The following is a 57,671-nucleotide window of genomic DNA, read 5'->3' as shown; positions in this document are numbered from 1 at the left end:
CGGCGCGGCACGACCTTCCAGCGCAAGCACCGGCGGTGGGCGTCGGGAGCGGCGCTGATCTTCGCGTTGCTCGCCGGGGCGATCGCGCTGGCTCGTTCGGCCGATGCCGACGTGGCCGCCTTCGTGATCCTGGTGGTCGCGATCCTCACCGGTCTCGGTGGCGTCGTGCTCGGCCGGGCCGGGCGGAAACCCACGGCGGTCACGTTGCTGGTCGCGACCCCGGTCCTGCTCGCGATCGTGGCCTGGTCGCTCGGTGTCTCGGAGGACTGGTCGACGCCGATGCGGGCCGGCATCATCGCGCTCGCGCTGGCGCTCGGCCCGCTGCTGTTCGCGATGGCGGGCCTGGCCGGAGGCGGTCTGGTCGGCGGCGGTACTGCGATGGTCTTCGCGGTGATCTGGATCCTCGGCGTGGGCGCCGGGGTATCCGCGGACAAGCTGAGCGCGTTGGTCGCGGCGGTCGCCGTTCTGCTGCTCGGGGTGTTGCCGCGGCTGGCGCTGTCGATGTCCGGCCTGACGGCGCTCGACGACACGAGGGCCCGGGGCAACGAGATCGGCCGGCCCGATGTCGAGGCGGCGCTGAACGCGGCGCACGTCGGTCTGGCCCTCGCGGCGACCTCGATCGCACTGTGGTCCGCCGCGGCCGGGGTGGTTCTCGCGCTCCACGGATCGGCTTGGTCTGTGAGCATCGCGGCCGTGCTGGCGTTGCTGTTGTGCGCGCGGTCGCGGCTGTACCCGTTGGCTGTGGAGGTGCTCGGCCTGTTCGCCGCGGCGGGGGTCGTGGTCGCCGCGCTGGTCCAGGAACTGTCCCAGCAGTCGGTGGGTGGCACACTTGTCGCAGTCGGACTACTCGTGGTGGTGGCGATGGTCGGAGCTTTCGGCCTGAGCTGGACGCCGCAGGATCACGTGCAGGTCCGGCTCGGCCAGGTCCTGGACCAGATTCAGGTGCTGGCCGTGGTGGCGCTGATCCCGCTGGTACTCGGAGCATTCGGGGTGTTCAGCGATCTGCTCGATGTCTTCTGATCGGATGGTATGACCGGGTCCAACTGGCAGGCGGAGATGATGAACCGCCTCGACGACGGGTCCGCGGCGGCTGAGAACGCCGCCGCGTCCGGTACTGCCCCCGCCCCTTCTGTGGGCGGAGAGGCGGGTGCGCCTGGTCTGGAGCAGTACCCGCCGCCGACGATGCCGGCGGTGCCTGCGCCTACTGGTAGTGGGTGGGGTGCGCCGGTGCCGCCACAGGAGCAACAGCCCGAGTACGTGCAGCCGCAGTACAACCAGGCGCCTTATCAACCGCCGGCACAGAACTACCAGCCGCAGAACTACCCGGCGCCGGAGCAGCAGAGCTACCAGCAGGACGGCTATCCGCCTCCGCAGCAGGCTTACCCGCCGCCTCAGGGGTATCAGCAGCCTCCGTACGACCCGGCTCAGCAGTATCAGCAGGCGCCGCAGTACCCGCAGTATCAGCAACCGCCGGTGCAGCAGTACGAGCAGCCCTACGAGCAACCGCAGTACCAGCAGCCACCCGTGCCGCAGTACGAGCAGCCGCCGTACGGGCAGCCGCCGCAGGTGCCACCGGCGCCGTACCAGCAGCAGTACCCTCAACCGCCGACGCAGCAGGCACCGCCGCAGCAGCAGCCCGCACAGTGGGAGCAACCACCCGCAGGTGACAGGGGTTGGAACGCGCCACCGCAGGAGGCGAGCTCGTGGGACAACCCGGCGCCTGACGGGGGACCGGACGCGCACGCGTACGCACCGGCGTACCAGGATCCGCTCGCCGGCCCGTTGCCGGTGGCAACTGGTTCGGTCGGGCTGCAGCATGAGGACCGGACCGGCTCGGGCGGGTTCCTGCGCCGGATCGGCCGGTTCGCCGCGGAGGCGGCCTACATCGCCGGCGCCTCGGGCCGGATGCAACGCGACGTGGAGAACATCGCGATCATCCGCCGCCCGATCGGGATCGGCCGGATGATCGGCGTGATCGGCCCGGTGCCGCTGAGCGGGACGTCGATCGTCACCGCGCTGCTCGCCGACGCGCTCGCGTCGCAGCGGACCGACATCGTGCTGGCCGTCGACGCGTTCCCGCGCGAGGGCAAGCTGACCCACCGGCTCGACCAGGGCCTCGCGAACACCCCGAACTCCCGGATCCAGCTAGCCCGCTCCGAGCCGACCGCCGACGCGATCAGCGAGGTACTTGCCGCCCGCAACGTCGGCGGCGCGAACCAGATCCCGCTGTCGCTCGTCGACTGCCCGGCGGGCCTGTTCGAGGAGGCGACCGGGTACGTCGCCGGCGCGGCCCACTCCGTCGCGCTGGTGGTCCCGTCGTCCCGCGACGGTGCCCGGGCCAGTGTCGACCTGCTCGACCAGTTGACCACGGACGGTCAGCAGATGCTGGTCCAGAAGGGCCTGGTGATCATCGCCGAGGGCCAGCCGAACGACCCGGAGCCGGTGCGCTGGCTGCAGTCGGCGGTGTCCGACCGCGGCCTCGGCTACGTCGTCCTCCCGTACGACGAGCATCTCGGCCACGCCTGGCCACTGCGTCCCGAGCAGCTCGAACCGGCCACCCGCCGGGCCGTGCTTGAGTTCGCCGCCCGCCTGGTGGAGCGTGCCACCCGCTGACTTTCCAGCAATTTTCGGCACCGTGATGAACCGTTGTGCCGATCCGCTCGTTGGTCGAAGTATGGCCTGTTTTGGTCAGGCCGGGTAGAAAGCAAAGAAGCAGAGCGTTCAACTACTTTCCCAGCAGGCTCCTGGAGGTTCAGATTTATGAGCGACGAAAGAACGGCCGAACTCGCCAAGGCGATCGACACACTGCGTGACCGGCGGGCGGTGCTTCGGGGTGCCGCGGTGGTCGGTCTGGCCGGCGTCAGTGTGCCGCTCCTCGCCGCGTGCGGTGGCGGCGACGAGGCGGGCAGCACGCCGTCGAGCACCGGCTCCAGCTCGGCCCCGACCTCGGCTCCGACGTCGGCACCGTCTTCGGCGCCTTCCTCGGCCGGTACTCCGAGCAGTGGTGGCGGGGGAGCGGTGCTCGGTCCGGCGTCGGACGTCCCGGTGAACGGCGGGATGGTCTTCCAGGACGCGAAGGTCGTGGTCACCCAGCCGACGGCCGGCCAGTACAAGGGGTTCACGGCGGTCTGCACACACGCCGGCTGCCTCGTCCGGACGGTGGAGAACAACACCATCACCTGCCCGTGCCATGGCAGCAAGTACAACGCCACCGACGGCAGTGTCATCAGCGGTCCGGCGCCGGCGCCGCTCGCCGCGGTCCCGGTGGCGGTCGACGGCACGAACATCGTCGCCTCGGCCTGATAGACCGTCCTCTGATCGGCTGTAGGGGACCGGTCGAGGACCTGCGAAAGGCCCGGTCAGGTGGCCGGGCCTTCCGCTTCAGCTAGTGGTACTCCGCTGGATCAGCTCTGGGTCGGGTCCACCGCGCCGACGAAGAGCAGCCTGTTCGGCGAGCCGGTGCCCGGGTCACCGACCTTGTCCGGAGTCGCCGCGCCGACCAGAGCGGTGGCCACGTCCGCCGGCGTGGCGTCGGGGTGCGCGCTCAGGTAGAGGGCGATGCCACCCGCCACGTGCGGGGTCGCCATCGACGTACCGCTCATCTTGGCCGTCGAGTCCGGCGCGGTGATGCCGACCGACTCGACGTCGATGCCCGGCGCGAGCAGGTCGACGCAGGTGCGCCAGTTGGAGAAGGTCGCCTTGGCGTCGTGGTCGTCGGTCGCGCCGACGGTGATCGCGGACGGCTCCTTCGACGGCGAACCACCGCAGGCGCGGAGCTGTTGTTGCCGGCAGCAACCGCGTAGGTGGCACCGGAGTCGACGGACGCCTTCAGATCCCGGTGTCGATGACGTGCACGTTGACGTTGTCGGCCGTTGCCGAGGGCTCGAACTTCTGGTCCGGCGGCAGGTCGGTCCGGTCCAGGCCCCACGGCGGGTTGTCCTGGTTCGCGGTGAACCTCTGGTTCCGCTGGACGAACGCGACCCGCGAGTCAGCCGCCATCTTCTTGGCCTGCTCCGGCGTCATGCTCGCCGAGAATCCCTTGATGCTCGCGCTGAACTGCTTGCGCACCTTCGCGTCGTACGACGTCGAGAGGCTCTGCGTGGTGGCGCGGGTCGCCGCGGGCGAGCGATTGCCGCGACCAGACCGGTGACGGCGAGTGCGGCCGCGGCGGTCGCACCGATCGCGGTCCTCAACCGACGTGGTGTTGTCACTGGGGACATGGGCGGAACTCCCTCGAGTCGAGCGCCAGCCCGTTCCCTCACGCTCAGGTCCTGCGCATCTACCCTGAGCTACAAGTTACGGACGGCGCCCATCCCAATCGGGGGTCAGACGTGCGGTCTGAAGCAAGTCGCAACACGATCTCCGCGCGATCGCAAACCTGAGCGGTCGCCACGTGGTGAGCAGGGCAGGTTGGTGCGGCGGTGAGGCTGTCGGCGGGGCGAACTAGGCTGGCTCGGTGGCTGATCCTTCCTCCTATCGCCCTGCCCCGGGGTCGATTCCCGATTCCCCTGGCGTGTACCGCTTCAGCGATGCCGCCGGGCGGGTGATCTACGTCGGCAAGGCGAAGAACCTGCGCGCCCGGCTGTCGTCGTACTTCCAGGACCTGGTCAACCTGCACCCGCGGACCCAGTCGATGGTGACGACCGCGGCGAAGGTCGACTGGACGGTGGTCGCCAACGAGGTCGAGTCGCTGCAACTGGAGTACTCCTGGATCAAGGAGTACGACCCGCGCTTCAACGTGAAGTACCGCGACGACAAGTCCTACCCGTGGCTGGCCATCACGCTGAACGAGGACTACCCGCGGGTGATGGTCGGCCGCGGCCAGAAGAAGAAGGGTGTCCGGTACTTCGGTCCGTACAGCCACGCCTGGGCGATCCGCGAGACGGTCGACCTGCTGCTCCGGGTGTTCCCGATGCGCTCGTGCAGCAAGGGCGTCTTCAACCGGCACCGCCAGATCGGCCGGCCCTGCCTGCTCGGCTACATCGGCAAGTGCGCCGCGCCGTGCACCGGCCAGGTCAGCCAGGAGGAGCACCGCAAGATCGTCGACGACTTCTCGGCCTTCCTGTCCGGCCAGACCGCGACGTACGTGCGTCGTCTGGAGCGGGAGATGAAGGCGGCGGCGATCGAGCTCGAGTACGAGAAGGCCGCCAAGATCCGCGACGACCTCAGCGCGCTGGACAAGGCTCTGGCGAAGAACGCGGTGGTTCTCGGCGACGGCACCGACACGGACGTGATCGCGTTGTCGGAGGATCCGCTGGAGGTCGCGGTACAGATCTTCTATGTGCGCGGCGGGCGGATTCGCGGTCAGCGTGGCTGGATCGCCGACAAGGCGGACGGTGACGCGACTACGGCCGACCTGGTTGAGCGGTTCATCCAGCAGACGTACGCGGGGGAGACCTCGGACGCCATCCCGCGGGAGATCCTGGTGCCGACCGTGCCGGAGGGGGAGGAGGCCCTGGTCGAGTGGCTCTCCGAACTGCGCGGCTCCCGGGTGGCGATCCGGGTCCCGCAGCGGGGCGACAAGAAGGACCTGATGGCGACGGTCGAGCGCAACGCGCTGCAGACGCTGACCATGCACAAGACGAAGCGGGCCAGCGACCTGACCACCCGCAACCTGGCGCTCGAGGAGATCCAGGCGGCGCTCGATCTGCCCGAGGCGCCACTGCGGATGGAGTGCTACGACGTCTCGAACCTGCAGGGCACCGAGGTGGTCGCCTCGATGGTCGTGTTCGAGGACGGGCTGCCGCGCAAGAGCGAGTACCGGCGGTTCGTGATCAAGGGCGTCGAGGGCCAGAACGATGTCGCGTCGATCGCCGAGGTGCTGACCCGGCGGTTCAAGCGGCTGCTGGAGGACCGCGCGGACATCCCGGAGGGGGAGGACCCGACGGCGTACCTGGTCGATCCGGAGACCGGCCGGGCGAAGAAGTTCGCCTACACGCCGGGCCTGGTCGTCGTCGACGGTGGTCCGCCGCAGGTCGCGGCGGCCCGCCAGGCGATGGACGAGCTCGGCCTCGGCGACATCCCGGTCTGCGGTCTGGCCAAGCGGCTCGAGGAGGTCTGGCTGCCCGACGACGAGGACCCGGTCATCTTCTCCCGTACTTCGGAGGGGCTGTACCTGCTGCAGCGGCTTCGCGACGAGGCCCACCGGTTCGCCATCACCCACCACCGCAACCGGCGGTCCAAGTCGATGGTCGAGAGCGTGCTGGACGATGTCGCCGGGCTCGGCGAGGTCCGCCGCAAGACGCTGCTGAAACACTTCGGCTCCTTGAAGAAGTTGCGCCAGGCGAGTGTCGACGAGGTCGCCGCGCTGCCCGGTTTCGGGCGCCGGACCGCCGAGTCCGTCGTACTGGCAGTGAACTCCGCGGCAACGAAGGCCGACACGTCCCGGGCACCGTCGGTCAACACCGCCACGGGCGAGATACTGGACGACGACGGGCCGGAGCTTGCCGGTCTGCCTGACGGGGAGAACTGAGAACTGATGGACGAGTCGAGCGGCAACCTCATCATCGTGTCCGGCATGTCCGGCGCGGGACGGAGTTCGGTCGCGGACGTGCTGGAGGACCTCGGCTGGTTCGTGGTGGACAACCTGCCGCCGATGTTCCTCACCACGATCGTGGAGCAGGTGGTCGGGACCGGCGCCTCGCCCCGGCTGGCAGTGGTCGTGGACGTGCGGACCGGGATGTTCTTCGACGAGCTCGGCGCGGCGATCCAGGACCTGCGGACCAAGGGGTACCGGCCGGTCACGCTGTTCCTGGAGGCCTCCGACGACGTGATCGTGCGGCGGCAGGAGAGCGTCCGGCGGCCGCACCCGCTGCAGGGTGAGGGCCGGCTGCTGACCGGGATCCAGCGCGAGCGCGAGCTGCTCGGCGACATCCGGGCTGGCGCTGACATGGTGATCGACACCTCCAACCTGAACATCCACCAGCTCGCCGCGAAGATCGTGAACGCCTTCGGCGAGGAGGAGAACGCCGAGCTGCGCGCGACCGTGGTCTCCTTCGGGTTCAAGTACGGCATCCCGGTGGACGCGGACGTGGTGGCGGACATGCGCTTCGTGCCGAACCCGTACTGGCAGCCCGATCTGCGCCCGATGACGGGCCAGGACAAACCTGTGTCAGACTTCGTGCTCGGTCATCCGCTGGCCCAGCAGTTCCTGCAGAACTACGTGGACGTGCTGGACACCCTGCGGACCGGTTATCTGAACGAGGGCAAGCGGTTCGTCACGGTCGCGATCGGCTGCACCGGTGGGAAGCACCGGAGCGTCGCGATGGCCGAGGAGATCGCGCGCAGGCTGCGGGAGAAGGGGTCACCCACCTTGGTCGTGCACAGGGATCTGGGGCGGGAGTGACGGCGTAGTGTCACGGTCCCCCCGCGTTGTCGCACTGGGTGGCGGCCACGGCCTCGCCGCCTCCTTGTCCGCGCTCCGGCAGGTCACCGACCAGCTGACGGCGGTCGTGACGGTCGCCGACAACGGCGGCTCGTCCGGCCGGTTGCGCAGTGAGCTCGGCGTGCTGCCACCGGGGGATCTCCGGATGGCGCTGGCCGCGTTGTGCCGCGACGACGAGTGGGGCCGCACCTGGGCGGACGTGCTGCAGCATCGCTTCCGCAGCGACGGCGCCCTGCACGACCACGCGGTGGGCAACCTGCTCATCGTGGCCCTGTGGGAGTTGCTCGGCGAGGCCGTCGACGGGCTCGACTGGGTGGCCAGACTGCTCGGCGCCCAGGGCCGCGTGCTGCCGATGTCCGCTGTACCGCTGGACATCACCGCGCGCGTGCTCGGGCTGGATCCCGCGCATCCCGAGGCGATCACCGAGATTCGCGGCCAGACCGAGGTGGCGACCACCGAGGGACACGTGGTGGACGTCGCGCTCGACCCGGCCGACCCGCCGGCCTGCCCCGAGGCGCTGGTCGCGATCGCTGAGGCCGACTGGGTCGTCGTGGGTCCGGGGTCGTGGTTCACCTCGGTGATCCCGAACCTGCTCGTCCCGGCGTTGTCCCGCGGCCTGCAGGAGACGAGCGCCCGCCGGCTGCTGACGTTGAACCTGGGCGAGCAGAAGGGCGAGACCGCCGGGTTCTCGCCGGAGACGCACCTCGAAGTACTGGCCGCGCATGCGCCCGACCTGCGGATCGACGTCGTACTGGCGGACGAGGGACACGTGCCGGACCCGGCGTCGCTGCAACGTACTGCGGACTCGCTCGGCGCGCACCTGGTGATCGCCGACATCGCCGACGACGAGCGCCACCTTCACCACGACCCCGGCAAACTCGCGAAGATCTACCGCGAGATCTTCGAGTGAGTCATTTCGGGTAAACCGGTTTCCGGTCTGCGTTGTACCCCTGCCACGGGTTGTAGACGTTCGAGTCGAACCGGGCGAGCTCCCGGCCGTTCACGTCGTAGTAGATCGCCCAGATCGGCTTGTCCCGCACCTCGCTGGGGGTCAGCTCGGCGTACCAGAGCAGGAAGCCGTTCTTCACCGTCGCCGAACTGACGCTGCCGTCGACCTCGAAGTCGACCGCGGCGACGTTCTTCGGCACGGTTCCTTCCGCGCCGTCACGGTCGGTCCACACCACGAAGTCCTGCTGCCACTTGAGGTCTTCGCGCAGGTAGTTGTCGCGAGGAACGCCGGCACCGGTGTTGTCCTGGCAGAACGCCCAGCTCTTGCGGTCGGGAGACGTCAGGATCGCGCGGAACCAGGTGTCCTTCGCCTGGTTGATCGTGACCTTCCAGCCGGTGAGCGATCCCGCGCCACCCCCGGCCTTGCGGCTGCCGCGCCGCCACTGCTTGTCTTGCGGCTCGCAGCGCTTGATGATCTGCGCATCGGTGAGGCCGCTGGGTGGCGGCTGGAGCGGTAGGACCTTCCCGGTCGCCGGGGGAGCGGCCGGCTGGACGCCGTTGAGGGGATTGCCGCTCCCGTCCGACCAGGTGGTGACGCCGGCGACGACCGCCCCGGCGGTGATTGCGCCGGCCGCGACCACGCCTGCCCGGCGCAGTCGCAGGCCGCGCCGTCCGCGACGTACAACGTCGTCGATGGAGTAGTGCAGCGGCTGGGCTGCGTCGTCGGCAGCCCCGGCCAGCAGGTCCTTGATCTCGGTCGTCATGACAAGACCTCTTCCCGGTCGTCGAGGGGTTCTTCCAGCTCTGGACGGTTCAGTACTTCGCGGAGGGTGGCGAGGCCGCGTGAGCTCTGGCTCTTGACGGTTCCGACGCCGATGCCGAGCACACTCGCGGTCTCCTCCAGGCTGAGGTCCGCGTAGTACCGCAACACCACACAGGCGCGCTGCCGCGGCGGCAGTTCCGCCAAAGCCTCGATCACCAGCAGGCGGTCATCGATCGTTCCGGCCTGGTCCGCCAGCGGTCGTTCGACCGGCTGGTCGACGACGTGCTCGCGGCGCCACGGTCGCTTGGCCTGGTCGAGCACGACCGACACGACGGCCTTGTGGGCATAGGTGTTCAGGCCTGCCCGGTGGTCCAGCCGGTGCCACGCCTTGTACACGCGGACCAGTGCGTCCTGGGCAGCGTCCTCGGCCCGGTGCCAGTCCCCGCACATCAGATACGCCGTACGGCGTAACCGGTGTACGGCCGCGGTCGCGAACTCGGTGAAGTCCACCTCGTCACGTCTTCGCATCGGTCGCTCCTCTCGTTTGTCGGGGAAGGAACGACACCGGCCACCGCAAAGGTTGCTGCCGCGAATTCTGCCGCCCACCCCGTCACCTGCGTCAGGTCAGCCGTAACGGGGTACGGGTGCGGGGAGTTGGACCGGTGGTGACGCGAGGGTCTTTGACAGCAGTGGGAGGATTCCCTACATGGCGATGACAGCACAGGTGAAGTCCGAGCTGACCAGCATCCAGGTCACGAAACCCTGTTGCCGCAAGGCCGAGGTTTCCTCCGTCCTGCGTTTCGCGGGCGGCCTGCACCTCGTGTCCGGCCGGATCGTGGTGGAGGCCGAGCTCGACAGCGGCGCCGCCGCCCGCCGGTTGCGCAAGGACATCGCCGAGATCTTCGGTCACCCATCGGACGTCGTGGTGATCTCCCCGTCCGGAATCCGGAAGCAGACCAAGTACGTCGTGCGCGTCGTCCGCGACGGCGACGCCCTGGCGCGGCAGACGGGCCTCGTGGACAACCGTGGCCGCCCGGTCCGCGGTCTTCCGCCTGCGGTCGTGTCAGGTGCCTCCTGCGACGCCGTGGCGGCCTGGCGCGGGGCCTTCCTGGCACACGGCTCGCTGACGGAACCCGGCCGCTCCTCGTCCCTCGAGGTGACCTGCCCCGGTCCGGAGGCCGCGCTGGCTCTGGTGGGTGCCGCCCGTCGCCTCGGGATCGGCTCCAAGGCGCGTGAGGTCCGCAACGTGGACCGGGTGGTGATCCGCGACGGCGACGCGATCGGCGCGCTGCTGACCCGCCTCGGCGCGCACGAGTCCGTGCTCGCGTGGGAGGAGCGGCGGATGCGTCGCGAGGTCCGCGCCACCGCGAACCGGCTCGCGAACTTCGACGACGCCAACCTGCGCAGGTCCGCCCGCGCGGCGGTGGCGGCCGGTGCCCGGGTCGAGCGGGCCCTGGAGATCCTCGGTGACGACGTTCCGGACCACCTGCAGGTGGCGGGCAAGCTGCGCCTGGAGCACAAGCAGGCCAGCCTCGAGGAGCTCGGCCAGCTGCACGAGCCGGCCCTCACCAAGGACGCCGTCGCGGGCCGGATCCGCCGCCTGTTGGCGATGGCCGACAAGCGCGCCGCCGACCTCAACATCCCGAACACCGAGGCCAACCTCACCCCCGACATGCTCGACCCGGCCTGACCGAGTTCTGCGTGAGTGGTGGTCTGGTCCACTGGCTACTCGTGGGTCACGGTGGTCTGATGTGGACGGTACCAGTGGGTCGAGTGGGCTGTTGGGCTAGTGTTTCGGACGTAGCGGCAGTGCTCAAAAGCTAGTTCTGAGGAGACGCAGTCCCGTGACCGTTCGCGTAGGTATCAACGGCTTCGGCCGGATCGGCCGTAACTTCTTCCGCGCCGTGCAGGCGGCCGGTGCCGACATCGAGGTCGTCGCCGTCAACGACTTGACCGACAACCAGACCCTGGCCCACTTGCTGAAGTACGACTCGATCCTGGGGCGTTTCCCCGGCGACGTGTCCGCGACCGACACCGACATCAGCGTCGGCGGCCACACCTTCAAGGCGTTCGCCGAGCGCGACCCCGCGAACCTGAAGTGGTCTGATGTGGGCGCCGACGTGGTGATCGAGTCCACCGGCTTCTTCACCGACGCCACCAAGGCCAAGACGCACGCCGACAACGGCGCCAAGAAGGTCATCATCTCCGCCCCGGCGAAGAACGAGGACCTGACCGTGGTGATGGGCGTCAACCACGAGCTGTACGACGCCGAGAAGCACACCGTGATCTCGAACGCGTCCTGCACCACCAACTGCATCGCCCCGCTCGCCAAGGTCCTGAACGACGCGTTCACGATCGAGCGGGGTCTGATGACCACGATCCACGCGTACACCCAGGACCAGAACCTGCAGGACGGCCCGCACAAGGACCTGCGCCGCGCCCGCGCCGCCGCGCTGAACATCGTGCCGACCTCGACCGGTGCCGCGAAGGCGATCGGTCTGGTGCTGCCGGAGCTGAAGGGCAAGCTGGACGGCTACGCGCTGCGCGTTCCGGTCCCGACCGGCTCGGCCACCGACCTGACCGTCACCGTCGGCCGCGAGGTCACGGTCGACGAGGTCAAGGACGCCTACAAGGCGGCGGCCACCGAGGGCGCGCTGAAGGGCTACCTGACCTACACCGAGGACGAGATCGTCTCGACCGACATCGTCACCGACCCGGCGTCCTGCATCTTCGACTCCGGCCTGACCAAGGTGATCGGCAACCAGGTCAAGGTCGTCGGCTGGTACGACAACGAGTGGGGCTACTCGAACCGCCTCGTCGACCTGGTCAACCACGTCGGCGCCTCGCTCTGACGTCTCCCCATTCGCCTTGCGTCCGAAGAACTGTGGCCTGGAGCGCACGGTTCTTCGGACGTTGGCGCCCCGACGAAGCAGCACTGCGTTGAAGGAAGCTGAACTGTGAAGACGATCGAAGACCTCGGGGACGTGGCCGGCCTGCGGGTGCTGGTGCGCTCCGACCTGAACGTGCCGATCGACGGCGAGAAGATCGGCGACGACGGCCGCATCCGGGCCAGCGTGCCGACCCTGGTGAAGCTGGCCAAGGCCGGCGCCAAGGTGATCGTGACCGCCCACCTCGGCCGCCCCAAGGGCAAGCCGAACCCCGAGTTCACCCTCGCCCCGGTGGCCAAGCGGCTCGGTGAGCTGCTGCAGCCGGAGGGCATCAGGGTGCACTTCGCCACCGACGTGACCGGCGACAGCGCTCAGGAAGCCGTCCAGGAGCTGGACGAGGGCGAGGTCCTGCTGCTCGAGAACGTCCGGTACGACCCGCGCGAGGAGAGCAAGGACGAGGCCGAGCGGACCGCGCTGGCCGAGGAGCTCGCCGGTCTGGCCGACCTGTTCGTCAGCGACGGCTTCGGCGTAGTCCACCGCAAGCAGGCCAGCGTGTACGACGTGGCCCGGCAGCTCCCGCACGCGGCCGGCGGCCTGGTGCTCGCCGAGGTCGAGGTGCTGAAGAAGCTGACCGAGGACCCGGCCCGTCCGTACGTCGTCGTACTGGGTGGCGCGAAGGTGTCCGACAAGCTCGCGGTGATCGACAACCTGCTCGCCAAGGCGGACAAGCTGCTGATCGGTGGCGGCATGGTCTTCACCTTCCTCAAGGCTCAGGGCCACGAGGTCGGCAAGAGCCTGCTCGAGGAGGACCAGCTCGACACGGTGAAGGGCTACCTGGAGACCGCCAGGGCCAAGGGCGTCGAGATCGTGCTGCCGACCGACATCGTCGTCGCACCCGAGTTCAAGGCCGACTCTCCCGCGACCGTCGTCGCCGCGGACGCGATCCCGGCCGACCAGCTCGGCCTCGACATCGGCCCGGACTCCGGCAAGGCCTTCGCCGCCGAGATCTCCTCGGCGAAGACGGTGTTCTGGAACGGCCCGATGGGCGTCTTCGAGATGGAGGCGTTCGCGGGTGGAACCAAGGCCGTCGCGCAGGCGTTGACCGAGGTGGACGGGCTCAGTGTGGTCGGCGGTGGCGACTCCGCCGCCGCGGTACGGCAGCTGGGCTTCGCCGACGACCAGTTCGGGCACATCTCCACCGGTGGTGGCGCGTCGCTCGAATACCTGGAGGGCAAAGAGCTCCCGGGTCTTGCTGTGCTGGAAGAGGACTGACACCTGATGGCTGATAACGCTGCCCGTACGCCGTTGATGGCGGGCAACTGGAAGATGAACGTCAACCACGTGGAAGCCGTGCACCTGCTGCAGAAGCTGAGCTGGACGCTCCAGGACAAGAAGCACGACTTCGAGCGGGTCGAGGTCGCGGTGCTGCCGCCGTTCACCGACATCCGCAGCGTGCAGACGCTCGTCGACGGCGACCGGATGAAGATCGTGTACGGCGCGCAGGACGTGTCGGAGCACGACGCGGGCGCCTACACCGGGGACATCTCGGCGGCCATGCTCACCAAGCTCGGCTGCACCTACGTGCTGGCCGGGCACTCCGAGCGCCGCCAGTACCACCACGAGGACGACGCGCTGGTGAACGCGAAGGCCACCAAGGCGCTCGCGGCCGGGCTGGTCCCGATCGTCTGCGTCGGCGAGGGTCTCGAGGTCCGCAAGGCCGACGGGCACGTCGAGCACTGCCTGGGCCAGGTCGACGGTGCGCTGGCCGGGCTGAAGCCGGACGACGTCCGCAAGATCGTCATCGCGTACGAACCGGTCTGGGCGATCGGCACCGGCGAGGTGGCCACCCCCGAGGACGCGCAGGAGGTCTGTGCCGCGATCCGGGGCCGGCTGGAGGAGATCTCACCCGCGGTGGCCGACTCGGTACGCATTCTTTACGGGGGGTCGGTGAAGATGAGCAGCGCAGGTGGCATCATGGCCCAGCCGGATGTCGACGGCTGCCTGGTAGGCGGAGCTAGCCTGCAGGTGGACGAGTTCGCCGGTATCTGCCGTTACCTGGACCTTCAGTTAGGCTACTCCTCGTGATTCTCGCTTTCTCGATCGTCGTGATCATCTGCAGCCTGATCCTCACGCTGCTCGTGCTGCTGCACAAAGGCCGCGGTGGCGGCCTTTCGGACCTGTTCGGTGGCGGTGTCTCGTCCAGCCTGGGCGGGTCCTCGGTCGCCGAGCGGAACCTGGACCGGATCACGATCGGCGTCGGCCTGATCTGGTTCGCTTCTATCGTCGCGCTCGGCCTGCTGTACAAGCTCGGCTGAGAGGGGAGTAGCTCCCGTGGCTGGTGGTGGCAGCGCAATTCGTGGCAGCCGGGTCGGTGCCGGACCGATGGGTGAGGCGGAGCGCGGCGACACCGCGCCCCGGCAGCGCATCGTGTTCTTCTGTGCCAACGGGCACGAGACGGCGACGGTGTTCGCGGTCGAGGCAGCCATCCCGGAGGCGTGGGACTGTCCGAGGTGTGGTCTACCGACCAGCACCGACGTCAACAACCCTCCGCCGCCCCCGAAGATCGAGCCGTACAAGACCCATCTCGCCTACGTCAAGGAACGCCGCAGCGAGCAGGAAGCGGCCGAGATCCTCGACGAGGCACTGCAGAAGCTCCGCGCCCGCCGCGCTCGCGGCGAAGTGATCTTCTGAGTTCCGCCAGGACGAACGCACGCCCGGGCCGGTCCGCAAGGACCACCCGGGCGTCCGCGTTCCAGCACCCTGCGTTCTGGTCCCCCGCGTCCTGGTGCCCTGCGTCCTGATGCCCTGTGTACTGATGCCTGGCGTACTAGTGCTTCGTCGCTGAGGCGTTCTTCGCGAACAGCTGGTTGAGTTCGGCCTGGGGGATCTGGTCGGCGGCGAAGCCCAGAGTGCCCTGGGTCAGCAACTCCTGGGCGCTGCGGCGGATGAAGCCGAGCGCTGCCCGGGCGATGCTGCCGCCGAGGCTGATCCGGGTGACGCCGATCCCGAACACGTCCTGCAATGTCAGCGTGGAGCTGCCAAGGCCGAGGACGACGTTCAGCGGACCGTCGATCTCCTTCACCAGCGTCTCCAGCGTGCTCAGGTCGTTGACGCCGGGGACGTAGAGGCAGTCGGCGCCGGCCTCGCGGAACAAGTTGGCGCGACGGATCGAGTCCGCCAGGACAGTGGGCTGCTTCAGCAGTTGCCCGTCAGTACGCGCAGTGAGCACGAAGTCGGATCCACCCGCCTCCCGAGCGGCCACGATCCGCTCGACCGACAGCGCCTCGTCGTACAGGTCCCGGCCGTCGTAGTCCTCGATGTTGCCGCCCGCGAGCCCGGCGTCGAGCGCCAGCCGGATGGTCGAGGCCACCTCCTCCGGACGTTCGCCGTACCCGTCCTCTAGATCGCCGTTCACGGGGACCGAGCCGGCGTCCGTGATCTGCCGGATCCGCTCGAACATCACCTCCCGTGACACCGATGGCGCTCCGTCGGGCAGGGTGTGGTCGCCGGCGCCGAGGGAGAAGGCGATCCCGGCGCTGGTGGTCGCGATCGCGGGGAATCCGGCGTCGGCGAGCAGGATCGCGCTGCCGGCGTCCCAGGCGTTCGGCATCACGAAGGAACCGTCGTGCAGCTCGCGGAAGATCGTCATACCGTCATCCTGGCAGCGAAACACTTCGGCCACCGCCGAAGCGCCCCTGATCCTTCTCTGACGCCGGGCCCCACGTCAGAGAAGGATCAGGTGCGGGGGGCCCGGATCTCGTGAGGGATGTCGGTGGCGGCCGCTTCGTCGAGGAGCCAGAGGGTGCGGTTGAGGCCCTTCACTCCGGCGGCGGGGATGTGCCGCGGGCCGGCGCCGGACAGGGCGAGCCGCACCGCCTTCGCCTTGTCGTCGCCGGCGACCACGAACCACACCTCGTGCGCGCGGTTCAGCGCCGGGAAGCTGAGCGAGATCCGGGTCGGCGGCGGCTTGGGCGCTCCGTGCACGGCGACCGAGGACCGCTCCACCTCATGCAGGGCGGCGTGCTCAGGAAACAGCGAAGCCACATGCCCGTCCGGCCCGACACCCAGCATCAGTACGTCGAACGTGGGCACGCCGTCACGATCACCGGAACCGGCTGCCGCGGCGAGGGTCGCGACGTACTCCTCCGCGGCCGCCTCGGGAGCTTGGCCGGTGTCAGCCGGCATCGGGTGCACGAGTGCGGGGTCCACGTCGACGTGCGAGAGCAACGCGTCCCAGGCCTGGGTCTCGTTGCGCTCCGGGTCGCCCTCGGGTAGGAAGCGCTCGTCGCCCCACCAGAACTCGACCCGGCGCCAGTCGATCGCGCTGCGGGCAGGGGATTCCGCCACGGCCCGGTAGACCACCGCGGCAACACGACCGCCCGTCAGGACGACCTGCGCCACCTTGCCGCTGCTCTGCACGTCCACCAGGCGGGTGATGAGCCTGGCCGCGACGGCGTGGGCGAGGCCCTCGGCATCGCGGTTGACCAGGATCGACGGTGAACTCATGAGCGGCCGGCCACCCTCTTGCTCGTGCTCTTCTTGGCCGCTCCGGACTTCTTCGCGGCCGATGTCTTGGTCGCCGCCTTCTTGGCCGCGGTCTTCTTGACCGTGGTCGACTTCCGCGTGGCGGCCTTCCGCGCTGCCGCCGTCTTCTTCGCCGCAGAAGTCTTCCTCGCGACGGACTTGCGAGCGGTCTTCTTCGCGGCAGAACCGGCAGCCTTCGCCTCGAGATCCGACGAGGCAGCCTTGCCGGCGACGCCCGAAGTACGCTCTGCTGCCTTCTCGGCGGCCGTCTGCGCGGACCGCCGATCGGCCGGGCTGACTATCTTGGCCTCGGCAGGCATGTTCTCCCGCTCGACCATGCACGCGAGCGTCTTCGCGTACACGTCGTCCGGGTCCAGCCGGCGCAATTCCTCGCTCAGCAGCTCCGACGTCACCCGCCGCTTCAGCGCCACTGGCCGATCAGGCTGTCCAGGGATGCTGAACGTCGCCACCGCACCGTCCGGCCGCGTCAGCGCGATCGGCCCGGCCGCCGTGAACATCCGTACCGCGGTGATGCCCGGGCCACGGGAGTTCTTCTGCTCGACGGGGACCCCGAGGCGGCACTGCAACCACGCGGCCATCAGATCCGCGCTCGCGTTGCCCCGGGCGGAGACGACCTCGGCACCGGTGACCTTCGTCGGGTACTGGTCGAGGGCCGCGGCCATCAGTGCCCGCCACGGCGTCAGCCGGGTCCAGGCGAAATCGGTGTCACCGGGCATGTAGCCCTCGGCCCGCGCGACAAAGGCCTCGCGAGCGCGGCGAGTCTCCGCGGCGTCCGTGACGCGGCGGCGGCCGAGCTGGCCCAGCGGGTCCTCGTGCGGCACCTTCGGTCCACCACCCGGCCACCAGACGATCACGGGGGAGTCCGGCAGCAGCAGCGGCGTGATGACGGACTCCGGCACCTTCGCGAGCTCGCCGTGCAGCCGGAGCAGCACCGCCTCACCGGGAATCCCTTCGCCGACGCGGACCTCCGCGTCGAGGCCACCGGTACCGCGGCCGGGCCGCAGGATCGCCACGAGCACCCGGGACGGGTGCTCCCGGCCGGCCTCGTTCGCGGCCTTCATCGCGTCGTGGTGGGACGACTCGTCGACGACCACCACGACCGTGCCGACCATTCCCATCGCCGGGGAGCCGGCGTTGCGGCGGGCCTTCAGCAGCGCCGAGGCGATCTCGCTCGACGTGGTGCTGGTGAGGTCGATGATCATGGCCGCCTCCAGGCGCGTCCGTCGCGGGCGAGCATCTCGTGGGCGGAGGCAGGACCCCAGCCACCGGACCCGTACTGCTCCGGCTTGCCGTGCTCGGCCCAGTACTCGATCACCGGGTCGAGGATCTTCCAGCTCAGCTCCACCTCGGTGTGCTGCGGGAAGAGCGGCGGATCGCCGAGCAGCACGTCCAGGATCAGCCGCTCGTACGCCTCCGGGGAGGACTCCGTGAACGACCCGCCGTAGGCGAAGTCCATGTTCACGTCGCGGATCTCCATCATCGTGCCAGGCACCTTCGCGCCGAAGCGCATGGTGACGCCCTCGTCCGGCTGGATCCGCATCACCAGGGCGTTCTGGCCGAGCTCCTCGGTCTCCGTCTTGTTGAACGGCAGGTGCGGCGCGCGCTTGAACATCACGGCCACCTCGGTGACCCGACGGCCGAGCCGCTTGCCGGTGCGCAGGTAGAACGGGACGCCGGCCCAGCGCCGGGTGTCGACGTCCACCCGCAGGGCGGCGAAGGTCTCGGTCCTGGAGTCCGCCGGGATGCCGTCCTCCTGCAGGTAACCCTTGACCTTGACACCGCCCGCCCAGCCGGCGGCGTACTGGCCGCGAGCGGTGTGCAGGTCCAGGCGTTCCGGCAGCTTCACGGCCGCCAGCACCTTCTTCTTCTCCTGGCGCAGCGACCAGGCGTCGAAGCTCACCGGCTCCTCCATCGCGGTCAGCGCGAGCAGCTGGAGCAGGTGGTTCTGGATCACGTCGCGGGCGGCGCCGATGCCGTCGTAGTACCCGGCGCGGCCGCCGATGCCGATGTCCTCGGCCATGGTGATCTGCACGTGGTCGACGTAGTTGCTGTTCCAGACCGGCTCGAACATCGAGTTGGCGAACCGGACCGCCAGCATGTTCTGGACGGTCTCCTTGCCCAGGTAGTGGTCGATCCGGAAGACCGCCTCGGGCGGGAAGACCGACTCGACCACCTGGTTGAGCTCACGAGCGCTCTTCAGGTCGTGCCCGAACGGCTTCTCGATCACCACCCGGCGCCACGAGCCCGGGACCTCGTCGGTCAGGCCGTGCTCGTTCAGCTGTTCCACCACCTGGGGGAACAGCCCCGGCGGGATCGACAGGTAGAACGCGTGGTTGCCGCCCGTACCGCGGTTGACGTCCAGCTCGTCCACGGTCTCGCGGAGCCGCTTGAACGCCTCGTCGTCGGTGAGATCGCCGGGGACGAACCGGAAGCCCTCGGCCAGTTGCTGCCAGACCTCCTCGCGGAACGGCGTCCGCGCGTGCTCCTTGACCGAGTCGTGCACGATCTGGGCGAAGTCCTGGTTGGTGAAATCCCGCCGGGCGAACCCGACCAGGGCGAACCCGGGCGGCAACAGGCCCCGGTTCGCCAGGTCGTACACGGCCGGCATCAGCTTCTTGCGGGCCAGGTCGCCGGTGACTCCGAAGATCACCAGGCTGCAGGGCCCGGCGATCCGCGGCAGCCGCCGGTCCTGCGGATCCCGTAGCGGGTTCACCGGACCGGTCGGCGGGTCAGCGTATTCCGCGGTCATGTGCCGCCGTCCTCCGACTTGTCGTGGGCGCCGAGCAGCGCGATGAGCTGCTCTACACCGGCCTCGGCGTCGGTGAGGTGCAGCCGCAGTACCGGCCGGCCGCGCTCGGCCAGCACGTTCGCGTCACCCGCGGCCTGGGCCGAGATCAGCGTGCCGAAGGTGAACGGCCGGTCCGGGATCTCGACATCGCCCGTCTCCGCGCTGGTGACCTGCAGGAAGACGCCCTGCGGGTGGCCGCCCTTGTGGTACTGGCCGGTGGAGTGCAGGAAGCGCGGGCCCCACCCGAAGGTCACCGGCCGGTCGGTCCGCGCGGCCAGGGCCGGCCGGATCGCGACCAGGTTCTCGTCGCGCTCGGAGTCCAGGTACGCCATCACGGCGACGTAGCCGTCGTCGGCAAGCTGGCTCAGCAGCGAGTCGAGCGCACCCTGGACCGTGTCGACGTCGTCGAGCAGACCCTCGGTGGCACGAACCTCGATGGCACCGTCGGTGAAGGCCGCCGGCTCCGGCTCGGGCTGCGCGTCCAGCAGACCGCGCGCGGCCTTCTTGGCGCTCTCCACATCGGGCTGGTCGAACGGGTTGATCCCCAGCAGATAGCCCGCGACTGCTGTGGCCGTCTCCCACAGCAGCAGCTGTCCGCCGAGCGACCCGGAGGTCAGACCAGTCGGTACTTCGTTGCTGGTCGCCTTGTCCGCGAGAAGTGCGTGCACGATGTCCGGCAGGCTCTTGTGCAGCTCGGGGGCGTGCAATCCCTTCACCGCCACCGGCAGCACACCAGTGCCGTTCTTGCCGGTGCTCTCCGCGATCAGCTGCTCGGCCCAGTCGGGGAACCCGACGATGTCCGAGCCGTGCGCCGCCAGGATCGCCTTGTCCCGGCCCTCACTGGCCGCGAGCACTGCGCCCAGCACGAGCGCCGGGTTGTCCGCGGAGTCGGCCTGGAGCAACGGCGCGGCCTCGGCGGCCTGGTCGAGCAGTTCGGCGACGTCGGCTCCGGCGAGTGCCGAGGGGACGAGGCCGAAGGCGGTCAGCGCGCTGTAGCGGCCACCGACGTTCGGGTCGGCCAGGAAGGTCTTCCGGTAGCCCTCGTCCTCGGACAGCTGCTGGAACGGCGAGCCGGGGTCGGTGACGACGACGATCCGCGAGGAGGCGTCGATCCCGGCGTCGGTGAACGCCTTGACGAAGACCCGGCGCTGGCTGTCGGTCTCGACCGTGCCGCCGGACTTGCTGGAGACGACGACCACGGTGCGCTGCAGGTCGCCGGCCAGGGCCCGGGCGATCACGCTCGGGTTGGTGGAGTCCAGCACCACGAGGTCGACGCCCGCCGTGCGGGTGATCACCTCGGGGGCGAGGGACGAGCCACCCATGCCGCAGAGCACGATCCGGTCCAGACCCTCGGACCGCAGGTCGGCCTGCAGCGCCTCGATCTCGGCCAGCAGCGGCCGCGAGGTCTCGTGCAGGTCGACCCAGTTCAGCCGGATCGACGACTCCGGCTCTGCCTCCGGACCCCAGATGGTGGCGTCCTTGGCGGCGATCCGGGACGCGATCTTCTCCGAGACCAGTCGGTCGATGGTCGCGGCCCAGTCGCCGTTCTCGGTACGGACAGCGGGAGTGGTCACTGGGCCGACCCCTGCTTCAGCGCCGCGGTGACGGTGTTCTGCAGCTCCGACCAGGACGCGTCGAACTTCGCGACGCCCTCGTCCTCGAGGACCTGCACGACCGCGTCGTAGGAGATGCCCAGCTTCTCCAGGTCCTCGATCACCTTGCGGGACTCGTCGTAGCGGCCGCGGACGGCGTCGTCGCTGACCTCGCCGTGCTTGGCGACCGCGTCGATGGTTGCCTGCGGCATCGTGTTGACCACGCCCGAGGTGACCAGCTCCTCGACGTACATGGTGTCCTTGTACGCCGGGTCCTTGACTCCGGTGGAGGCCCACAGCGGGCGCTGCGGCTTGGCGCCGGCGATCTCTAGCTCGCGCCAGCGGTCGGAGGCGAAGATCTCCTCGTACGCCTCGAAGGCCAGCCGCGCGTTGGCGATCGCGGCCTTGCCCTTCAGCGCCTTCGCCTCGTCGGTGCCGATGGCATCCAGCCGCTTGTCGATCTCGGTGTCGAACCGGCTGACGAAGAAGGAGGCCACGCTGGCCAGCTTGGTCACGTCGTGACGGTTCTCGATCGCCTTCTCCAGGCCGGCCAGGAAGGCGGCGGCGACGGCCTTGTAGCGCTCCAGCGAGAAGATCAGGGTGACGTTCACGCTGACGCCGGCGGCCAGGGTGGCGGTGATGGCCGGCAGCCCCTCCTTGGTGGCCGGGATCTTGACGAAGACGTTCTCCCGGCCGACGGTCTTCCACAGCTCTTTGGCCTGGGCGATCGTCCTGTCGGTGTCGCGGGCCAGGCCGGGCTCGACCTCGATCGAGACCCGGCCGTCCACGCCGTCGGTGTCGTCGTACACCGGCTTGAACAGATCGGCGGCGTCACGCACGTCGTCGGTGGTGATCACCCGGATCGCCTGGTCGGTCGACACACCCTCGCGGCCCAGCCGGGTGACCTGCTCGGCGTACGCGTCCGCGTCGGAGATCGCCTTCGCGAAGATCGTCGGGTTCGTGGTCACCCCGCTGACGTGCTGGTCCTGGATCAGCGCGGCCAGGCTGCCACTGACCAGGCGCTGCCTGGAGAGGTCGTCGAGCCAGATGGACACGCCGGCGTCGGCGAGTGCTTTCAAGCGATCGTTCATGTCCGAAGCCTCCGAAATGTTCTGTTGTGGTTGGTTCAGTTGCGTTCGTTGGTGGCGTCGGCGTCCGGGTCGGCGCTCACCGCCGGGTCGTCACCGGGACCCAGCGGACCGGCGGGCCGTCGGCCGGCCGGCACTCCGGAGCCACCGAGCTCGGCGGCCGCGGCGATGCTGTCCTTCGCGGCCTGGACGACGGCCTCGGCGGTGATGCCGAACTCCGTGTACAGCCGCTGGTAGTCGGCCGAAGCGCCGTAGTGCTCCAGGCTGACGCTGCGGCCGGCGTCACCGACGATCTCGCGCCAGGTCAGGGCGATCCCGGCCTCGACCGAGACCCGGGCCCGGACCTGCGGCGGGATCACCGAGTCGCGGTACGCGTCGTCCTGCTCGTCGAACCACTCGCGCGACACCATCGACACGACCCTGGCCTTGATGCCCTGCTCGGCCAGCGTGTTGCGGGCCTCGACGGCGAGCTGGAGCTCGGAGCCGGTGCCGATCAGGACGACGTCCGGGGTGCCCTCGGTGTCGAGCAGGGTGTACCCGCCCTTGGCCACGTTCTCGGTGGTCGCGAAGCCGTCGGTACCGCGCGGGAAGGTCGGCACGTTCTGCCGGGTCAGGGCCAGCCCGGCCGGGCGGTCCTTGTGCTGAAGGATCACGGCCCAGGCGGCGGCGGTCTCGTTGGCGTCACCCGGGCGGACCACGTCGAGGCCCGGGATCGCCCGCAGCGCGGCCAGGTGCTCCACCGGCTGGTGGGTCGGGCCGTCCTCGCCGAGGCCGATCGAGTCGTGCGTCCAGACGTAGGTGACCGGCAGTTTCATCAGCGCGGCCAGCCGGACCGCCGGGCGCATGTAGTCGCTGAAGACCAGGAACGTGCCGCCGTACGGACGGGTGCCGCCGTGCAGCGCGATGCCGTTCAGGATCGAGCCCATCGCGTGCTCGCGGATGCCGAAGTGCAGGACCCGGCCGTACTCGTCGCCCTGGAACTCCTTGGTGGAGAACTCGGCGGGGATGAAGGACGGCTGGCCCTTCGGCGTCGTGTTGTTCGAACCGGCGAGGTCGGCCGAGCCGCCCCAGAGCTCGGGCAGCTCGGGCGCGAGCTTCGTCAGCACCTCACCGGAGGCGGCCCGGGTCGCGACGCCCTTGGCGTCCGCGTCCCAGCTCGGCAGCGCGTCCTTCCAGCCGGCCGGCAGGTCACGCTTCGCCAGCCGCGCGAACAGGGCGGCCCGCTCGGGCGATGCGGCCTTCCAGGCGTCGAACCCGGTGTTCCACTCGTCCTCGAGCAACTTGCCGCGCTCCAGCGCCTGGCGGCTGTGCGCGAGCACGTCGTCGGCGACCTGGAAGGTCAGCTCCGGGTCCCAGCCGAGCACCTTCTTGGTCGCGGCCACCTCCTCGGCGCCGAGCGCGGAGCCGTGGATCTTGCCGGTGTTCTGCTTGTTCGGGGCGGGCCAGCCGATGATCGTGTGCAGCCGGATGAAGCTCGGCTTGTCGGTGACCGCCTCGGCCGCCCGGATCGCGTCGTACAGGGCCTCGACGTTCTCCTCGTAGCCGGTGCCGCGGTTGGTCCAGTCGACGTCCTGGACGTGCCAGCCGTACGCCGCGTAGCGGGCCGCCACGTCCTCGGAGAACGCGATGTCGGTGTCGTCCTCGATCGAGATCTTGTTGGCGTCGTAGATCACCGTGAGGTTGCCGAGCTTCTGGTGGCCGGCCAGCGAGGAGGCCTCGGAGGAGATGCCCTCCTCCAGGTCGCCGTCCGACGCGATCACGTAGATCTGGTGGTCGAACAGGCTCTCGCCCTTCGGCGTCTCCGGGTCGAACAGGCCGCGCTCGCGGCGGGCCGCCATCGCCATCCCGACCGCGTTGCCGACGCCCTGGCCGAGCGGACCCGTGGTCGTCTCGACGCCCTTGGTGTGGCCGTGCTCGGGGTGACCCGGGGTCAGGCTGCCCCACACGCGCAGCGACTTCAGGTCATCCAGCTCGAGACCGAAGCCGGCCAGGTAGAGCTGGATGTACAAGGTGAGGCTGGAGTGGCCCGCGGACAGCACGAACCGGTCGCGACCGGCCCAGCTCGGGTCCGCGGGGTTGTGCCGCATCACCTTCTGGAACAGCAGGTAGGCCGCCGGGGCCAGGCTCATCGCGGTACCGGGGTGGCCGTTCCCGACCTTCTCCACCGCGTCCATCGCGAGGACCCGCACGGTGTCGACCGCACGCTTGTCGATCTCGGTCCAGTCAAGCTTGGGGCTGGTCTTCTCCGTCACGCCGGCGGCGCTCCTCTCGATGGCTTCGAACACGTCCTGGATGGCGTCCGAGGGGCCGGCCGGACCAGCTGGTCCCACGCCGATCGCGCCCCCGCGCGTCACCGTGAGCGAGCCTACTCGCCCGGTCGCTCTCTGCCTTCCATACCTCGCAAACCCGGCGGGGGCCGCTCTTGTTCCCGGCTCGGCCCGGGCGTCCCGCACATCACATCGGTGCCCCTCCGGCCGGCGTCCATGCCTCTTGTCCCACGCCGGGATCACCGCTGTCCGACGGTCGCGTCACCAGGGCCGCACGGTTGTCCGTCGGACCGGCCCGACACCCCGGTACGGGTGGGTGCGTGGGGCTCCTACGGGGCGTCGTAGACTGTCGAACCGTCAGCGCCGGTCCCCGGCGTCAACCCACTCAGTTCGAGGTGTTCGTGACGGCCGTCGATCCGCGTCCAGCCGCGACGACGTCGTACCCGGCGCCGCTCCCGGCAGACCCATCCCACGAGGTGACCGGTCCGTCGGTGCGCGACGTGATCAAGGCGTACGTCGGTCTGACCAAGCCGCGCATCATCGAGCTCCTGCTGATCACCACCGTGCCGGTGATGTTCCTGGCCGCGGGCGGGGTGCCCGGGCTCGGGGTGGTCGCCGCGACCCTGGTCGGCGGGATCCTCGCCGCCGGCAGCGCGAACACGATCAACTGCGTGCTCGACCGCGACATCGACGAGCAGATGCGCCGGACCCGGCGCCGCCCGCTGCCCCGGCACGCGGTCAGCCCGCGCTCGGCGACGATCTTCGGCATCGCGCTCGGCGTGCTGGCCACGCTCGAGCTCGGCCTGCTGGTCAACTGGTTGTCGTCGTTCCTGGCGCTGGCCGCGAACGCGTTCTACGTCTTCGGCTACACGATGGTGCTGAAGCGCCGGACCGTGCAGAACATCGTCTGGGGCGGGATCGCCGGCTGCTTCCCGACCCTGATCGGCTGGACCTCGGTGACGGGCAAGCTGGCCTGGACCCCGCTGGTGCTCTTCGCCGTGGTGTTCTTCTGGACGCCGCCGCACACCTGGGCGCTGGCGATGCGGTACCGCGAGGACTACGCCTCGGTGGACGTGCCGATGCTCCCCGTGGTCGCCACTCCGGTCGCCACGGCCCGGCAGATCCTGGCCTACAGCATCGTCATGGTGATCACCTCGATGGCCCTCTGGCCGGTCGGCGGCACCGGCTGGGTCTACCCGCTGGCGGCCGTGATCCTGGGCGTCGTCTTCCTCCGCGAGGCGTTCGCCCTGCTGGCCCGGGCGAACACGGGCGCCGAGGGCGCGGCGCTGCGCCCGATGCGCCTGTTCCACTTCTCCAACATCTACCTGGCGCTACTCTTCATCGCCGCTGCCATCGACCCGCTGCTGCGCTGACCCGCTCCCGGATCCGCTGCCCGACCGGGCCCGATTTTGGTTGCCTCCGACGCCTGAACGGCGACGGTTCATTGCTCACGGCATCGAAATCCGCAAGCACTGAGGGTGCGTGACCCCGCACAAACCGTTGCGGTACAAGGATTTCGCCGTCGGTACACGAGTGGTGGCGGGGAGTTCCTCCCGTTGACCTCAGCCACTCGGGGTGTTGCGATGAGGTGTCCGTGGGGGACGGCTCCACCCTGGGGGGACGGGGAACGAGGGGGTAACAGTGGGGGGAAGAACAGCACGCCTGGCCGCGTTGTCGGCGGTTGCGTTGATCGGCTCGGTCCTGGTCGTCACCGGTCCGGCGGAGGCGACCGGCAAGCACAGCAGCAGCCTGAAACCGGTCGTCACCAACCTGATCTCGCCGCGCGGCGTCGCGACGCACGGCGGGAAGATCATCTACAGCGTCGGCGACGGCTCCGTGTACGAAGCCTGGGCGAACGGCAAGCGGATCCGCAAGCTCGGCCAGGTGCCGGGCGGCTTCGCGCCTGCCATCGACACCAACGCCCGGGGCGTCACGTACGCCTTGACCGGTGCCGGAGGTGAGCCGGGTCAGCCGCTCCCGCCGGGCGGTGCGACGCTGTACCGGCTGCGGCCGGGCAAGTCGCCGGTGAAGGTCGCGGACATCGGCAAGTACCAGCTGACGGACCCGGATCCGTACAACCTGGCCGACAGCCCGACCGAGTCGAACCCGTTCGGTGTCGCGGCGCTGAAGGACGGCACGGTTCTGGTGAGCGACGCCGCCAACAACGACCTGCTCAGGGTCTGGCCGAACGGTCACATCAAGACCGTCGCGCGGTTGAAGCCGCGCACGGTCAAGGCCCCGGCCGGCCTGCCGCCCGGCTCCCCGCCGGCCGGTACGCCGCTCCCGAGCGAGGCGGTCGCGACGTCCGTCACAGTCGGCTCGGACGGCTACTGGTACGTGGGTGAGCTCCGCGGCTTCCCGGCGACGCCCGGCACGTCCCAGATCTGGCGGATCAAGCCCGGCTCGTACGGCGCCGTGTGTGACCCCGCCAAGCCGTACAAGGGCAAGTGCCAACGGTACGCCGACGGGTACACGTCGATTGTCGATCTGGCCGGTGGGAAGCGCGGCACGCTGGCGGTCGTCGAGCTGGCGAAGATCAGCTGGCTCCAGTTCGAGCTGGGTGGCGGAAACCCGGTGCTCGGTTCGCTGTTCCTTCAGTACCCGGGTAAGCACCACAAGGCCGGCTTCAAGAAGGAACTGGCCAAGAACAAGCTGCTCCTGCCCGGTGGGACGGCGATCAGCAGGTCGGGCGACGTCTACGTCTCGTCGCCGCTCTTCGGCCCAGGCGCCATCTACAAGGTGAAGCACTGAGACAACCCGGAGCGTCCGGCTATCTCACCGGGCCGGGCGCTCCGGGTCCCTTCACGCTCGCAGGCTCAGGTGGCCGGCGTGCCGCGTTCGCCGTACACGGCGGTGACCAGGGCAATCAGCACGGCGGCGAAGAACATGTGGATGAGCACCAGCCCCCACGGCAGCCCCGTGAAGTACTGCGTGAAGCCCACCACGCCCTGCAGGAGCTCCATCGCCAGCAACCAGGCGGCGAGCTTCCGCAAGGTGCGGGAAGTCGCGGTGACCCGGGTGGCGATCACCAAGGCGATCGTGATGCCCAGCAGCCCGAACACGATGTCCGCGTGCAACTGGCTGATCAGCGTCTCGTTCAGCCCGTTCCGCCCGGTCTCGGGATCACCTGAGTGCGGACCGGAGCCGGTGACCAGCGTGCCGAGGGCAACAGTCAGCCAGACGGCGACCACGGCGGCGGTCGCCAGCGCCCGGACCACCGGGGGAGTGTGCGGGTAGGGGCTCGTTCGCGACCGGCGCATCATCGACACGTTCAGCGTGATGATGATCGGCGACACCAGGAAATGCGCGGAGACGATCCACGGGTTCAGCCCGGTGAGCACGCTGATCCCGCCGATCACCGCCTGCAGCGGGATGCCCAGCGCGGCGGCGGTCGCCAGCCGGCGCAGGTCGGTCCGCTTCGGCCGGTACCGCATCACCACCAGCCAGGTGATGATCGCGATCACGGCGACCACGAAGCCGAGCAGCCGGTTGCCGAACTCGATCGCCCCGTGGATGCCGAGCGCGCTGTGCGGCACGTACGAGGAGTCGGTGCACTGCGGCCAGGTCGGGCAGCCCAGCCCCGAACCGGTCAGCCGGACCAGGCCGCCGGTCACCACGATGCCGATGTTCGCCACCACCGAGGCCCAGCCCCAGCGGCGGACGACGTCCAGGCTCGGCTCTGGCACCAGTCGCCAGAATCCAGTGACGGGCTCGGTCTCGCGGGTCGGGCTCTCCAAGGTCACCGGCACACTCTAGAGAAGGGTCTGCTCAGTCCCAGCGGAAGGTCCGGGACACCAGGTATCCCAGGACCCCCGCCCAGAGCGCCAGGGACAACGCAGCCGCCCACGGAACGACCCCTTCCACCGTTGAGTTCGCCAGCCCATCAGCGAGCGCCGCACTGGGCAGCAGCCGTACTACGCCCTGCATGCCCTCGGGGTATTCCTCCACCGGCGTCATGATCGCCCCGCCCACCAGGAGCAGCAGGTAGAGCAGATTCGCCGCGGCCAGCGTCGCCTCGGCTCGCAGTACTCCGGCCATCAGCAGGCCGAGCGAGGCGAAGGCGGCGGTGCCGCACAGCACCATCAGGATCACGCCGAAGACAGCGGCGACCCCACCGACCGGATTCCAGCCGAGGGCGAACCCGGCGCCGATCAGCACGGCCAGCTGGATGAGCTCGATCGCGAGCACCGAGCCGATCTTCCCGGCGAGCAAGCCGGTGCGGGACAGGGGAGAGGCGCCCAGTCGCTTGATCACGCCGTACCGCCGCTCGAAGCCGGTCGCGATCGCCAGCGAGGTGAACGAGCTCGACAACACGGCCAGTGCGAGCACGCGGGGGACCGCCAGGTCCACGGCAGGCCCGTCGCCGAGCGGGAGCCGATCACCCAGACCAGTGCCGCCGAGAAGGAACAGCAGGCCCAGGGGGATCACCAGTGCGAGCAGCAACTGCTCCCCGTTGCGGAGGAGCAGCCGGAACTCCATCACCGCGTGGGAGAACACCTTCCGCGGCCAAGGAGCCGAGCCCGGCCGCGGGGCGTACGTAGTACTCATCTCTTCTCCCGGGCGGGCGGCGCGGTCAGCGCCAGGTAGACGTCCTCGAGCGACTTGGCGCCGTGCTCGGTCAGCACGTCGGGGCTGCCGGAGGCGATCACCTTGCCGGCGGACACCACGTGCACCTGGTCCGACAACTGCTCGGCCTCGTCCATCGCGTGGGTGGTCAGCACCACGGTGACCCCGTCGTCGCGCAGATCGCGGAGCAACTGCCAGATCTCCCGGCGGCCGTGCGGGTCCAGCCCGGTGGTGGGCTCGTCCAGGAACGCGACCTCCGGGCGGCCGACGATCGCCAGCGCCAGCGACAGCCGCTGCTTCTGCCCACCCGACAGCCGGCGGTACGGCGTCCGTCCGCAGGTGCCGAGGTCGAGCCGTTCGACCAGCGGCGCGAGTTCCAGCGGGTGCGAGTGCAGCGAGGCGACGTAGCGGAGCATCTCGAGGGCACGGACGCCGGACCAGGCGCCGCCTTCCTGCAGCATCACCCCGATCCGGGGCATCAGCGCGTCGTGGTCCGCGATCGGGTCCAGCCCGAGCACCCGGACCTGGCCCGCGTCGGGGCGCCGGAACCCCTCGCAGGTCTCCATCGTGGTGGTCTTGCCCGCCCCGTTGGGGCCGAGCACGGACGTCACTGTTCCGCCGGTTACGGTGAGAGTGAGGCCGTCGACCGCGGTCTTCTCGCCGTACCGGACAACGAGGTTGTCGATCTCCACCGCGACTGGCACGTACGCAGTCTAGGTGGGCCCTCCGGGGTCCCCTCCGGCGCATGGGACCCCGGAGGCCCACTCAGAAACGCCCGGACGTGACGCTCCTCACGGTCGCCCCCGACACCAGGCGGCAGGCTGTGAACCGGTTAGGGGAGCCTTATTTGAAGGGTCCGGGGAATTAGGTGACACTGATGTTGTGAAAACTCCTGCGCAGAGCAGCTCCGTGCCTTCGGGCACCGCTGTCGCGCGGGACGAGTCCACCCGGGACCGGGTCGCCCGCTCGATCCTGACCAACGGGCCGTCCAGCGCCGCGGTGCTGGCCGAGCGGCTCGAGCTCACCCCGGCGGCGGTCCGCCGGCACCTCGACCACCTGCTCGAAGAGGGCCTGGTCGAGAGCCGCGAGGAGCGCGTCTACGGCCCCCGCGGCCGTGGGCGTCCCGCCAAGGTCTTCGTGCTGACCGACACCGGCCGGCACGCGTTCCACCAGGCCTACGACGACCTGGCCGCCACGGCCTTGCGCTTCATCGCGGAGGCCGGCGGCGACGACGCCGTCGTGGCGTTCGCCCGGCAACGAGTGGGCGAGCTGGAGAAGCGGTACCGGGCGCTGCTGGACCTGGCGCCCGAGGGCAAGGAGGCGGAGGTGCTCGCCCAGGCGCTGACCGGGGACGGGTACGCCGCCTCTACCCTGCAAGCCGGTGCCGGCGAGCAGTTGTGCCAGCACCACTGCCCGGTCGCGCATGTGGCCGCGCAGTTCCCCCAGTTGTGCGAGGCCGAGACCGAGGTGTTCTCGCGGTTGCTCGGCAAGCACGTCCAGAGACTGGCCACCATCGCCCACGGCGACGGTGTCTGCACGACGCACATTCCCGGCTCCCAGCCGGTTTCCCCTGTATCCGACGGCGAATCTGCGAGGACTGCACGATGACGCAAACCGCTCACCCTGAGCTCGAAGGGCTCGGCACGTACAAGTTCGGCTGGTCCGACAGTGACGCTGCCGGTTCCGTCGCGAAGCGCGGCCTCAGCACCGACGTGGTGCGGGGCATCTCGACGCTGAAGAACGAGCCGGAGTGGATGCTGGACCTGCGGCTGAAGGGCCTGAAGCTCTTCGACCGCAAGCCGATGCCGTCGTGGGGTGCCGACCTGTCCGGGATCGACTTCGACAACATCAAGTACTTCGTCCGCTCCACCGAGAAGCAAGCGACCAGCTGGGACGAGCTGCCCGCGGACATCAAGAACACCTACGACAAGCTGGGCATCCCCGAGGCGGAGAAGCAGCGCCTGGTCGCCGGCGTCGCCGCGCAGTACGAGTCGGAGGTCGTCTACCACCAGATCCGCGAGGACCTGGAGGAGCAGGGCGTCATCTTCCTCGACACCGACACCGGCCTGAAGGAGCACCCGGAGCTCTTCCAGGAGTACTTCGGCTCCGTCATCCCGGTCGGCGACAACAAGTTCGCCGCGCTGAACACCTCGGTCTGGTCCGGCGGCTCGTTCATCTACGTGCCCAAGGGCGTCAAGGTGGACATCCCGCTGCAGGCCTACTTCCGGATCAACACCGAGAACATGGGCCAGTTCGAGCGGACCCTGATCATCGTCGACGAGGACGCCTACGTGCACTACGTCGAGGGCTGCACCGCGCCGATCTACAAGTCGGACTCGCTGCACTCCGCGGTGGTCGAGATCATCGTGAAGAAGGGCGCCCGCTGCCGCTACACGACGATCCAGAACTGGTCGAACAACGTCTACAACCTGGTCACCAAGCGCGCCACCTGCGAGGAGGGCGCGACGATGGAGTGGATCGACGGCAACATCGGTTCCAAGGTGACGATGAAGTACCCGGCCGTCTACCTGATGGGCGAGCACGCCAAGGGCGAGACCCTGTCGGTCGCGTTCGCGGGCGAGGGTCAGCACCAGGACGCCGGCTCGAAGATGGTGCACAACGCGCCGTACACCTCCAGCTCGATCATCTCGAAGTCGGTCGCCCGTGGCGGCGGCCGGACGTCGTACCGGGGGCTCGTCGAGGTCGCGCCGGGCAGCCACCACAGCAAGTCCACGGTGCGCTGTGACGCGCTGCTGATCGACACGATCAGCCGTTCGGACACCTACCCGTACGTCGACGTCCGCGAGGATGACGTGGCGATGGGGCACGAGGCGACCGTCTCCAAGGTCAGCGATGACCAGCTGTTCTACCTGATGAGCCGGGGGATGGCCGAGGACGAGGCGATGGCGATGATCGTCCGCGGCTTCATCGAGCCGATCGCCCGCGAGCTCCCGATGGAGTACGCGCTGGAACTGAACCGACTCATCGAGCTGCAGATGGAAGGGGCCGTCGGCTGATGTCAGCCACCGAAACCCTGGTCGCCACCGGCAATCAGGGCCACTCTCACGGGCCAGGATCGCCGGTGCCGCTGCAGGCCCGGAACGAGCGCACCACGTCGTACGACGTGGCCGACTTCCCGGTGCCCAACGGGCGCGAGGAGGAGTGGCGCTTCACCCCGGTGAAGGCGCTCAAGGCCCTGTTCGCCGACGAGGCCGGCACCGAGACCGTCAAGCCCGATGTGCAGGCACCTGCCGGCGTCGTGGTCGAGACTGTGGCACCCGATGCGGTCAAGGCCGGCAAGCCGCAGGACCGGGTCGCCGCGGTCGCGTGGAAGCACGCTGAGAAGGCCACCGCGGTGCGGATCCCGGCCGAGGCCGAGCTGTCCGAAGCGATCCACGTGAACATCGCCGGGCTGGGCGGGCGCGGCTTCGGCCACCTGGTGATCGAGGCCGGCCGGCACAGCCGCGGCACGGTGATCGTCGACCACACCGGCGCCGGTGAGCTGGCCTCGAACGTCGAGATCGTCGTGGGCGACGGGGCCGAGCTGCGGGTCGTGTCGATCCAGCAGGGCGATACCGACTCGATCCACGTGGCGCAGCACGACGCGGTGGTCGGTCGCGACGCGAAGCTGAACCACGTCGCCGTCACCCTCGGTGGCAAGGTCGTCCGGCTCTCCACCAACGTCCGGTACTCCGGGCCTGGCGGCGACGCGGAACTCCTCGGCGTGTACTTCGCCGAGTCGGGTCAGCACCACGAGAACCGGCTCTTCGTCGACCACGAGGCGATCAACTGCAAGAGCAACGTGCTCTACAAGGGCGCGCTGGCCGGTGACCACGCCCGCTCGGTGTGGATCGGCGACGTACTGATCCGCGCGGCGGCCGAGGGCACCAACACCTTCGAGCTGAACCGGAACCTGGTCCTGACCGACGGGGCGCGTGCCGACTCGGTGCCGAACCTGGAGATCGAGACCGGCGAGATCGAGGGCGCCGGGCATGCCTCGGCGACCGGCCGGTTCGACGACGAGCAGCTGTTCTACCTGCAGGCCCGCGGCATCCCCGAGGACGAGGCGCGGCGCCTGGTGGTGTCCGGCTTCTTCAACGACATCATCGCCAAGATCGGTGTCCCCGAGGTCGCCGAGCACCTGCACGAGGTGATCGAGCAGAAGCTGGCCAGGACAGCGGCCCTCACAGAGGCAACCAACGTCTGATGAGCGACAGTTTCGAGCGCGCCTGCGCACTGGCCGACGTACCGGACGAAGGCGTGATCGCGGCCGAGGTCGGCGGTGTGGAGGTGGCGATCGTGAAGAGCTGCGGGCAGGTCTTCGCGGTGCGGGACGAGTGCTCCCACGCACAGATCCAGCTGTCCGAGGGCGACGTCGGCGACTGCGAGATCGAGTGCTGGCTGCACGGCTCCCGGTTCGACCTGCGCACCGGCGTGCCGACCAGCCTGCCCGCGTACGACCCGGTCCCGGTCTACCCGGTGCGCCTCGATGGTGACGACGTGCTCGTCGACGTCAAGAACCCCCTGAACAGTGCCAACTAGAACTTCCTGATCAACCAGACGGAGATAGAAGAACCTCATGGCGACACTCGAGATCCGCGACCTGCACGTGTCGGTCGACACCGAGAACGGCCCCAAGGAGATCCTGCGCGGCGTCGACCTGACCATCGCCGGTGGTCAGACGCACGCGATCATGGGCCCGAACGGTTCCGGCAAGTCCACGCTGGCGTACTCGATCGCCGGCCACCCGAAGTACAACGTCACCAGCGGTTCGGTGACGCTGGACGGCGAGGACGTGCTCGCCATGAAGGTCGACGAGCGCGCCCGGGCCGGCCTGTTCCTGGCCATGCAGTACCCGGTCGAGGTGCCCGGCGTGTCCGTGTCGAACTTCCTCCGCACCGCCAAGACCGCGATCGACGGCGAGGCGCCGAAGCTGCGCACCTGGGTGAAGGACGTCAACAAGGCGCTGTCCGACCTGGACATGGACCCCGACTTCGGCACCCGGAACGTGAACGAGGGCTTCTCCGGTGGTGAGAAGAAGCGGCACGAGATCGTCCAGCTGGAGTTGCTCGACCCGAAGATCGCGATCCTCGACGAGACCGACTCCGGCCTCGACATCGACGCGCTGAAGATCGTCTCCACCGGCGTCAACCGGTTCGCGGAGAAGGGCGACAAGGGCGTTCTGCTGATCACCCACTACACCCGGATCCTGCGCTACATCAAGCCGGACTTCGTGCACGTGTTCGTCGACGGCCGGGTCGCCGAGGAGGGCGGCCACGAGCTCGCCGACGAGCTGGAGGACAACGGCTACGAGCGCTTCCTGAAGACAGGCGCGAAGGCATGACCGGCGCCCGGACCTTCAGCAGTCCCCTGCAGCCATCTTTCGAGAGTCCGTTGGACTGGCACACGGTCCGGGCGGATTTCCCCATCCTGTCGCGTGAACTCTCAGGCGGTTACCCGCTGGTCTACCTGGACTCGGCCAACTCGTCGCAGAAGCCGCGCCAGGTGGTGCAGGCGATCGAGGAGCACTACCTCATCCACAACGCCAACGTGGCGCGCGCGATGCACCAGCTCGGCGCGGAGGCGACCGCGGCGTACGAGGGCGGCCGGGACAAGGTCGCGGCCTTCATCGGCGCGCCGAACCGGGAAGAGATCGTCTTCACCAAGAACGCCTCCGAGGCGCTCAACCTGGCCGCGCACACGCTCGGCGCCGCACTGAAGCCGGGGGACGAGGTGCTCATCACGGAGATGGAGCACCACAGCAACATCGTCCCGTGGCAGCTCGCCTGTGAGCGCACCGGCGCCACGCTGCGCTGGTTCGGTGTCACCGACGAGGGCCGGCTCGACCTGAGCAACATCGAGGAGCTCATCAACGAGCACACCAAGGTCGTCTCACTGACCTGGGTCTCGAACGCGCTCGGCACGATCAACCCGATCACCGACATCGCGGCCAAGGCACACGCCGTCGGCGCGGTCGTCGTGGTCGACGCCTCGCAGGCGGTGCCGCAGTTCCCGGTCGACGTGTCGACGCTGGGTGCGGACCTGCTGGCGTTCACCGGGCACAAGGCTGTCGGCCCGACCGGGATCGGCGTGCTCTGGGGCCGGTACGACCTGCTCGCGCAACTGCCGCCGTTCCTCGGTGGTGGCGAGATGATCGAGGTCGTCCGGATGACCGGCTCGACCTACGCGCCGCCGCCGGCCCGCTTCGAGGCCGGGACGCCGCCGATCGCCCAGGCGGTCGGACTCGGCGCGGCGCTGGACTACCTGGCCGGCATCGGGATGGACAAGATCGCGGCGCACGAGCAGGCCATCACGGCGTACGCGCTGGAGGGTCTGAAGACCGTGCCGGGGCTGACCATCCTCGGTCCGACCGAGGCCGTCGAGCGGGGCGGCGCCATCAGCTTCGAGCTGGACGGGGTGCACCCGCACGACGTGGCGACCGTGCTGGACACGCGCGGGATCGCGGTACGGGCCGGGCATCATTGTGCGCGGCCGGTGCACGAGCGGTTCGGCGTACAGTCCTCGACACGGGCGTCGTTCTACCTGTACACGACGCCCGAGGAGATCGACGCGCTCGTCGACGGCCTGGGCTTCGTCCGTTCATTCTTCAAGGTGGCTTGACGTCTTATGCAGCTGGACTCGCTGTACCAGGAGATCATCCTGGATCACTACCGCACCCCGCACCACGCGGGGCTGGCGGACCCGTACGACGTGGAGGTGCACCACGTGAACCCGTCCTGCGGGGACGAGGTCACCCTGCGCGTGGAGCTCGACGGCGACACCGTGGCCGGCGTGACGCACCAGAGCGTCGGTTGCTCGATCAGCCAGGCGGCCACCTCGGTGATGAGCGACCTGGTGATCGGCAAGCCGGTCGCCGAGGGCATGGCGACGTACGAGAAGTTCCTGGAACTGATGCAGGGCCGGGGGAATGTCGAACCGGACGAAGAGGTTCTGGAAGACGGCGTCGCCTTCGCGGGTGTCGCGCAGTTCCCGGCCCGGGTGAAGTGCGCCCTGCTGGGCTGGTCGGCCTGGCGCGATGCCAGCGCCCAGGCGCTGGCCAAGGCTGAGACATCGGCGAAGAAAGAAGGAGTGAGCAATGTCTGACCAGACCGAAGAGAAGATCGAGCTGCCCGAGGTCGACCTCGAAGCGGCCGCCAAGCCGGCTGGTTCGACGGTTGCCGTCGAGGACGTCACCGAGGCGCTGAAGGATGTCGTCGACCCCGAGCTCGGCATCAACGTGGTGGACCTGGGCCTGATCTACGGCGTGACCGTGGACGACACCACCACCGCGATCATCGACATGACGCTGACGTCCGCGGCCTGCCCGCTGACCGACGTGATCGAGGACCAGACCCGGATGGCGCTGGACGGCCTGGTGAACGACTTCCGGATCAACTGGGTCTGGATGCCGCCGTGGGGTCCGGAGAAGATCACCGACGACGGTCGTGACCAGCTCCGCGCGCTGGGGTTCAACGTTTAGGTTCCAGCGCCTGCGGCAACTGGTGTTGTGATAGCCCGGGTCAGGTGGCCCGGGCTTTCGCATGCCCGCCTCTCGCATGCCCACTGTGGTGCCGTGGTGGGTTAGCGTCGGCAGGTGACCCGAATCGTCTCCGTCGCCCCCGCCCGGCTCGAACGCTGGCTGGCAGGCTTCACCGAGCGCCACGGCGTCACCTCGTACGACGTGACGCCGTCGCGGCTGACCGCCGCCGCGGAGGATGGCTCGCGCGCCGACATTGACGTACCGTTCGGGCCACTCGAAGACCTCACCCCCGCAGGCCTGGTCGCGCACGTGCTGGCCGACCGTCGCCTGGGGCTTCTCCTGGTACGCCGGGGCGGGTACGGCGCGGGTGTCTTCGAAGGCTCCGCGCTGGTGGCCTCCAAGGTCGGCTCGCGCCACGTCCAGGGGACTACCAAGGCCGGCGGCTGGTCGCAGCAGCGGTTTGCGCGCCGCCGGGACAACCAGGCCCGCGAGGCGTTCGCCGCGGCCACCGAGGTCGCCGTACGGATCCTCGCGCCGGCCCGGCTCGACGTTCTGGTGTGCGGGGGAGACCGCAAGGCGATCGACACCGTGCTCGAGGACCCGCGGCTGAAGGAGCTCGCGCCGCTGGTCCGGCCACCCTTCCTCGGGGTGGCCGATCCCAAGCAGAAGGTGCTCGAGCAGGCCGGCGTGGACGCCCGCGCGGTGCGGATCCAGCTGACCGACCCGCCGGAGCAGTAGGCCAGGCGGGTCAGCAGGCCGGGCGCCTCAGTTCTCGCCGTAGAGCGCGCGGAAGGCGTCCAGTTGTTCGCCGTAGAACTCGCGGTCCTCGGTCAGCTTGGCCCGGGTGAACAGCTGCGGGTCCTGCTGCTGGGTCCGGATCCCGAGCTCGGTCCAGAAACCCTCGTCCGGCACCACGTCGGCGCCCTCGGGCAGGAACTTCAGCGCCTCGTCCATCGCGTCCCGGGCGAACTCCCAGTTGAGCTCCACCTTCTGGCGGTTCTGCCCGGGCTGCCCGGTGTACTCGATGTCCGCGTCGAGCGCCCGCCGCGCCCAGACCGAGGCGAGCTGTACCCAGGCGCCGGCGTCCACCAGCAGCGAGTTGCCCAGGCCGAACCGTACGCCGACCTGCCGGGCCTCGTCCTCGGTCCGCTTCAGGACCTCGAGCTCGCCGGCTCCCGAGCCGACCGTCCAGGCGTCCTCGCCCTCGGCCACCGTGACCGCCGGCGGCTCGGTGGCGTCAGGTGCATCGTCCGCGGCGGCGAGCACGCTCAGGTAGATCTCTGCCTCGGCCAGGGTCCTTGCGGTCAGCATCAATTCGCTCCTGTGTCCCGGTAGCTGTCTCTGACGACGAGCAGTCGCTCCAACCGGAACCTACCGGGTTCGGCGTCCCGGACGTCACGGCCCTCGTCGGTCCAGAACGCGTCGTCGGGCACCGTGAGCGTGCCGGGCGGGATGAACTTGACCACTTCCTCGACGGCCGCCCGGGCGATGCTCAGCACATAGGTCGCCTCGGCCTCGTCGTCCGGCACCGAACCTGCCGCGCCGTCGGCGACCTGCATCCACTGTCCGGCGTCGAGCAGCTCGGACGGTTCCGGTCCGCCGAAGTTCGGGAACGGCGCGACGGTCTCACGTTCCGGCATGCCGAACAGATACTCGCGCTCCGCCTCGCAGCCCGGGCAGACGCCGGAGTAGCTGATCACCAGCTCGCCATCCTCGTCCGTCAGGCCCTGCTCCCACGGAGTGTCGGCCGAGCCGCAGTCCGGGCAGGGATGGAGCTCGAGGTAGAGCACCGCCTCGTCATCGGTCCGCGCGATGGCGTACTTCGGGTCGTACTCGCTCACTGAACCGCCAATCCGCTGCCGGTCTTCGCCGTGGCGGCGCGCGCCATCGGTTGCCTGGCGCCATCGCCGGCCTGGGTCCCGGTGGTCTGGCGGCCCGGCCGGGAGTGGTCCAGGTCGGTCAGGGTCGAGGCCGGGATGCCCTTGTCCTCCAGGGCTCTCACCACAGTGCCGGAGAAGCGGCCGTTGTGGTTGCCCTGGGCGTACAGGTCGCGCAGGTTGACCTTGCCCTCGGACAGCAGAGCCAGCTGCGGGTGCAGGGTTGCGAAGGCCCGGGCGAAGCCGTCCTCGGCGCCGTTAGTCCTGCCGGTCATGGTGCCGTTCGGCATCGCGCGGTACGTCTCCTCGTCGCCGTTCTCGCGGTGCATGGTCAGCGCGACCACGACGCCTTCCTTGCGGGCCTGGGCGAGTGCCTCGACCATCGGCCGGTACGGCTGGCGGACCTCGCGGCCCTGGTCGTCGGTGGTCAGCTCGTGGCCCGTGACGCGAACCTCCTGCGACTTCTTGGTGGCCGCCGCGAGTCTGGCCGGGTCCCAGCCCTCGAAGGGTGGTAGTCCCGCCTCCTGTCGCGCCTGGATCTCCTGGAACTCGTGCCGGAACATGCTCAGGGTGGCGATGCCGGTGGCCGCCTTGGGGATCGACTTCTCCTGGTCGACCTTCGGCTGGTTGTGCCGGTCGAACTTCATCCGCCGGACGTCGACGTGGAAGTCGACCAGCACCTCGACGATCACCTCGTTGCCGGACTCGGCCACGCTGGTCTCGTCGCGGTTGCCGGCGGTGTCGGAGTCCTTCGCCGTCACCTGGTCGCCGGTGGACATGCCGACCTTGATGTCGGAGTTCGCCTCCTTGCCGCCGATGGTCCGGCTCGTCGGCAGTACCTCGGTGCTCTCCGTCGCGGTCTGGGTCTGGTCCTGCTCACGGGCGATCTTGCCCTGCTGGAAGCGCTTGTCCGGGTCGTGCAGCAGTCTCAGCCCGGACACCTCGGCGCGGATCCGCATCGACACCGCCCGCGACCCGTGGCCCGGCACCGGAAGGGGTGGCGTCCAGGGACTGCCCGCGCCGTCGGAACGCTCGAAGGCGGCTCGGCGCGACGCCGCCGACAGTTGCTTGCGGATCGACGGCTTGTGCAGCTCGACCCCGGCCGCGGTGAGGAACTTCCGGTCGGCCAGCCCGGCGCAGGCGCTCTTGACCAACACGTCCTGATCCTTCAGGTCCTTGTCCTCCAGGGCCTTCTGGACGTCGATCCGCTCGCCGTCCTGGAGCAGCTCGATGCCGCGCAGGAGATAGGTGTTCGGCAGGGTCACCGGGCGGTGGTCCCGGGCGATGTCCGGGGCCGGCGGCGGGTTGATGTCCGCCGTCGGGACGAGCAGGGTCAGCGTGCCGGTCGCCTCCCGGCGGTGCGGCGGTTGCTTGTCCTTCTCCTGGTTCCGCAGCCGGTCCGCGGCCCGCTGCACGATGCCCTTGGTCGCGTCGCCCTCGGCGGGTAGCTCGTCCACATCGATGATCAGCCGCGCCTTCCGCTTGACCCGCGTGGTGTCCTCCCACAGCGCGCGGCTCATCGCGGTGTTCTGGCTGACGCTGGTGCCGGTCGTCGAGGTGGTGAGCTCGGTGTTCAGGCCCAGCGAGCCCGTTCCGGCGTCGGTCAGGTCGCCGCCGAGATTGCCGCTGTACCCGACGGTCGTCGTGTTGCTGCGGCCTTCTTCGATGTAGTCGTAGCCCTGGATGATGTTGAAGGCGTTCTCGGTCGGCTTCTTCTCGTCCGGCTCCTGTCCGTCCGGCAGCTGCTCAGGGGCCGCCTTCGCCATCGCCGGCGCGTCCGGATCGGCGTCGATCGTCGGCGGGCCCTCGTAGACGAGCCGCGCCCGGACCCGAAGGTTCCGCGCGGTGGCCACGGCCGGCGTACCGGAGGCGTTCAGCGGTTGCGCGGCGAACGGGTAGTCCATCGTGAATCCGGCCGGATCGAGCAGTTCGTCCATGTGGCCGCGGTAGCGCAGGTCGGCCAGCTCACTGCGCAGGGCGGCGGTGACGGCCGGGTCCTGGAGGGCATCGGGAACGCGCTCGCCGATCGCGGCCAGCACCTCGCGGTGCGGGTCGGTCTCGTTGCCCTCGCTGTCCTCGAACTCGTGCTCGTCGACCACGGCGGCGCCCATGGTCGTGTCGTAGTGCTGGTGCGTGGTGACCTCGGTCCGGCGGGCCGCTACTGTCTCGGCGTCGGCCGCGACCTGGTCGAACTTGGCCGGCGTGGAGGCGGGCTTGTCCAGCGCCGCGGTCTCCCGCAGCTTGGCCATCAGCCGCTCGTCGGTGTGCGACAGCGCGAGCTCGCTGGTCGCCCCGACCTTCTCGGCCTGGTAGCGCCGCAGCATCATCACCGCCGTACTGCGGTCCAGGCTGAGGTTGCCGTCGAGCAGCCGCTCGGTGGCGTCGGTCACCTTCGACAGCGGCAGGTCGAGCTTCTTCTGGCCGTACAGCTTCAGGGCGTCGCGCTCCGGCATCGTCATCAGGATCGCGCCGTTGTCCAGCTCGACCTTCTCCGGCTCGGCCAGCCCGGCGGCCTTGATCTCCGCGTCCAGGACCAGGTCGCCGACGAACTGGTAGTGCTGGCCGTCCTTGATGTTCAGCCGCTCGACGCCGTTGATCGCCGTCTGGGTGCTCGAGGACGAGCGGCTCCCCGACCGGCTGAGGCCGGCCGAGCCGTTCCAGCCGTCACCGTCTGCCTCGGCCATCCCGCTGCCGCCGCCGATGCCGGCGCTGTTGCCGGTTGAGCTCGAGGCGGTGAAGCTGGAGCTGCCGAGCGTCAGGTTGATGTCGCCGATCACCGGGTGCCCGCTGCCGACGTACCTGAGGTTCTCGACCCGGGCCCGCAGGCTCACGCTCGCCTGCCGCGGCGCGAGGCCGCGCTGGGCCAACGCTCCGTCAGGTTCGATGGCGAGCCGCTGACGGCGAACCTGGTCGCGTACTCCGAGGTGAGCATCTCGCGGTGCGCGCTCAGGTTCCGCACCGACATGAACGCGGCGAGGTGGTGCAGCGCGGCGGAGTCGGCGCGGGCCGCGGCCGGCAGGGCCGCGGTGAGGCGGTTCAGCGCGTTGCCGGTGTCGAGGTGCTGCCAGGTCGCGGTCTGCAGCAGCCCGGGGTTCACCCGGCCGGCGATCGCCATGCCCTGCTCCTCGCCCCGGTCGCAGAACTCGCTGTCGATCGCCAGCCGGGAGGTGCCCTCGACCTCGACGATCGGGTCGGAGTCGCGGTCGGCGTGGATCTCGCGGACGGTGATCGTGTGCGGGACCTCGAAGTCCGCGAGCGGCGCGGTGCTCTCGGTCAGGGTCACGCCGTTGACGGTGCTGCCGGTCGCCCAGCCGAAGTACCGGCCGAGCGCCGACCGGCCGTAGCTCGGCCCGACGTCGGGCGTGCTGCCCGCGTGGCCCTGACCGGGCTTGTTGCTGAACCCGAACCGGGCCGACCAGGGGAGGCCCTTGGACCGGCCGCGCGACCGGACGGTCGTGTTGGAGCCGATGTGCAGGTTCGTCGCGGTCTGGGACTTGTTGATCCCGAGCAGCCGGTGCCGCTTGGTGTGCTGGGTGATGTCGATCCGGAAGCTGCGCTCCTGCGGCGGGCGGCCGGTGTGGTGCTTCGTCAGCGCGAACACGATGCCGCCTTGGGCAGCCTGGTCGTACCCGGTCTCGAGCCGGTGCCGGGACAGGTGCTGGCCGACCCGTTCGAGGTTCTTCAGCTGACTCGCGACGAGCGCCGGGTCCTTGCCGACGAGCTCACTCATCCGCGGCCGGAACTTCGCGTCCAGCGGCGGCACCATGCCTTCGTCGCTGAGGTGCCGGACGAACGCCTTGAAAGCCGGGTCGGCACCCTTGAAGTCCTGTACCAGCGCCGGTCCCGCGCCACGGAGCTGGCCCGGGCCGGAGCCCATCCAGGTCGGCAGGCCGATCTTCTCCGTGGTGGGCTGCGCATCGCCCCGGAGCAGGACCCGGCCGTCCATCCCGGTCTGCGGCTGTCCGTCCGGACCACGGACCAGCGCCTTCTCGGGCACCGGCAGGCCGTACCGGAAGGCGTCGTTCTCCGGCAGGCGCAGGACGGCGTCGCCCTCGCCCTCGACCGGGAAGGACTCGTCCTTGTCGATCTTGTGGATGGTGAGCTTGTGGACCAGCCGGACCTTCATCCCGACGGTCTGCTCGGTCCGCTGCACGCTCGGGTGGATCGCCACGTCGCTGGTGCTGAGGCTGTCCTTGCGGGACACGCTGCGCCCGGCCTTGACGTTGGGCCCGAAGTCCCACTGGCTCGAGCCGAGGTCCTGCGTCGCCGTACCGGGGTAGCCGACGTTGCCCGAGAACGATCCGGAGCTGCCGAACGACTGGCTGCCGGAGGCGCCCGAGAAGCCGACCCGGAGCCGCTCGATCTTGTGCTCTGCCGAGCTGTCGCTGAGCAGTTCGGCGGACTCCATCACCACCGTGGTCTCGAGCTGGGCGTAGGCGACCGGCCGGCCCTGGTGGGTGATCAGCCGGCCGATGCCACCCGGCCGGGTCGCTTCGTCGAGCCGGCTCGGCCCGTCCTCCATCACCAGCCCGCGGAGTTGGTCGTGCCCGACCCGGTCCAGGCCGCCGAGTCTGGCGCGCAGGCCGGCGACCGCCTTGTCGGACAGGTCGTTGAGGCCGTCGACCCGGGACACGACGTACTCGGGGAGCCGCTCCTCCCGCTTGTCGGTGACGCCGGACGTGTCGAGGCGCACGGTGTCCTTCGGCGGCGGCACGGTGTACGAGTGGCCGATGCCGATCTCGAGCCGGTCGTTGTCGTGCAGCTCACCAGAGTCGACGACGCGAGGGTCGGACCACTGCTCGATGGCCGACGTCCGCATCTGCACGGTCCAGCTCGGGGTGTCCGACCGGTACCGCAGGATCTCCCCGTTGAGCACCTCCACCCCGCCGCCCAGCCCGTACTCCGTGGCGGTGCCGGACACCGAGTGGCTCTGCCCGACGGCGAACTCCAGCCCGGGCGAGACGACCTGCGAGACGGCCTTCAGCGCGCTCGAGTCGGGGAGCACGGCGGTCGCCGTCCTGAGGCTCGCGCCGCCGCTGTAGCCGACGGTCTCTGTGGCCGTGGTCGAGAGGTTGTAGCCGCCTTGGTCGATCTGACCGAGCTGACCCTCGTCGAAGTCGACAGGGGAGTCCAGCAACTCTCGCAGTTCGCCAGGCTTCAGGCGGAGCTTGAACTGGGTGAGCTCGGAAGCGTCCGCGCGGGCGTCGTTGCCGACCGTCAGCACGATGCCGTCCGGGGACAGCAACCCGCGGGTCTCCGCCCGTAGCCGGCGGTGCAGCACCTCGGGGGTGAAGAGGTTCGGGTTGCCCTGAGCGATCAGCGGCTTGTTGAGCTCCTCGGTCAACGCGGTGAGGTGAGGGAGCCGGCCCGACGTCAATGCCGTCTGCAGCACGTCGGGCGACGGCAGAGTCGCCTTGACGCCTTCGCTGTATTCCTTGACGCGCTCGCCGGCGGTCTGAGCGAGTACGGCCACGTCCGGGCCTGGCTGCTCGCCACTGGCCTCCAGCTCATCGAGCCGAGTCAGCAGAGCCTGGTACGCCCCTTGGGCTTCGTTGGCCTGCTTCGCCGCCGACTCGCAGCTCTCGGCGATGATCGTGTGGCGCCCGGCCTTGACGGTGGCCAGGTCCGCGGCGACCCGCAGCTTGCGCCCGCGCTCCGGTGCCGCGGCGTCCTTGCGTCCCTCTTCGGTCTCGGCCTTCTCGATGGTCTTCGTCGCCAGCTCCGAGGCGGCTGTCGCACTCGTCCGTCGCGCACCGGCCCGCTCTTCGAGGTCGGCCGCCGCCTTCTGGAGCCCTTCGAGTTGCGCGACGACCTGCCCGCGCAGATGCGCCGGGGTGTTCGCGGCGACCGGCGACGCGGTCGGCGCCGGTGCTGTGACGTGGCGAGCCTCCGGCGTCCACGGAAGCGCCGGAACGGGCTGTCGCTTCTTCTGCAGCGCTGCCGACAAGCCGTGCAGGTGCTGCTCGATCTCGGCCGTCCGCTGCGCGTCCGGAGTGGGCTTGAGCTGCTCCTCCCGCCAGTTCCGGCTCAGCATCCGCCACTCGTCGTACTGCGCCGTGGTGGCGTCGCCGCGGCCGCGGAAGTTGTCGAAGGCCGACCTGAACCGCCCGACGAGGTTCTTCGGAGCCGCGTCGCGTGCCTCGACCTTCAGCAGGGTGCGGCTGACCTGGTTGGTCCACACCCGGGCCAACTGGGCGTCTGCCAGCCGCGGGGAGAGCTGGACGACGTGCGGGTCGAACATGCTGCCGGTGCGGAGCGTCGTCTGCGCCAGCAGACCCTTCGGCGGCTCGGCCACCCGCACCCGGAAGTGCTGCGCTCCGTGGTTCGCGGTGGTGACCACTCCGACCTGCGGACGGCCGACGACCTGCATGGGTGCGACCAGTCCGCCGGAGATGTCACTCGGCTGGACGCGAAGGAGCCCGGCCAATGCCTCGGGCTCGCTGAGGTTCTGCTCGGTCGTGGCTCGGCCGCCGGCGACCAGGCCGGCCGCGGCCGGAGTACCGACTGTGTGCTGGCCCTTGGCCCGGTGCTTGCCGCCGACAACCTTGCGGTGGCGGCGCAGTACCGGGGTGGCGGCGGTGCGGTTGAGGTGGGTGATGACCTGCGCCTCGCGCTCGATCTCCGCCGCGGCCAGCCGGGTGGTGGCGACCAGCGGCGGTCGCTGCTGAGCCCGCTCGGCGGCGCGCTCAGTCGCCAGGCGCCGAGCCGCGGAGGCGGTGGTGAGCTCGTTGCCCTCGAGCACTCCGCGCAGCATCGTCTGCGCCTCGGCTCGCGTCTGCGCCGGCAACTCCGGTACGTCGAGCAGCCGGTCCAGCGCAACGGTGGCGCCGTCGACGGGGGAGTTGCCGCCGCGGGCCTGGTCGATCTCGGCGCCGAGCCGCGCGACCGCTTCGGCCAGCAAACGCTCGTCGGTGAGTTGCTGCGACGAGGGCTCGGACAGCCGCGTGTCCAGCCGCTCCATCGCCTCGCGGGAGAGCACGTCGCCACGGGAGTTGGTCAGCCGGACCCGGCCGTCCGCCAGGGCCAGGGCGTCCGGCGCGACGACGCCGAGCGCGGCGTCCAGAGCAGCGCGCGCCCGCGCCTGCGCAAGCGCCCGAGCAGCAACCGCCGGATCCACGGTGGGCTCTACCGGTGTACTCACTCGCCGCGCCCTGGATGTGCCGCCATCGCCCGGCTCGGGAGACCCAGAGGCGTACGCCCCCCGTGCGTTGGGGGCTGAGTCGTCTTGTTCGGCAACCGGCTGCCCTCGATCCTCATACGATCAGTCTGACGGCATTGTGACCGCAAAGTAACGTTCTCGGTTCCATTGGGCAACCGACTAACGATCTCGATCCGGGTTCGGTTGCTCATTGACATTTCATCCACCCGCAACCCGGCCGACGCCGATTGTTGCCTACTGCACCGATCGGATGGACTCGTCGCGCACCCCGGGACCGGCCGTGTCAGGCTTGCCCCGCCCAGGGAGCAACGTCCTCGAAGAGGGTGACCCGGCCGCGGCCGGCGGACCCGGAAACAGAGTCAGTCGGTGGCCCGATGAACCAGCAGCTGTCCCCGTCTGAATGGACCGTGTCCGAGGCGAGGAGCCTGACCGCCCAGTTGCGCCAGGTGGCGACCACGGCCGCGGAGTACGACGGCATCGAGCTGTTCACCGCCCTCTGCGACTACCTGGACCAGTTGTACGGCGGACCCGGGTTCGACGCCTTGCTGCCCGAGCCGGACCGGGTGGCGATGGCCGGGCTGATCCAGGGGATCCGCGGTCGCGCCGCGACGGGCTCGGTCGTGCTCGACGACCACGGAGTACCGGTGGATCTTTCAACTACGGAAGGCGATCCGGCGTACGACACGTTGGTCCGGCTGGCTCAGCCGGTGAACGCGGCGGTGACGCTGGCCCAGGGACGGCGTCTCGCGGCGGAGCTGGGGGAGTCCGAGGGGTGGCAGCGCGAGCTCGGCCGGGCGCTCCAGGGGCTGTACACCTATCTAGACCAGTTGTACGGCGGATCGGGGGCCTTCACCGAGCTGCTGACCCCCGAGGAGCGGGTCCTGGTCGCCCAGCGGAAACCGAAGCGATAACGGGTGGGCCTGACGGCTCGGATGGCACCCCGTGACCATTACGGTAGGGCCGTGAGTTTCTCGTCCTCCACGCGCCCCTCGGCCGCCGGCGCCCGCGGTTCAGCCAAGGCCCCGGGCTCGAACCGACTTCCCGCCGGCCGTGAACGCCGCCCCGCGCTGGCCGCCCTCGCGGTCATCCTGATCCTGCTGGGCGCCGCCGGCTCCGCCTTGATCGCGTTGCGCAGCGGTGACCGGCAGGACTTCGTCGCGATCGACGCGCAGAGCCTGCCGCCCGGTCACAAGATCACCAAGGGCGATCTGGCCCGCGGCGACCTGGCCGGCGCGACCGGCCAGCTGGTGCTCTGGTCCGACCTCGACCAGATCGTCGACCACTACACGACTTCCTGGCTCTACAGGGGGCAGTTCGTCACGCCGGAGAGCGTCACGAAGGACACGAAACCACTGATCCCGGCGGCCGGCGCCCTCGTGGGTGTCAGCTTGGAGGCCGGGCGGGCCCCGTCCGAACCGATCGCCCCGGGCGACATCGTGCAGGTGGTCCAGGTGCCGGCCGCGAACCAGGCCGGTGGTGTGTCCTCGGTGCTGGTCGCAGCGGCCGAGGTGACCAGCAGCGTGGGTGCGATCACCGACTCGAAGACGAGCGCGAACACCACGCTGAACGTGACGATCCTGGTGTCGACGACCAAGTCCAGGGCGGTGGCGGCGGCCGCCGCGGCGAAGACGCTGGTCCTCGTGAAGTTGTCCCCGGCAACGGAGCCGGACCTGCCCCGCACCGACGGAGCCGGTTGATGGCACTGGTCGCATTGGCGAGCGCGAAGGGCTCGCCCGGGGTGACGACTGCCAGTCTCGTGCTGGGCGCGCTCTGGCCGCGGCCGGTGCTGCTGGCCGAGTGCGACCCGGCCGGCAGCGACGTGGCGATCCGGATGACCGCGCCCGGTGGCCAGCCGCTGAACTCCGACCGCGGGCTAGTCAGCCTGGCCGCCGCGGGCCGCAAGGGTCTCGGCGACGACGTGATCATGGCGCACAGCCAGCAGCTCGACGGCGGCCTCGACGTGATGATCGGCGTCCGCTCGCCCGAGCAGATCGGCGGCATGGGCGGGCTCTGGGAGCCGCTCGGGATCTCGTTCAACCAGATGTTCAGCGCCGACGTGATCGCCGACTGCGGCCGGATCGGTCCCGCGTCGCCGCAGGTGCCGGTAGTACAGGCAGCCCGTCTGGTCGTGCTGGTCTGTACCGCGACCGGCTCGTCCGTCGCGCACCTGCGCGAGCGGTTGTCGTCGCTGGTCCACCACGTGGACGCGCAGCTCGGCGTGGTCGTGGTCGCGGACCCCAAGCGGCGCGACGGCGTGAAGCAGGTGTGGTCCGTGCTCGACGCGATGTCCGTGCGCGTGCAGCACCGCTGGCACCTCGCCTACGACCCGGCCGGCGCCGCGTTCTTCGACGGCCGCGGCCAGGGCCGCCTGGACCGTACTCCGCTCATCCGCACGGCGACCGACATCGCCGCGGAGATGGCGTCGCTCGTCTCGATGCCGACCCAGCACGACTTCGACATGGCCCAGGCCGCCTTCCCGCTGGGAGACACCCCGTACAGCCCGCAGGCGGACTGGGAGGGTGGTCAGTGATCACGGATCAGGAGCTGGTCCGCAAGCTCCGGGTTCAGGTCGCCGAGCGGCTGAACGAGCAGCGCCGCCGCGACCAGGTGAACGGCGTACCACCGATGAGCGCGGAGGACGAGCGGGAGTATGCCCGCTCCCTGATCGTCCAGGTGCTCGAGGACCACGCCCGGTACGAGCTGGCCGAAGGGCGCACGCCGCCCACTCCCGAGGACGACGCGCAGATCGCCGGCGCGATCCACTCCGCGTTGTTCGGCGTCGGCCGGCTGCAGCCGCTGATCGACGACCCCGAGGTCGAGAACATCGACATCAACGGCTGCGACCAGGTCTTCGTCCAGTACGGCGACGGCCGCGAAGAGCACCCCGGCCCGGTGGCCGAGAACGACGAGGAACTGGTCGAGCTGATCCAGGTGCTCGCCGCGCACGCGGGCCTGACCAGCCGCCCGTTCGACTCGGCCAACCCGCAGCTGGACCTCCGGCTGCCGGACGGCTCGCGTCTGTCCGCCGTCATGGGCGTCACCGCGCGGCCCGCGGTCTCGATCCGTCGTGCCCGGCTGGGCCGGGTCTTCCTGCAGGATCTGGTTGCCAACGGCACCATGTCCGCGGACATCGCGTCCTTCCTGCGGGCGGCGGTCGCGGCCCGCAAGAACGTGATGATCGCCGGCGCCACCAACTCCGGCAAGACGACGCTGCTGCGCGCGCTCGCGAACGAGATCCAGCCGCACGAGCGCCTGATCACGGTCGAGCGCTCGCTCGAGCTCGGCCTGGGGGAGTTCAAGGAGCTGCACCCGAACGTGGTCGCGTTCGAGGAGCGGCTGCCGAACTCCGAGGGCGTCGGCGAGGTCAGCATGGCCGACCTGGTCCGCCGCTCGCTGCGGATGAACCCCAGCCGGGTCATCGTCGGTGAGGTGCTCGGCGACGAGATCGTCACGATGCTGAACGCGATGAGCCAGGGCAACGACGGCTCGCTGTCGACGATCCACTCGAACAGCTCGATGGAGGTGTTCAACCGGATCAGCACCTACGCGATCCAGGCGTCGGAGCGGTTGCCGATGGAGGCGACCCAGATGCTGATCGCGGGTGCGCTGGATTTCGTCGTGTTCGTCCGCAAGCACAACGACTACCAGCACGGCGGCACCCTCAGCCGGTACATCGAGAGCATCCGCGAGGTGACCGGCTGGGACGGCCGGGTGCTGTCCGGCGAGGTGTTCGCCCCGGGAGCCGACGGCCGCGCCGCCGCGCACGCGCCGATCGCCTGCATGGACGAGCTCGAACACTTCGGCTACCAGCCGCTGGTGCACGGACGTTGGGCGTGAGGTGAGGCGATGAACGACCGGACCCTGATGGCGTTGCTGTGCGGAGCCGTGGTCGGTGGCGGCCTGCTGCTCCTGGTCATCGCCATCCGCGGCACCGCGCCGAAGGAGGCGACGCCGTCGCTGTTCAAGCGCGGCAGCAGTGTGGAGAGCCGCAAGCAGTTGATCCGGCTGGGCACCGGTCTCGGTGTCGGTCTGGTGGTCCTGGTGGTGACCCGCTGGCTCGTGCTCGCGGCCGCGCTCGGTCTGCTCGCCGCGCTGGCCGACCGCTTCTTCGGCGGCACCGGTGAGGAGCGCCGCGCGATCGAACGGCTCGAGGCACTGGCCACCTGGACCGAGGCGCTGCGCGACACCATCGCCGGCGCGGTCGGCCTGGAGCAGGCGATCCCCGCGACCGCCGTCAACGCCGCTCCCGCGATCAAGCCCGGACTGAATCTGCTGGTGGACCGGCTGCGCATCCGCGAACCGTTGCCCTCGGCACTGATGCGCTTCGCGGACGACCTGGACGACCCCTCCGCGGACCTGATCGTCGCGGCCCTGGTGCTGAACGCCCGGCTGCGCGGACCCGGCCTGCGCGAGGTGCTCAGCGCCCTCGCCGACTCCGCCCGCGAAGAGCTCGACGTACGCCGGAAGGTCGCCGCCGAGCGCAGGTCGACCCGGCGCAGTGTCCAGGTCGTCGTGGCGATCACCCTGCTGGTGGCCGCCGCGCTGATCCTCTTCAACCCGACCTACGTCGCGCCGTACACGAGTTTCATCGGGCAGTTCGTGCTGTTCATCGTCATCGCCCTGTACGCCGTGGGGCTGGTCTGGCTGCGCAAGCTCGCGAAGATCGAGGTGCCCGACCGGTTCCTGATCCGCAGTACCGACAAGCGGGCCGCCCGGGCCGGCGACGACCGGATGGAGGTGGTGGGCGGATGACCTGGGCATTCATCGCAGGTGGCCTGGTCGGACTGGGTGTGTACGTGCTGGTCCGGATGTTCATCAGGCCCTCGGCCAACGTGCTGTCGACGATCGCGCGGATCGACGCAGGTCGCTCGGGCTACACCAGCCGGGCCACCGCGAGCGCCGCGGGCGAGCGGGTACTGGGCGGCGTCGACCGCGCCCGGGAGACGCTCGGCCAGCGGCTCGAGGCCGAGGCCAACGCGCGCGGTTGGGCCTTCGGGCGGTTGCGCCGCGATCTCGCGGTGATGAACCAGCCGTTCGCGGCGATGCTCGCGACCAAGGTGTTCTTCGCCCTGGGCGCGCTGGTCTTCATCCCGTTCGTGCTGTTCCTGTTCGCGTTCATCGGCTTCCCCGCGCCGGGCGCGACGCCGGCGATCGTGACGCTGGCCGCGATGGCCTTCGCGTTCTTCCTGCCAGACCTGGCGTTGCGGCAGGAGGCGGAGGCCCGGCGGCGCGACTTCCGGCACGTGGTCGGCAGCTTCCTGGACCTGGTCGCGATGAACCTGGCCGGCGGCCGCGGTCTGCCCGAGGCGCTGATGACGGCCTCGACGATCGGCGACCACTGGGCGATGGCCCGGATCCGGCAGGCGCTGGCCAACGCGCGGCTGATCGGCATCACGCCGTGGGACGCGATGGCGCGGCTGGGCGAGGACCTCGGCGTCGAGGAACTGCGCGACCTCGCCTCGGCGCTGGCGCTGGCCGGTGACGAGGGTGCGAAGATCCGCGCGTCGCTGCTCGCCCGAGCGGCCTCGCTGCGGCGCAAGGAGCTCGCTGACGTGGAAGGCAAGGCAGGGGAACGTTCCCAGTCCATGCTGGTCGCCCAGCTGGTCATGTGTGCTGCGTTCATGCTTTTCCTCGGTTACCCTGCGGGCGCGGCGATCCTGAGCAGCTAGTGTTCGCGGCCCTCGGGAACGAGGGATCCATCAAGTATTTCTGTCCGTCGTACCGGGCATACTGAGCCTGAATCGGGCTCAGTGACCGAAGACTGGGAAGGCAAACCGGATGAACGTGGAAACGCAGTTCGTGCGCGCGATGGCCGGCTACGCGCTGGCGCGGGCCCACAACCAGCGGGCCAAGTCGCGCAGCGGCCGCAACGAGCTCGGCGCCTCCGCGCTGGAGTGGGCCATCATCTCGGCCATTCTCGTCGCCGCCGCACTGGCGATCGGCCTGGTGGTCCGGGGCGTGATCGACAAGCGCACGGGCGAGATCCAGAACGGCTGATTCGTTGTCGCAGCGACGCCCACCGCAGCGACGCACCGCGCAGGGGAACCCGTCAAGACGGAGATCTGCGCAGCAGCGGCCTTCGCGGCAAGGGTTCTGGTTGCGGAGGCGGTCGGAGCGGGGAGCCAGCTCGCTGGAGCTGGCGATCCTCGCGCCGTCGATCCTGGCGCTGATCTTCATCTCGATCCAGACCGCGCTGTGGCTGTACGGGCGGTCGGTGGCGTTGAACGCCGCGCAGGAAGGCGTTTCGCGACTGAGGCTCGTCCAGCCGCCGCTGTACACCACAGCGATCGGGGAAGGGGTCCGGGCCGACATCGAGGCGTACGCGCAGCAGTTGGGCGGCAACAGCCTCGGCAACGCGAAGGTGGAAATGCCGACCTACAACAACCCTGAAGGCATGGTGTCGTTCACCGTCACCGGCGACACCGTCTCGCTGGTACCGGGCCTGAAGCTGACAGTGAGCCGGACCGCCACCGGCCCGATCGAAGAATTCGAAGCCGACGACAAATGAGTGAGGCATGACCATCCTGGGGAAGCGCTACACGCGCGCCGAGCGCGGTCCGCGGCTTCGTCGTGTCCGTGGGGAGCGGGGGACGATGGCGTTGGAGATGGTGATTCTCGCGCCCATCCTGCTGATCCTGTTCATGTTCCTGCTGGCGTGTGGGCGTTACTTCCAGACGTCGTCCCTGCTTGAGAACGCGGCTCGCGACGGCGCCCGGTCCGCCAGCCAGACCCGTTCGCTTGCCGCCGCGCAGGGCCAGGTCGACGAGGCGGTCACGCGCACGATGGACCAGGCGGTGAAGTCCTGCAAGGACAGCGCCGGCGGCACCATCACCACCGCCTTCGCCGCCGGTTCGCCGCTCTCGGTCGAGGTCACCTGCACGATCAACTACCGCGACCTCGGGCTGCTGGGCATCGGTGGCGACACCACGATCACCAAGAAGTTCAGCTCGTCGGTCGACCCGTACCGGGGGGTGCGCGATGGCAGCCAACCCTGACCGCCGCCGTGGGCGGGTGCTGGGCCGGGTGCGGGAGTTCGTCCGGGTGGATGCTCCCGGCAACCATCGCGGCGCGCTCAGTCCCGCCGTCGCGATCCTCGCGGTGATGATCTTCACCCTGGCCGGCCTCGTCATCGACGGCGGCCGCCAGCTCGGTGCCAAGTCCCGCGCGGTCGGTTACGCCCAGGAGGCAGCCCGCGTGGGCGCCGCCACGATCCAGCTCAACTCCGACGAGGCCAAGATCGATGTCGCCAAGGCCGGTACGGCGATCGCCGCGTTCTGCGCCCAGGTGAGCTCCAACGACCCCGCGGTCACCAAGTGCGCCGCCACCAAGGTGACCGACGAACTCGTCGACATCTCGGTGGAGATCAACAACAAGACCACCTTCCTCGGCATGGTCGGCAAGCCGAGCCTGCTGGCGAAGGGCACCGGCCAGGCGCACGCGGAGCAAGGCGTGAAGAAGGCGGACGACAGCCCGAAGATCCCACCGATCATCGTCGGCACCACGAACGACCTCCCTGGCGTCCCCGTGACGGACACCGCCGTCCCGCCGACGCTCGACATCCCGTGCCCCGAATGGACGATCGGCTCGCCCACTCCGGTCTGGACGATCTCGTTCCCGCTCCCGCCAACCTGCACCCCGAGCATCACCCCGAGCCCGGACCCCACGGACACCCCCCCGAGTCCGGACCCCACGGACACCACTCCGGGGACGCCACCGACCGGCGGTGGCGCACCGAGCGGCGCAGGTCTGCCGAAGAATTCCGTCCCACCGGGCCTGGGCTGATGCGCCCGTTCCCGTCGCACTCAGAAGGAGCAGCACCCGTGCGAGACCCAGGCTCTCTCGGCCGAAGCGCCCGAGGCGCCCGCGCCCGTCGTCGCGGCGTACAGGCGTCGGCCGTTCTCTTCGCGGCGGCTCTTCTCCTGACAGGGTGCGGCGGACCTGAACAGAACAAGGGCGGATTGCCTGTTGGTGTTGACGATGGCGGCTCCACGAGCCCGTCCGGCACACCGACGGCAACCACGTCGGCGACCACCGCAGTACCGACCGGACCGACCAAGACGGCGGTTCCACGGAAGGCGGCGCAGGTGACCGTGGTTCCGGGGAACTTCGCCGACAACCCCGCCGTCCAAGGCCTCGTGAAAAATTACCCGGTCTACTTCCGCGCGCTGGTCGCCCGGGACTCGGACATCATCAAGGACTCGTTCCCGGCGTTCTTCTACGCCGACACATCTCTGGGGATCAACGAGGCCAAGGCGAACGGCTGGGTGATGAAGCCACCCGGCAGCGTCGTTGTCGTCGGCATCGAACAGCAGAAGTACGGCGTGACGCGGGTGAAGATGTGCCGGTCGCAGAGTACGCAGTACTGGAATCCGAAGGCGAAGGCATGGACCCTCGTCACGCCGAAGGGGTCGGCCCAGGCCCTCGACATGATCGAGACCGGGCTGGGCTGGACGATGTACCGGGTGGCTCCGACCGGCAAGATCAACTGCTCGAGGGTGCGATATCCGGCCTAGAGCAGAACACGAATCGTGATTCATAGGAAGTGGTCAGGGCGCCATTTGGCGGGCATGATGCCCCTGGTCGAAGGTAACCTGCGGGGACGACGAGACTACGGAGTGAGGATGCGCAACCGGGTAGGTCGTGGGCTGATCGCGCTCAGTGCTGTGTTCGCGCTGCTGATGGCAGTGCCCGCCTCGACCGCGATGGCCGCGGACGGTGAGACCACGCAGGTCGGCAATCGTTCTTGCAGCATGTACGTCAACTCGACCGGCTTCGGGGCGTACTGCAGCTCCGGACACGAGTACGCCGGTACCGGTGTCCCCATCCCGACCTGGCGTCAGCGCCTCAACGGCAACATCTTCATCCCGTGCCGGGACTTCCCGGTCCCGGCCGGTATCGAGCTGCCGGCGCCGCCCGAAGGCAAGACCTGGGTGTTGCGCCTGACCCTGGTCGACTACAACCTGAACCGGAACGACGGCGGCGACAACGTCCACATCGAGCAGACGATCGTGCCTGTGTCCGAAGCCGAGCAGGAGCAGTGCCCGAACAAGGGCTACATGGACGTGTTCTGGCGGAAGTTCAACAACACCTACCCGGCGCCGGCTCTCCAGGTGAAGCCGACCTACACGCCGCGGGTGAACGTGCCGGCGTACTTCTCCCTCACGCGTGACAGCTCGTTCATGCAGAGGAACGAGATCGGCAACAATCCGTACAGCGCCTACTGGTACGGCAACCGCAACCTGACGATGCGGGCCATGGTCAGCAGGATGACGGTGGATCCCGGGGACGGCACGCCCCCGTTCACGTGTCTGATGGGAACCGGACGGGCCGACGCCGACTACGACGGCTACGACGAGACAGCTGATCCGTTCCACCAGATGAGCACGTGCAAGCACAAGTACACGCGGTCGAGCGCGAACCAGCCCGACGGGATGTACACAGTGAAGCTCACCATCACGTGGGAGGTCTCCTACTGGGTGGGTCCGCCGCGCTGGCAGACCCTCGGTGAGGCCGACGTCCACGCGGTGCAGCGGCTACCAGTGCAGGAAGTGCAGGCTATCGGTGGGTAAGGGTGGGGCGATGGAGGGACGACGATGGTGAAGACCAGTGATCCGCTGCGGTCCGCGAGGTTGCCGCAGCGGAAGGGCGGTGGCGCGGCCGACCGGCTGAAGGGTTTCGTCTCGCTGCTGGCGATCTTCGCGATCGTCGGCGGGGTGCCGTATGTCCTGCTCACCTACTTCGGCACGCCGTGGCCGGACCAGATGCCCACTCGCGACGTGCTGTTCAGCGAGCTCAGCATCGAGACCGTGCTCGGCATCATCGGTTTCTTCATCTGGGTTGCCTGGCTGCACTTCGTCATCTGCCTGCTCGCCGAGGCGGTCTCGGAGGCCCGCGGCCACGGGTTGTCGCCACGCATCCCGCTCGGCGGTGGTTCGCAGACACTGGCCCGCCGGCTCGTATCCGGCGTCGTCCTGATCGCGGGTGCCGCGAGTGTCACGCTCCCGGTCGCGAACGCGGTCACCACCAGCGTCGCCACGCCCACCTCGGTGAGTGTGGCCCAGGGCAACGACAACAGCTCCCGCGACACGTTCCTCCAGACCGAGCCGCGGAGCAAGGTCGTCATCGGGGGCAGCACGACCACCACGCACACCGGCGTACGGACCAACAACGACCAGGCCGGTCAGGTGGTCAAGTACACCGAGGTGCGGCCGCCGCACGGGCGGAACTACGACTGCCTCTGGGACATCGCCGAGCGGTACCTGGGCGAGGGGCGTCGGTACAAGGAGATCTACGACCTCAACAAGAACAAGCTGCAGCCGGACGGCCGGCGGCTGACCAACCCCGACCTGATCATGCCGGGCTGGCAGGTCCGCCTGCCTGCCGACGCAAAGGGCCCGGGGGTGCACACGGTCCGCGTCGCGATCGACCCGGGTACGACGAAGACCTCTCCCACGACGAAGTCCTCGGCGACGCCCAAGGCCCTCCCGAAGGCGACCGAGAACCGGACCGCGGAGCAGGGCGGCGGCACCGATGAGGGCAGCCGCTGGTTCGAGGAGCAGGGCGTCGAGAAGCCGTCGTCGATCGCTATCGGCAATGCCGCGAACGACCCGACCGCCAAGAACGCCAAGCCGGGCGACCCGGGCATCGACTCGGTCGCACCGCACAACCCCGGTACTACGGAGTCGCAGCCAGGTGATCCCGCCGCGGGTGGCACCAAGGTGCCGGAGGTCGTTCCGGTCGCCGCCGACGGTGGAATCAACGTGATGGAGGCTGGGATCTACGGCTTCGGCGCCACTCTGCTAGCTGCCGGACTCGCGCTGGCGCTGAAGCGGCGTCGCGGCTGGGCCCAGGGCCCTGGTCCGAAGGCGGCTGGTCATCGCCAGACCGAGGTCGGCCTGCGCCTCGCGGCCGACGTACCGACCGCTCAGTTCGTCGACAACGCGCTGCGGCAGCTCGGGGCGATCATGGTCGAGCAGGACCGCTCGATGCCGACGGTCGTCGCCGCGCTGGTGAGCGACCGGGCCCTGACGCTCGTGCTGGAGCCGGGGGAGTCTCACGCCCCGCCGCCACCGCCGTGGCAGGTCATTGCCGGCGGCAGCCGTTGGGTCCTTCGCCGGGCCTATGCCCCGGAGGGCGAGGTCAACGCGCCCGCGCCGTACCCGACGCTCGTCACGCTCGGGCAGAACGCGGACGGTGCGACGGTGCTCGTCGACCTGGACACCGCGGACGGCATCGTCAGCTTCGGTGGCGTCACCAACGCCTCGCGGGACGTCGTCGGCTCGCTGGCCGTCGAGCTCGCCACGAACCTGTGGTCCGAAGGCGCTCACGTCAGCATGGTGGGCTTCGGCGACGACCTGTCCTCGCTGGCGCCGAGCCGGCTGAGCTACTGGGTGAAGCTGGAAGACGCCCTGCACGAGGTGACCCGTCGTACGGACGCGCAGGTGCAGGCTTGTGGCCGGCGCGACGCCGACTCGGTCGCCGAGGCCCGGATGGTGTTCCCGGACCCGATGCTGTGGGGTGCGGAGATCATCTTCGTGTCGGCCCCGCCGTCGCAGGAGGAGGAAGAGCGGCTTGCGCGGCTGGCGTCGGACCCGAAGCGCTGTGTCGCGGTGGTCGTCGTCGGCGACGTGATGAGCTCGCCGTGGCGGTTCGTCGTGGACGAGAAGAACCAGGCGGTCTGCCGGCTGCTCGGTCTCGAGGTCGAGGCCCACAGCATCAACCCGGCGCAGTTCGCCGACCTGGTCGGGCTGTTCGAGCTGGCCGAGACCGAGGCGTTGGACAAGCGCCCTGCGGAGCAGGACATGCCGGCGTACGAGTACTCCTCGATGGACCTCAGCCAGCCGGCACCGGTCGAGGTCGACCTGCTCGGCCCGGTCGAGGTCGACGCACGCGGCGCGATCGACGACGGCCGGATCTCGCTGTCGACCGAGATCGTCGCGTTCCTGGCCAGCCAGGACTACGGTGTCCACCCGAACGTGCTGGCCGGGGCGATCTGGCCGCGCGGCATCAGCGAGGAACTGCGCAACGCGGCGCTGGAGCACACCCGCAACTGGGTCGGCGTGGACGCGATGTACTCCGACGAGTCCGGCCGGTGGATGCTGAACCGCAGCATCGTCCGGGTCGACTGGGACGTGTTCCGCACGCTGGCCAAGCAGGCGTCGATGATGGACGACCCGCGTGGTCCGCTGTCGACGGCGCTGAGCCTGGTGCACGGCGAGTCCTGGTCCAACCTGCCGGCCGGGCGCTACTCATGGCTCGCTGCCTCCGGCATCGAGCGGAGGATGGCCGAGGCGGTCGTGGACGCGTCGCTGAGGCTGGCGGAGGCG

Annotated in this window: 54 protein-coding genes (2 of these 54 only partly in view); 36 read left to right on the top strand and 18 right to left on the bottom strand. The window is 69.6% G+C overall.

Annotation, left to right across the window (positions count from 1 at the left end; translation table 11 throughout):
* From eccD to EV644_RS25590, 3 genes are all read left to right on the top strand, one after another.
* Positions 1-1,020, top strand: partial view of a type VII secretion integral membrane protein EccD gene (gene eccD / locus EV644_RS25600; RefSeq protein ID WP_132191264.1) — the 3' portion only. It extends 306 nt beyond the left edge of the window; the window shows 1,020 of its 1,326 coding nt (coding positions 307-1,326); its start codon lies off the left edge, out of view; its stop codon occupies positions 1,018-1,020.
* 9 nt (positions 1,021-1,029) lie between these two features.
* Positions 1,030-2,613: a MinD/ParA family ATP-binding protein gene (locus EV644_RS25595; RefSeq protein ID WP_132191263.1), complete on the top strand. Its 1,584-nt coding sequence runs from the start codon at positions 1,030-1,032 to the stop codon at positions 2,611-2,613.
* A 147-nt stretch (positions 2,614-2,760) separates the two neighbouring features.
* Positions 2,761-3,303, top strand: a complete 543-nt coding sequence (locus EV644_RS25590) for a Rieske (2Fe-2S) protein (RefSeq protein WP_132191262.1) — start codon at positions 2,761-2,763, stop codon at positions 3,301-3,303.
* Positions 3,304-3,404: 101 nt separating this feature from the next.
* Here EV644_RS25590 and EV644_RS46545 read toward each other — a convergent pair whose 3' ends face one another.
* Positions 3,405-3,734 (bottom strand): S8 family serine peptidase, encoded by a 330-nt coding sequence (locus EV644_RS46545; protein WP_241998769.1) that lies wholly within the window; start codon positions 3,732-3,734, stop codon positions 3,405-3,407.
* 94 nt (positions 3,735-3,828) lie between these two features.
* Positions 3,829-4,068: a protease inhibitor I9 family protein gene (locus EV644_RS46540; protein ID WP_241998751.1), complete on the bottom strand. Its 240-nt coding sequence runs from the start codon at positions 4,066-4,068 to the stop codon at positions 3,829-3,831.
* Positions 4,069-4,456: 388 nt separating this feature from the next.
* Here EV644_RS46540 and uvrC point away from each other — a divergent pair, with 388 nt between their 5' ends.
* From uvrC to EV644_RS25570, 3 genes are read left to right on the top strand one after another with little or no spacing between them, the layout of a single operon-like run.
* Positions 4,457-6,472, top strand: a complete 2,016-nt coding sequence (gene uvrC / locus EV644_RS25580; protein WP_132191261.1) for an excinuclease ABC subunit UvrC — start codon at positions 4,457-4,459, stop codon at positions 6,470-6,472.
* A gap of 6 nt (positions 6,473-6,478) precedes the next feature.
* Positions 6,479-7,345 (top strand): RNase adapter RapZ, encoded by an 867-nt coding sequence (rapZ, locus tag EV644_RS25575; RefSeq protein ID WP_132191260.1) that lies wholly within the window; start codon positions 6,479-6,481, stop codon positions 7,343-7,345.
* A gap of 7 nt (positions 7,346-7,352) precedes the next feature.
* Entirely contained in the window at positions 7,353-8,294 is a 942-nt protein-coding gene (locus tag EV644_RS25570) for a gluconeogenesis factor YvcK family protein (protein WP_132191259.1), read from the top strand.
* A 1-nt stretch (position 8,295) separates the two neighbouring features.
* On the opposite strand, the gene EV644_RS25565 is transcribed toward EV644_RS25570, so the two are convergent.
* Both EV644_RS25565 and EV644_RS25560 read right to left on the bottom strand, forming a co-directional pair.
* Positions 8,296-9,096: a hypothetical protein gene (locus tag EV644_RS25565; protein ID WP_132191258.1), complete on the bottom strand. Its 801-nt coding sequence runs from the start codon at positions 9,094-9,096 to the stop codon at positions 8,296-8,298.
* The gene (locus EV644_RS25560; protein ID WP_132191257.1) at positions 9,093-9,623 is read right to left on the bottom strand and encodes a SigE family RNA polymerase sigma factor; all 531 of its coding nucleotides are present in this window, start codon (positions 9,621-9,623) and stop codon (positions 9,093-9,095) included. Before EV644_RS25560 ends, EV644_RS25565 begins: the two co-directional genes overlap by 4 nt.
* Positions 9,624-9,801: 178 nt before the next feature.
* Here EV644_RS25560 and whiA point away from each other — a divergent pair, with 178 nt between their 5' ends.
* From whiA to EV644_RS25530, 6 genes are all read left to right on the top strand, one after another.
* Entirely contained in the window at positions 9,802-10,785 is a 984-nt protein-coding gene (whiA, locus tag EV644_RS25555) for a DNA-binding protein WhiA (RefSeq protein WP_132191256.1), read from the top strand.
* A 154-nt stretch (positions 10,786-10,939) separates the two neighbouring features.
* Positions 10,940-11,947, top strand: a complete 1,008-nt coding sequence (gene gap, locus EV644_RS25550) for a type I glyceraldehyde-3-phosphate dehydrogenase (RefSeq protein ID WP_132191255.1) — start codon at positions 10,940-10,942, stop codon at positions 11,945-11,947.
* Positions 11,948-12,052: 105 nt separating this feature from the next.
* Positions 12,053-13,255: a phosphoglycerate kinase gene (locus EV644_RS25545; protein WP_132191254.1), complete on the top strand. Its 1,203-nt coding sequence runs from the start codon at positions 12,053-12,055 to the stop codon at positions 13,253-13,255.
* A 6-nt stretch (positions 13,256-13,261) separates the two neighbouring features.
* Positions 13,262-14,068: a triose-phosphate isomerase gene (gene tpiA, locus EV644_RS25540; protein ID WP_132191253.1), complete on the top strand. Its 807-nt coding sequence runs from the start codon at positions 13,262-13,264 to the stop codon at positions 14,066-14,068.
* A complete protein-coding gene (gene secG / locus EV644_RS25535) occupies positions 14,065-14,298 on the top strand; it encodes a preprotein translocase subunit SecG (protein ID WP_132191252.1) in 234 nt (77 codons plus the stop codon). The genes tpiA and secG overlap by 4 nt, the downstream gene beginning before the upstream one ends.
* A 16-nt stretch (positions 14,299-14,314) precedes the next feature.
* On the top strand, positions 14,315-14,674 hold the full coding sequence (locus tag EV644_RS25530) for an RNA polymerase-binding protein RbpA (RefSeq protein WP_132191251.1): 360 nt from the start codon (positions 14,315-14,317) through the stop codon (positions 14,672-14,674).
* A 136-nt stretch (positions 14,675-14,810) separates the two neighbouring features.
* On the opposite strand, the gene EV644_RS25525 is transcribed toward EV644_RS25530, so the two are convergent.
* From EV644_RS25525 to tkt, 7 genes are all read right to left on the bottom strand, one after another.
* Positions 14,811-15,632, bottom strand: a complete 822-nt coding sequence (locus EV644_RS25525) for an isocitrate lyase/PEP mutase family protein (RefSeq protein ID WP_132191250.1) — start codon at positions 15,630-15,632, stop codon at positions 14,811-14,813.
* An 86-nt stretch (positions 15,633-15,718) separates the two neighbouring features.
* Positions 15,719-16,489 (bottom strand): 6-phosphogluconolactonase, encoded by a 771-nt coding sequence (gene pgl / locus EV644_RS25520; RefSeq protein ID WP_132191249.1) that lies wholly within the window; start codon positions 16,487-16,489, stop codon positions 15,719-15,721.
* Positions 16,486-17,730 carry a glucose-6-phosphate dehydrogenase assembly protein OpcA gene (locus tag EV644_RS25515; RefSeq protein ID WP_132191248.1) on the bottom strand — a complete coding sequence of 415 codons (1,245 nt, stop codon included), beginning with the start codon at positions 17,728-17,730 and terminating at the stop codon, positions 16,486-16,488. Before EV644_RS25515 ends, pgl begins: the two co-directional genes overlap by 4 nt.
* Positions 17,727-19,277 (bottom strand): glucose-6-phosphate dehydrogenase, encoded by a 1,551-nt coding sequence (gene zwf / locus EV644_RS25510; protein WP_132191247.1) that lies wholly within the window; start codon positions 19,275-19,277, stop codon positions 17,727-17,729. Before zwf ends, EV644_RS25515 begins: the two co-directional genes overlap by 4 nt.
* Entirely contained in the window at positions 19,274-20,890 is a 1,617-nt protein-coding gene (locus EV644_RS25505; RefSeq protein ID WP_132191246.1) for a phosphoglucose isomerase-related protein, read from the bottom strand. The genes zwf and EV644_RS25505 overlap by 4 nt, the downstream gene beginning before the upstream one ends.
* Positions 20,887-21,999: a transaldolase gene (gene tal, locus EV644_RS25500; RefSeq protein ID WP_132191245.1), complete on the bottom strand. Its 1,113-nt coding sequence runs from the start codon at positions 21,997-21,999 to the stop codon at positions 20,887-20,889. The genes EV644_RS25505 and tal overlap by 4 nt, the downstream gene beginning before the upstream one ends.
* Before the next feature lie 35 nt (positions 22,000-22,034).
* A complete protein-coding gene (gene tkt, locus EV644_RS25495) occupies positions 22,035-24,248 on the bottom strand; it encodes a transketolase (RefSeq protein ID WP_132191355.1) in 2,214 nt (737 codons plus the stop codon).
* Between the two features lie 416 nt (positions 24,249-24,664).
* On the opposite strand from tkt, the gene EV644_RS25490 reads away from it, so the two are divergent.
* Complete coding sequence (locus tag EV644_RS25490; protein WP_370451457.1) at positions 24,665-25,636, top strand: heme o synthase; 972 nt, start codon at positions 24,665-24,667, stop codon at positions 25,634-25,636.
* A 268-nt stretch (positions 25,637-25,904) separates the two neighbouring features.
* The gene (locus EV644_RS25485; RefSeq protein WP_132191243.1) at positions 25,905-27,014 is read left to right on the top strand and encodes a ScyD/ScyE family protein; all 1,110 of its coding nucleotides are present in this window, start codon (positions 25,905-25,907) and stop codon (positions 27,012-27,014) included.
* Between the two features lie 65 nt (positions 27,015-27,079).
* Here the strand turns inward: EV644_RS25485 and EV644_RS25480 are convergent, their stop codons facing one another.
* From EV644_RS25480 to EV644_RS25470, 3 genes are read right to left on the bottom strand one after another with little or no spacing between them, the layout of a single operon-like run.
* Entirely contained in the window at positions 27,080-28,006 is a 927-nt protein-coding gene (locus EV644_RS25480; protein ID WP_132191242.1) for a COX15/CtaA family protein, read from the bottom strand.
* A gap of 25 nt (positions 28,007-28,031) precedes the next feature.
* Positions 28,032-28,811 carry an ABC transporter permease gene (locus EV644_RS25475; protein ID WP_132191241.1) on the bottom strand — a complete coding sequence of 260 codons (780 nt, stop codon included), beginning with the start codon at positions 28,809-28,811 and terminating at the stop codon, positions 28,032-28,034.
* Positions 28,808-29,533 (bottom strand): ABC transporter ATP-binding protein, encoded by a 726-nt coding sequence (locus EV644_RS25470; protein WP_241998749.1) that lies wholly within the window; start codon positions 29,531-29,533, stop codon positions 28,808-28,810. Before EV644_RS25470 ends, EV644_RS25475 begins: the two co-directional genes overlap by 4 nt.
* Positions 29,534-29,711: 178 nt before the next feature.
* Between EV644_RS25470 and EV644_RS25465 the strand changes: the two genes are divergently transcribed.
* From EV644_RS25465 to EV644_RS25425, 9 genes are all read left to right on the top strand, one after another.
* Positions 29,712-30,437: a helix-turn-helix transcriptional regulator gene (locus tag EV644_RS25465; protein ID WP_370451455.1), complete on the top strand. Its 726-nt coding sequence runs from the start codon at positions 29,712-29,714 to the stop codon at positions 30,435-30,437.
* Positions 30,434-31,846, top strand: a complete 1,413-nt coding sequence (gene sufB / locus EV644_RS25460; RefSeq protein ID WP_132191240.1) for a Fe-S cluster assembly protein SufB — start codon at positions 30,434-30,436, stop codon at positions 31,844-31,846. The genes EV644_RS25465 and sufB overlap by 4 nt, the downstream gene beginning before the upstream one ends.
* Complete coding sequence (gene sufD, locus EV644_RS25455) at positions 31,846-33,036, top strand: Fe-S cluster assembly protein SufD (RefSeq protein ID WP_132191239.1); 1,191 nt, start codon at positions 31,846-31,848, stop codon at positions 33,034-33,036. The genes sufB and sufD overlap by 1 nt, the downstream gene beginning before the upstream one ends.
* A complete protein-coding gene (locus tag EV644_RS25450; RefSeq protein WP_132191238.1) occupies positions 33,036-33,371 on the top strand; it encodes a non-heme iron oxygenase ferredoxin subunit in 336 nt (111 codons plus the stop codon). Before sufD ends, EV644_RS25450 begins: the two co-directional genes overlap by 1 nt.
* Before the next feature lie 37 nt (positions 33,372-33,408).
* Positions 33,409-34,173 carry a Fe-S cluster assembly ATPase SufC gene (gene sufC, locus EV644_RS25445; RefSeq protein WP_132191237.1) on the top strand — a complete coding sequence of 255 codons (765 nt, stop codon included), beginning with the start codon at positions 33,409-33,411 and terminating at the stop codon, positions 34,171-34,173.
* A complete protein-coding gene (locus tag EV644_RS25440) occupies positions 34,170-35,450 on the top strand; it encodes a cysteine desulfurase (protein WP_132191236.1) in 1,281 nt (426 codons plus the stop codon). Before sufC ends, EV644_RS25440 begins: the two co-directional genes overlap by 4 nt.
* 6 nt (positions 35,451-35,456) lie before the next feature.
* Complete coding sequence (sufU, locus tag EV644_RS25435; RefSeq protein ID WP_132191235.1) at positions 35,457-35,933, top strand: Fe-S cluster assembly sulfur transfer protein SufU; 477 nt, start codon at positions 35,457-35,459, stop codon at positions 35,931-35,933.
* A complete protein-coding gene (locus EV644_RS25430) occupies positions 35,926-36,309 on the top strand; it encodes a metal-sulfur cluster assembly factor (protein WP_132191234.1) in 384 nt (127 codons plus the stop codon). The genes sufU and EV644_RS25430 overlap by 8 nt, the downstream gene beginning before the upstream one ends.
* 114 nt (positions 36,310-36,423) lie before the next feature.
* Positions 36,424-37,047 carry an acVLRF1 family peptidyl-tRNA hydrolase gene (locus tag EV644_RS25425; protein WP_241998748.1) on the top strand — a complete coding sequence of 208 codons (624 nt, stop codon included), beginning with the start codon at positions 36,424-36,426 and terminating at the stop codon, positions 37,045-37,047.
* A gap of 27 nt (positions 37,048-37,074) precedes the next feature.
* Here the strand turns inward: EV644_RS25425 and EV644_RS25420 are convergent, their stop codons facing one another.
* The 4 genes from EV644_RS25420 to EV644_RS25405 are packed head-to-tail and all read right to left on the bottom strand — an operon-like array spanning position 37,075 to position 45,327.
* On the bottom strand, positions 37,075-37,620 hold the full coding sequence (locus EV644_RS25420) for a hypothetical protein (protein WP_132191233.1): 546 nt from the start codon (positions 37,618-37,620) through the stop codon (positions 37,075-37,077).
* Complete coding sequence (locus EV644_RS25415; protein ID WP_132191232.1) at positions 37,620-38,150, bottom strand: hypothetical protein; 531 nt, start codon at positions 38,148-38,150, stop codon at positions 37,620-37,622. The genes EV644_RS25420 and EV644_RS25415 overlap by 1 nt, the downstream gene beginning before the upstream one ends.
* Positions 38,147-41,053, bottom strand: a complete 2,907-nt coding sequence (locus EV644_RS25410; protein WP_132333398.1) for a hypothetical protein — start codon at positions 41,051-41,053, stop codon at positions 38,147-38,149. Before EV644_RS25410 ends, EV644_RS25415 begins: the two co-directional genes overlap by 4 nt.
* Entirely contained in the window at positions 41,014-45,327 is a 4,314-nt protein-coding gene (locus EV644_RS25405) for a hypothetical protein (protein WP_132333396.1), read from the bottom strand. Before EV644_RS25405 ends, EV644_RS25410 begins: the two co-directional genes overlap by 40 nt.
* Before the next feature lie 392 nt (positions 45,328-45,719).
* Here EV644_RS25405 and EV644_RS25400 point away from each other — a divergent pair, with 392 nt between their 5' ends.
* The 13 genes from EV644_RS25400 to EV644_RS25340 form a co-directional block, all read left to right on the top strand.
* On the top strand, positions 45,720-46,256 hold the full coding sequence (locus EV644_RS25400; protein ID WP_132191230.1) for a hypothetical protein: 537 nt from the start codon (positions 45,720-45,722) through the stop codon (positions 46,254-46,256).
* 51 nt (positions 46,257-46,307) lie between these two features.
* On the top strand, positions 46,308-47,042 hold the full coding sequence (locus EV644_RS25395) for a hypothetical protein (RefSeq protein WP_132191229.1): 735 nt from the start codon (positions 46,308-46,310) through the stop codon (positions 47,040-47,042).
* A complete protein-coding gene (locus EV644_RS25390; protein WP_132191228.1) occupies positions 47,042-47,875 on the top strand; it encodes a CpaE/TadZ family protein in 834 nt (277 codons plus the stop codon). Before EV644_RS25395 ends, EV644_RS25390 begins: the two co-directional genes overlap by 1 nt.
* A complete protein-coding gene (locus EV644_RS25385) occupies positions 47,872-49,182 on the top strand; it encodes a TadA family conjugal transfer-associated ATPase (RefSeq protein ID WP_132191227.1) in 1,311 nt (436 codons plus the stop codon). Before EV644_RS25390 ends, EV644_RS25385 begins: the two co-directional genes overlap by 4 nt.
* 9 nt (positions 49,183-49,191) lie before the next feature.
* Complete coding sequence (locus tag EV644_RS25380; RefSeq protein ID WP_132191226.1) at positions 49,192-50,097, top strand: type II secretion system F family protein; 906 nt, start codon at positions 49,192-49,194, stop codon at positions 50,095-50,097.
* Complete coding sequence (locus EV644_RS25375; RefSeq protein WP_132191225.1) at positions 50,094-51,014, top strand: type II secretion system F family protein; 921 nt, start codon at positions 50,094-50,096, stop codon at positions 51,012-51,014. The genes EV644_RS25380 and EV644_RS25375 overlap by 4 nt, the downstream gene beginning before the upstream one ends.
* Before the next feature lie 109 nt (positions 51,015-51,123).
* Positions 51,124-51,342: a hypothetical protein gene (locus EV644_RS25370; protein ID WP_132191224.1), complete on the top strand. Its 219-nt coding sequence runs from the start codon at positions 51,124-51,126 to the stop codon at positions 51,340-51,342.
* Between the two features lie 100 nt (positions 51,343-51,442).
* Positions 51,443-51,853 carry a TadE/TadG family type IV pilus assembly protein gene (locus EV644_RS25365; protein ID WP_132191223.1) on the top strand — a complete coding sequence of 137 codons (411 nt, stop codon included), beginning with the start codon at positions 51,443-51,445 and terminating at the stop codon, positions 51,851-51,853.
* A 7-nt stretch (positions 51,854-51,860) separates the two neighbouring features.
* Positions 51,861-52,340 carry a TadE/TadG family type IV pilus assembly protein gene (locus EV644_RS25360; protein WP_132191222.1) on the top strand — a complete coding sequence of 160 codons (480 nt, stop codon included), beginning with the start codon at positions 51,861-51,863 and terminating at the stop codon, positions 52,338-52,340.
* On the top strand, positions 52,324-53,127 hold the full coding sequence (locus EV644_RS25355) for a TadE/TadG family type IV pilus assembly protein (protein ID WP_199239995.1): 804 nt from the start codon (positions 52,324-52,326) through the stop codon (positions 53,125-53,127). The genes EV644_RS25360 and EV644_RS25355 overlap by 17 nt, the downstream gene beginning before the upstream one ends.
* 302 nt (positions 53,128-53,429) lie before the next feature.
* Positions 53,430-53,858 carry a hypothetical protein gene (locus EV644_RS25350; RefSeq protein ID WP_241998746.1) on the top strand — a complete coding sequence of 143 codons (429 nt, stop codon included), beginning with the start codon at positions 53,430-53,432 and terminating at the stop codon, positions 53,856-53,858.
* A gap of 108 nt (positions 53,859-53,966) precedes the next feature.
* Complete coding sequence (locus EV644_RS25345; RefSeq protein ID WP_132191220.1) at positions 53,967-54,914, top strand: hypothetical protein; 948 nt, start codon at positions 53,967-53,969, stop codon at positions 54,912-54,914.
* Positions 54,915-54,938: 24 nt separating this feature from the next.
* A protein-coding gene (locus EV644_RS25340) for a hypothetical protein (RefSeq protein ID WP_132191219.1) crosses the window boundary here: on the top strand, positions 54,939-57,671 show its 5' portion. 261 nt of this gene lie beyond the right edge of the window; 2,733 of the gene's 2,994 nt are visible here — the first part of the coding sequence; its start codon is at positions 54,939-54,941; the stop codon falls past the right edge of the window.

It is taken from the genome of Kribbella orskensis, assembly GCF_004342085.1.
In the GTDB taxonomy this organism is placed as follows: domain Bacteria; phylum Actinomycetota; class Actinomycetes; order Propionibacteriales; family Kribbellaceae; genus Kribbella; species Kribbella orskensis.
The sequence above is the reverse complement of the archived record's forward strand: the minus strand, read 5'-3'. Positions and strand labels throughout refer to the sequence as shown.

Coding starts and splice junctions, on each gene's coding strand:
- EV644_RS25370 (WP_132191224.1), top strand. CDS start 51,124: ATGAACGTGGAAACGCAGTTCGTGCGCGCGATGGCCGGCTACGCGCTG.
- whiA (WP_132191256.1), top strand. CDS start 9,802: ATGGCGATGACAGCACAGGTGAAGTCCGAGCTGACCAGCATCCAGGTC.
- rapZ (WP_132191260.1), top strand. CDS start 6,479: ATGGACGAGTCGAGCGGCAACCTCATCATCGTGTCCGGCATGTCCGGC.
- sufB (WP_132191240.1), top strand. CDS start 30,434: ATGACGCAAACCGCTCACCCTGAGCTCGAAGGGCTCGGCACGTACAAG.
- EV644_RS25440 (WP_132191236.1), top strand. CDS start 34,170: ATGACCGGCGCCCGGACCTTCAGCAGTCCCCTGCAGCCATCTTTCGAG.
- pgl (WP_132191249.1), bottom strand. CDS start 16,489: ATGAGTTCACCGTCGATCCTGGTCAACCGCGATGCCGAGGGCCTCGCC.
- EV644_RS25590 (WP_132191262.1), top strand. CDS start 2,761: ATGAGCGACGAAAGAACGGCCGAACTCGCCAAGGCGATCGACACACTG.
- EV644_RS25390 (WP_132191228.1), top strand. CDS start 47,042: ATGGCACTGGTCGCATTGGCGAGCGCGAAGGGCTCGCCCGGGGTGACG.
- sufC (WP_132191237.1), top strand. CDS start 33,409: ATGGCGACACTCGAGATCCGCGACCTGCACGTGTCGGTCGACACCGAG.
- EV644_RS25360 (WP_132191222.1), top strand. CDS start 51,861: ATGACCATCCTGGGGAAGCGCTACACGCGCGCCGAGCGCGGTCCGCGG.
- EV644_RS25380 (WP_132191226.1), top strand. CDS start 49,192: ATGAACGACCGGACCCTGATGGCGTTGCTGTGCGGAGCCGTGGTCGGT.
- EV644_RS25475 (WP_132191241.1), bottom strand. CDS start 28,811: ATGAGTACTACGTACGCCCCGCGGCCGGGCTCGGCTCCTTGGCCGCGG.
- EV644_RS25560 (WP_132191257.1), bottom strand. CDS start 9,623: ATGCGAAGACGTGACGAGGTGGACTTCACCGAGTTCGCGACCGCGGCC.
- EV644_RS25515 (WP_132191248.1), bottom strand. CDS start 17,730: ATGATCATCGACCTCACCAGCACCACGTCGAGCGAGATCGCCTCGGCG.
- sufD (WP_132191239.1), top strand. CDS start 31,846: ATGTCAGCCACCGAAACCCTGGTCGCCACCGGCAATCAGGGCCACTCT.
- EV644_RS25355 (WP_199239995.1), top strand. CDS start 52,324: ATGGCAGCCAACCCTGACCGCCGCCGTGGGCGGGTGCTGGGCCGGGTG.
- EV644_RS25420 (WP_132191233.1), bottom strand. CDS start 37,620: ATGCTGACCGCAAGGACCCTGGCCGAGGCAGAGATCTACCTGAGCGTG.
- EV644_RS25375 (WP_132191225.1), top strand. CDS start 50,094: ATGACCTGGGCATTCATCGCAGGTGGCCTGGTCGGACTGGGTGTGTAC.
- sufU (WP_132191235.1), top strand. CDS start 35,457: ATGCAGCTGGACTCGCTGTACCAGGAGATCATCCTGGATCACTACCGC.
- EV644_RS25400 (WP_132191230.1), top strand. CDS start 45,720: ATGAACCAGCAGCTGTCCCCGTCTGAATGGACCGTGTCCGAGGCGAGG.
- EV644_RS25345 (WP_132191220.1), top strand. CDS start 53,967: ATGCGCAACCGGGTAGGTCGTGGGCTGATCGCGCTCAGTGCTGTGTTC.
- EV644_RS25595 (WP_132191263.1), top strand. CDS start 1,030: ATGACCGGGTCCAACTGGCAGGCGGAGATGATGAACCGCCTCGACGAC.
- EV644_RS25450 (WP_132191238.1), top strand. CDS start 33,036: ATGAGCGACAGTTTCGAGCGCGCCTGCGCACTGGCCGACGTACCGGAC.
- EV644_RS25525 (WP_132191250.1), bottom strand. CDS start 15,632: ATGACGATCTTCCGCGAGCTGCACGACGGTTCCTTCGTGATGCCGAAC.
- EV644_RS25430 (WP_132191234.1), top strand. CDS start 35,926: ATGTCTGACCAGACCGAAGAGAAGATCGAGCTGCCCGAGGTCGACCTC.
- tal (WP_132191245.1), bottom strand. CDS start 21,999: ATGAACGATCGCTTGAAAGCACTCGCCGACGCCGGCGTGTCCATCTGG.
- EV644_RS25565 (WP_132191258.1), bottom strand. CDS start 9,096: ATGACGACCGAGATCAAGGACCTGCTGGCCGGGGCTGCCGACGACGCA.
- zwf (WP_132191247.1), bottom strand. CDS start 19,277: ATGACCGCGGAATACGCTGACCCGCCGACCGGTCCGGTGAACCCGCTA.
- tpiA (WP_132191253.1), top strand. CDS start 13,262: ATGGCTGATAACGCTGCCCGTACGCCGTTGATGGCGGGCAACTGGAAG.